The organism is Pseudomonas sp. Soil_N_39, from assembly GCF_057655955.1.
In genome coordinates this window covers 371280-428950 of the sequence record NZ_JBDGLI010000004.1, presented here as the reverse complement: position 1 = coordinate 428950, position 57671 = coordinate 371280, and the positions used below count along the sequence as shown (strand labels likewise).

General features: G+C 60.7%; 47 protein-coding genes and 3 pseudogenes (2 of these 50 cut by a window edge). 36 read left to right on the top strand and 14 right to left on the bottom strand.

Annotated features, from left to right (window positions below; translation table 11 throughout):
• A protein-coding gene (locus tag AC3A5O_RS09190) for an amidase (protein ID WP_305481756.1) crosses the window boundary here: on the top strand, window positions 1-1651 show its 3' portion. Its footprint begins 56 nt before the window's first position; only the last 1651 of its 1707 coding nucleotides appear in the window; its start codon lies off the left edge, out of view; it ends in the stop codon at window positions 1649-1651.
• A 199-nt stretch (window positions 1652-1850) separates the two neighbouring features.
• Here AC3A5O_RS09190 and AC3A5O_RS09185 read toward each other — a convergent pair whose 3' ends face one another.
• Window positions 1851-2705 (bottom strand): LysR family transcriptional regulator, encoded by an 855-nt coding sequence (locus AC3A5O_RS09185; protein WP_487753119.1) that lies wholly within the window; start codon window positions 2703-2705, stop codon window positions 1851-1853.
• Between the two features lie 74 nt (window positions 2706-2779).
• Between AC3A5O_RS09185 and AC3A5O_RS09180 the strand changes: the two genes are divergently transcribed.
• Window positions 2780-3736: a DMT family transporter gene (locus AC3A5O_RS09180; protein WP_122565772.1), complete on the top strand. Its 957-nt coding sequence runs from the start codon at window positions 2780-2782 to the stop codon at window positions 3734-3736.
• 92 nt (window positions 3737-3828) lie between these two features.
• Complete coding sequence (locus tag AC3A5O_RS09175) at window positions 3829-4227, top strand: VOC family protein (RefSeq protein ID WP_122565869.1); 399 nt, start codon at window positions 3829-3831, stop codon at window positions 4225-4227.
• A 24-nt stretch (window positions 4228-4251) separates the two neighbouring features.
• Here AC3A5O_RS09175 and AC3A5O_RS09170 read toward each other — a convergent pair whose 3' ends face one another.
• The gene (locus AC3A5O_RS09170; RefSeq protein ID WP_487753134.1) at window positions 4252-5187 is read right to left on the bottom strand and encodes a LysR family transcriptional regulator; all 936 of its coding nucleotides are present in this window, start codon (window positions 5185-5187) and stop codon (window positions 4252-4254) included.
• Between the two features lie 149 nt (window positions 5188-5336).
• Between AC3A5O_RS09170 and AC3A5O_RS09165 the strand changes: the two genes are divergently transcribed.
• Both AC3A5O_RS09165 and AC3A5O_RS09160 read left to right on the top strand, forming a co-directional pair.
• Window positions 5337-6536: an MFS transporter gene (locus AC3A5O_RS09165; protein ID WP_305467398.1), complete on the top strand. Its 1200-nt coding sequence runs from the start codon at window positions 5337-5339 to the stop codon at window positions 6534-6536.
• Between the two features lie 98 nt (window positions 6537-6634).
• The gene (locus AC3A5O_RS09160) at window positions 6635-7516 is read left to right on the top strand and encodes an AraC family transcriptional regulator (protein ID WP_305467399.1); all 882 of its coding nucleotides are present in this window, start codon (window positions 6635-6637) and stop codon (window positions 7514-7516) included.
• Between the two features lie 40 nt (window positions 7517-7556).
• Here AC3A5O_RS09160 and AC3A5O_RS09155 read toward each other — a convergent pair whose 3' ends face one another.
• Both AC3A5O_RS09155 and AC3A5O_RS09150 read right to left on the bottom strand, forming a co-directional pair.
• Window positions 7557-7781 (bottom strand): hypothetical protein, encoded by a 225-nt coding sequence (locus tag AC3A5O_RS09155; RefSeq protein ID WP_305467400.1) that lies wholly within the window; start codon window positions 7779-7781, stop codon window positions 7557-7559.
• A 1281-nt stretch (window positions 7782-9062) separates the two neighbouring features.
• On the bottom strand, window positions 9063-9410 hold the full coding sequence (locus tag AC3A5O_RS09150) for a carboxymuconolactone decarboxylase family protein (RefSeq protein ID WP_122565775.1): 348 nt from the start codon (window positions 9408-9410) through the stop codon (window positions 9063-9065).
• Between the two features lie 110 nt (window positions 9411-9520).
• Here AC3A5O_RS09150 and AC3A5O_RS09145 point away from each other — a divergent pair, with 110 nt between their 5' ends.
• Window positions 9521-10444: an AraC family transcriptional regulator gene (locus AC3A5O_RS09145; protein ID WP_305481759.1), complete on the top strand. Its 924-nt coding sequence runs from the start codon at window positions 9521-9523 to the stop codon at window positions 10442-10444.
• A gap of 3 nt (window positions 10445-10447) precedes the next feature.
• Here AC3A5O_RS09145 and AC3A5O_RS09140 read toward each other — a convergent pair whose 3' ends face one another.
• The 5 genes from AC3A5O_RS09140 to AC3A5O_RS09120 all read right to left on the bottom strand — a co-directional run bounded on the left by AC3A5O_RS09140 (window position 10448) and on the right by AC3A5O_RS09120 (window position 16967).
• Entirely contained in the window at window positions 10448-11359 is a 912-nt protein-coding gene (locus AC3A5O_RS09140; protein WP_305481760.1) for a LysR family transcriptional regulator, read from the bottom strand.
• Window positions 11359-12279, bottom strand: a complete 921-nt coding sequence (locus tag AC3A5O_RS09135) for a LysR family transcriptional regulator (RefSeq protein ID WP_122565778.1) — start codon at window positions 12277-12279, stop codon at window positions 11359-11361. The genes AC3A5O_RS09140 and AC3A5O_RS09135 overlap by 1 nt, the downstream gene beginning before the upstream one ends.
• A gap of 91 nt (window positions 12280-12370) precedes the next feature.
• Window positions 12371-13000, bottom strand: coding sequence for a glutathione S-transferase family protein (locus AC3A5O_RS09130; RefSeq protein ID WP_305481761.1), 630 nt, complete (start codon window positions 12998-13000; stop codon window positions 12371-12373).
• Window positions 13001-13130: 130 nt separating this feature from the next.
• Window positions 13131-15185: a 2Fe-2S iron-sulfur cluster-binding protein gene (locus tag AC3A5O_RS09125; protein ID WP_122565780.1), complete on the bottom strand. Its 2055-nt coding sequence runs from the start codon at window positions 15183-15185 to the stop codon at window positions 13131-13133.
• A gap of 174 nt (window positions 15186-15359) precedes the next feature.
• Window positions 15360-16967, bottom strand: coding sequence for an ATP-binding response regulator (locus AC3A5O_RS09120; protein ID WP_122565781.1), 1608 nt, complete (start codon window positions 16965-16967; stop codon window positions 15360-15362).
• A 100-nt stretch (window positions 16968-17067) separates the two neighbouring features.
• On the opposite strand from AC3A5O_RS09120, the gene AC3A5O_RS09115 reads away from it, so the two are divergent.
• From AC3A5O_RS09115 to AC3A5O_RS09105, 3 genes are all read left to right on the top strand, one after another.
• Entirely contained in the window at window positions 17068-17706 is a 639-nt protein-coding gene (locus tag AC3A5O_RS09115; RefSeq protein ID WP_122565782.1) for a response regulator, read from the top strand.
• Window positions 17707-18022: 316 nt separating this feature from the next.
• Window positions 18023-18520: a hypothetical protein gene (locus AC3A5O_RS09110; protein WP_122565783.1), complete on the top strand. Its 498-nt coding sequence runs from the start codon at window positions 18023-18025 to the stop codon at window positions 18518-18520.
• 92 nt (window positions 18521-18612) lie between these two features.
• Window positions 18613-20262 carry an ATP-binding response regulator gene (locus tag AC3A5O_RS09105; protein WP_240998429.1) on the top strand — a complete coding sequence of 550 codons (1650 nt, stop codon included), beginning with the start codon at window positions 18613-18615 and terminating at the stop codon, window positions 20260-20262.
• On the opposite strand, the pseudogene AC3A5O_RS09100 reads toward AC3A5O_RS09105, so the two are convergent.
• The 3 genes and pseudogenes from AC3A5O_RS09100 to AC3A5O_RS09090 all read right to left on the bottom strand — a co-directional run.
• Window positions 20243-20716, bottom strand: a pseudogene (locus AC3A5O_RS09100) (methyl-accepting chemotaxis protein); the annotation flags it as partial. The gene AC3A5O_RS09105 and the pseudogene AC3A5O_RS09100 overlap by 20 nt on opposite strands.
• 114 nt (window positions 20717-20830) lie before the next feature.
• Window positions 20831-21508, bottom strand: a pseudogene (locus AC3A5O_RS09095) (PAS domain-containing protein); the annotation flags it as partial.
• Window positions 21509-21683: 175 nt separating this feature from the next.
• Window positions 21684-22589, bottom strand: coding sequence for a transcriptional regulator GcvA (locus tag AC3A5O_RS09090; RefSeq protein ID WP_305467409.1), 906 nt, complete (start codon window positions 22587-22589; stop codon window positions 21684-21686).
• A 113-nt stretch (window positions 22590-22702) separates the two neighbouring features.
• On the opposite strand from AC3A5O_RS09090, the gene gstA reads away from it, so the two are divergent.
• The gene (gene gstA / locus AC3A5O_RS09085; RefSeq protein ID WP_122565873.1) at window positions 22703-23302 is read left to right on the top strand and encodes a glutathione transferase GstA; all 600 of its coding nucleotides are present in this window, start codon (window positions 22703-22705) and stop codon (window positions 23300-23302) included.
• Between the two features lie 129 nt (window positions 23303-23431).
• Window positions 23432-24382: a DNA/RNA non-specific endonuclease gene (locus AC3A5O_RS09080; protein ID WP_122565786.1), complete on the top strand. Its 951-nt coding sequence runs from the start codon at window positions 23432-23434 to the stop codon at window positions 24380-24382.
• Between the two features lie 386 nt (window positions 24383-24768).
• Here AC3A5O_RS09080 and AC3A5O_RS09075 read toward each other — a convergent pair whose 3' ends face one another.
• On the bottom strand, window positions 24769-25725 hold the full coding sequence (locus AC3A5O_RS09075) for a threonine dehydratase (protein WP_305481763.1): 957 nt from the start codon (window positions 25723-25725) through the stop codon (window positions 24769-24771).
• Between the two features lie 92 nt (window positions 25726-25817).
• Between AC3A5O_RS09075 and AC3A5O_RS09070 the strand changes: the two genes are divergently transcribed.
• The 14 genes and pseudogenes from AC3A5O_RS09070 to AC3A5O_RS09005 form a co-directional block, all read left to right on the top strand.
• Window positions 25818-26633 carry a helix-turn-helix transcriptional regulator gene (locus AC3A5O_RS09070; RefSeq protein ID WP_122565789.1) on the top strand — a complete coding sequence of 272 codons (816 nt, stop codon included), beginning with the start codon at window positions 25818-25820 and terminating at the stop codon, window positions 26631-26633.
• Between the two features lie 239 nt (window positions 26634-26872).
• Window positions 26873-28747: a 3-dehydroquinate synthase gene (locus tag AC3A5O_RS09065; protein ID WP_305481764.1), complete on the top strand. Its 1875-nt coding sequence runs from the start codon at window positions 26873-26875 to the stop codon at window positions 28745-28747.
• Window positions 28744-29634: a UbiA family prenyltransferase gene (locus tag AC3A5O_RS09060; protein WP_122565791.1), complete on the top strand. Its 891-nt coding sequence runs from the start codon at window positions 28744-28746 to the stop codon at window positions 29632-29634. Before AC3A5O_RS09065 ends, AC3A5O_RS09060 begins: the two co-directional genes overlap by 4 nt.
• A complete protein-coding gene (locus AC3A5O_RS09055; protein ID WP_305467416.1) occupies window positions 29631-30404 on the top strand; it encodes an EboA domain-containing protein in 774 nt (257 codons plus the stop codon). Before AC3A5O_RS09060 ends, AC3A5O_RS09055 begins: the two co-directional genes overlap by 4 nt.
• A 38-nt stretch (window positions 30405-30442) precedes the next feature.
• A complete protein-coding gene (locus AC3A5O_RS09050) occupies window positions 30443-31327 on the top strand; it encodes a TatD family hydrolase (protein WP_122565793.1) in 885 nt (294 codons plus the stop codon).
• On the top strand, window positions 31324-32553 hold the full coding sequence (gene eboE / locus AC3A5O_RS09045; RefSeq protein WP_305467418.1) for a metabolite traffic protein EboE: 1230 nt from the start codon (window positions 31324-31326) through the stop codon (window positions 32551-32553). Before AC3A5O_RS09050 ends, eboE begins: the two co-directional genes overlap by 4 nt.
• Window positions 32543-33997 carry an alkaline phosphatase family protein gene (locus tag AC3A5O_RS09040; protein ID WP_305467419.1) on the top strand — a complete coding sequence of 485 codons (1455 nt, stop codon included), beginning with the start codon at window positions 32543-32545 and terminating at the stop codon, window positions 33995-33997. Before eboE ends, AC3A5O_RS09040 begins: the two co-directional genes overlap by 11 nt.
• Complete coding sequence (locus AC3A5O_RS09035; RefSeq protein WP_122565796.1) at window positions 33967-35106, top strand: hypothetical protein; 1140 nt, start codon at window positions 33967-33969, stop codon at window positions 35104-35106. Before AC3A5O_RS09040 ends, AC3A5O_RS09035 begins: the two co-directional genes overlap by 31 nt.
• A gap of 10 nt (window positions 35107-35116) precedes the next feature.
• A complete protein-coding gene (locus AC3A5O_RS09030) occupies window positions 35117-37495 on the top strand; it encodes a hypothetical protein (protein WP_122565797.1) in 2379 nt (792 codons plus the stop codon).
• A 181-nt stretch (window positions 37496-37676) separates the two neighbouring features.
• On the top strand, window positions 37677-38597 hold the full coding sequence (locus tag AC3A5O_RS09025) for a hypothetical protein (protein WP_122565798.1): 921 nt from the start codon (window positions 37677-37679) through the stop codon (window positions 38595-38597).
• A 129-nt stretch (window positions 38598-38726) separates the two neighbouring features.
• On the top strand, window positions 38727-40031 hold the full coding sequence (locus AC3A5O_RS09020; protein WP_487753118.1) for a hypothetical protein: 1305 nt from the start codon (window positions 38727-38729) through the stop codon (window positions 40029-40031).
• A 3-nt stretch (window positions 40032-40034) separates the two neighbouring features.
• Window positions 40035-41843, top strand: coding sequence for a hypothetical protein (locus AC3A5O_RS09015; protein WP_305481770.1), 1809 nt, complete (start codon window positions 40035-40037; stop codon window positions 41841-41843).
• A gap of 44 nt (window positions 41844-41887) precedes the next feature.
• On the top strand, window positions 41888-42943 hold the full coding sequence (locus AC3A5O_RS09010; RefSeq protein WP_305490671.1) for a hypothetical protein: 1056 nt from the start codon (window positions 41888-41890) through the stop codon (window positions 42941-42943).
• A 158-nt stretch (window positions 42944-43101) separates the two neighbouring features.
• A pseudogene (locus AC3A5O_RS09005) lies at window positions 43102-43236 on the top strand (GntR family transcriptional regulator); the annotation flags it as partial.
• Window positions 43237-43482: 246 nt separating this feature from the next.
• Here AC3A5O_RS09005 and AC3A5O_RS09000 read toward each other — a convergent pair.
• Entirely contained in the window at window positions 43483-44079 is a 597-nt protein-coding gene (locus AC3A5O_RS09000) for a TetR/AcrR family transcriptional regulator (RefSeq protein ID WP_305467424.1), read from the bottom strand.
• Window positions 44080-44589: 510 nt separating this feature from the next.
• On the opposite strand from AC3A5O_RS09000, the gene AC3A5O_RS08995 reads away from it, so the two are divergent.
• From AC3A5O_RS08995 to napA, 11 genes are all read left to right on the top strand, one after another.
• Window positions 44590-45603 carry an SDR family oxidoreductase gene (locus AC3A5O_RS08995; RefSeq protein WP_487753117.1) on the top strand — a complete coding sequence of 338 codons (1014 nt, stop codon included), beginning with the start codon at window positions 44590-44592 and terminating at the stop codon, window positions 45601-45603.
• Window positions 45604-45684: 81 nt separating this feature from the next.
• A complete protein-coding gene (locus AC3A5O_RS08990; RefSeq protein ID WP_487753116.1) occupies window positions 45685-47205 on the top strand; it encodes a class I adenylate-forming enzyme family protein in 1521 nt (506 codons plus the stop codon).
• Window positions 47195-47806, top strand: coding sequence for an HAD-IB family hydrolase (locus AC3A5O_RS08985; RefSeq protein ID WP_122565806.1), 612 nt, complete (start codon window positions 47195-47197; stop codon window positions 47804-47806). The genes AC3A5O_RS08990 and AC3A5O_RS08985 overlap by 11 nt, the downstream gene beginning before the upstream one ends.
• A gap of 3 nt (window positions 47807-47809) precedes the next feature.
• Window positions 47810-49573, top strand: a complete 1764-nt coding sequence (locus AC3A5O_RS08980) for an FAD-dependent monooxygenase (RefSeq protein ID WP_305481773.1) — start codon at window positions 47810-47812, stop codon at window positions 49571-49573.
• A 118-nt stretch (window positions 49574-49691) separates the two neighbouring features.
• Window positions 49692-50771, top strand: a complete 1080-nt coding sequence (locus AC3A5O_RS08975) for an acyl carrier protein (protein ID WP_487753115.1) — start codon at window positions 49692-49694, stop codon at window positions 50769-50771.
• Window positions 50772-50844: 73 nt separating this feature from the next.
• The gene (locus AC3A5O_RS08970) at window positions 50845-54255 is read left to right on the top strand and encodes a beta-ketoacyl synthase N-terminal-like domain-containing protein (RefSeq protein WP_487753114.1); all 3411 of its coding nucleotides are present in this window, start codon (window positions 50845-50847) and stop codon (window positions 54253-54255) included.
• A 7-nt stretch (window positions 54256-54262) separates the two neighbouring features.
• Window positions 54263-54790: an SRPBCC family protein gene (locus tag AC3A5O_RS08965; RefSeq protein ID WP_305467433.1), complete on the top strand. Its 528-nt coding sequence runs from the start codon at window positions 54263-54265 to the stop codon at window positions 54788-54790.
• A gap of 203 nt (window positions 54791-54993) precedes the next feature.
• Window positions 54994-55692 carry an outer membrane protein gene (locus AC3A5O_RS08960; RefSeq protein WP_305467435.1) on the top strand — a complete coding sequence of 233 codons (699 nt, stop codon included), beginning with the start codon at window positions 54994-54996 and terminating at the stop codon, window positions 55690-55692.
• A 181-nt stretch (window positions 55693-55873) separates the two neighbouring features.
• On the top strand, window positions 55874-56041 hold the full coding sequence (gene napE, locus AC3A5O_RS08955; RefSeq protein WP_305467436.1) for a periplasmic nitrate reductase, NapE protein: 168 nt from the start codon (window positions 55874-55876) through the stop codon (window positions 56039-56041).
• A 37-nt stretch (window positions 56042-56078) separates the two neighbouring features.
• On the top strand, window positions 56079-56339 hold the full coding sequence (locus tag AC3A5O_RS08950) for a chaperone NapD (protein ID WP_305467437.1): 261 nt from the start codon (window positions 56079-56081) through the stop codon (window positions 56337-56339).
• Window positions 56336-57671, top strand: partial view of a nitrate reductase catalytic subunit NapA gene (gene napA / locus AC3A5O_RS08945; RefSeq protein WP_305467438.1) — the 5' portion only. The gene runs 1169 nt beyond the window's last position; 1336 of the gene's 2505 nt are visible here — the first part of the coding sequence; it begins with the start codon at window positions 56336-56338; its stop codon lies beyond the right edge, outside the window. Before AC3A5O_RS08950 ends, napA begins: the two co-directional genes overlap by 4 nt.

Genomic DNA, 57671 nt, shown 5'->3' with positions numbered 1-57671 from the left:
CCAGACCACGGCGGTAGCGCTTGTCCAGGCCTACCTCGCCAGGATCGATGCCTACGACGGCCCCGACACGCCCACCGCCCTCAACGCGGTGGTGGTGCGCAACCCGGATGCGCTGAAGGAAGCGCAGGCCTCCGATGCCCGTCGGGCCAGCGGCCAGACCCTCGGCCCGCTCGACGGCATTCCCTATACGGCCAAGGACAGTTATCTGGTCAAGGGGCTCACCGCCGCTTCCGGAAGCCCGGCGTTCAAGGACCTGGTGGCCTATCGCGATGCGTTCACCATCGAACGGCTGCGCGCCGCCGGAGCCATCTGCCTGGGCAAGACCAACATGCCCCCCATGGCCAACGGCGGGATGCAGCGCGGGGTGTATGGCCGTGCGGAAAGCCCGTACAACGGCGACTACCTCACAGCGCCCTTTGCCTCCGGCTCCTCGAACGGTGCAGGCACGGCAACCGCCGCCAGTTTCGCGGCGTTCGGCCTTGCCGAAGAAACCTGGTCGAGCGGACGCGGCCCGGCGTCGAACAACGGCCTATGCGCCTACACGCCGTCGCGTGGGGTGATTTCGGTGCGCGGCAACTGGCCGTTGACGCCGACCATGGACGTCGTCGTGCCCTTCGCCAGGACCATGGCCGACTTGCTCGAAGTGCTGGACGTGGTGGTCGCCGAGGACCCGGACACCCGTGGCGACCTGTGGCGCCTGCAACCCTGGGTGCCGATTCCGAGCGTCGACTCGGTTCGTCCCGCCTCATATCCGAGCCTTGCCAGCAACCCGGGGGCGCTGGCCGGCATTCGGTTCGGCGTGCCACGGATGTACATCAACGCTGACCCTGAAGCCGGCACGGCCGAGGCCCCCGGCATCGGCGGCCCGACGGGGCAGAGAATCATCACCCGCGCCTCGGTGATCGACCTTTGGGAACAAGCCCGCAAGGCCCTGGAGGCTTGTGGCGCCGAAGTGGTCGAGGTGGATTTCCCGCTGGTGTCCAACTGCGAGGGCGATCGTCCCGGCGCACCGACGGTGTTCACCCGCGGCCTGGTGTCCAAGGAGTTCCTGCACCATGAGCTGTGGGACCTGTCGGCCTGGGCATTCGATGATTTCCTGCGGGCCAACGGTGATCCGACGTTGAACTGCCTGGCCGATGTCGACGGACCGAAGATCTTCCCCCACGACCCCGGCACCCTGCCCAACCGGGAGGACGATCTGGCCGCCGGCATGGATGAATACGTGAACATGGCCCAACGTGGCATCACGCCCTGGGACCAGATCCCCACACTGCCCGACGGGTTGCGGGGGCTTGAAGCGACCCGCCGGATCGATCTGGAAGACTGGATGGAGCGGCTGGGCCTGGACGCGGTGATCTTCCCGACCGTCGCCGACGTCGGGCCGGCGGATGCGGATATCAATCCGGAATCTGCCGATATCGCCTGGAGCAACGGAGTCTGGGTCGCCAATGGCAACCTCGCCATCCGCCACCTGGGCGTACCCACTGTCACCGTGCCAATGGGCGTCATGGCGGACATCGGCATGCCCGTCGGGCTGACATTCGCCGGGCGTGCCTATGATGATTCGAAGCTGTTGCAACTGGCGTCGGCGTTCGAGTCGATTGGCTCCAAGCGCCTGGTCCCGCCTCGGACACCGCCATTGTCGGCTTGATCCGGTCATTGGGGCTGGTCTTGGGGCTGCTGCACAGCCCAGCGGGAGCAAGCTCCCTCGCCACAGGGGTTCAGCTGGGTGACAGAGTGGACCATTCAAACGCCCCCTAGCCACAATTGCCCTCGGGTATGGCACCTGCGGGCTTTTGTGGCGAGGGAGCTTGCTCCCGCTGGACTGCGCAGCAGTCCCTTGACCGGTTCTAGAGCCGGAAATACTGCTGCATGGCAAGGGCAAGCAGGCTCACGGCTTCGTCACCCTGTGACGCCTGGTCTCGCATGAACACCACCTCATGCTCCGCGATCACCGGCAGGCCTTCGAGGATCCGCATGGCATCCGTCACCCGCGCCCGGTCTATCAGGCTGATCGCCAGCCCAGCCTCCACGCAGGCCTTGACGGCCTGGTTGGAGGGGCTTTCCAGGACGATGCGGGTCTTGCGCCCACTTTGCCTGAGGGCCTCCATCATCGCTTGCCGATAAGGGCATTGCGCCGCATGTACCGCCAGCGGCAGCGGCTCCATCGAGGCCGCCATCGTGTGGGCCGGCCCGACCCAGACCGGGGTGGTGGACACCAGTACTTGCGCCTCTGCACTCATCTGTCCCTTCGGTTGGGCAACAACCGCCGCCTGGAGCTTGCCGCGCCGCACCAGGTCCCGTAGCGCATAGCTTGGCGCGGTCTTGAGCTCCAGCACCACGTTGGGCCACGCGGCGGCGAAAGTCGGGAGGATGTCGCGGATGACATGGTCTGCGTATTCATCCGGCACCCCCAAGGTGATGCGTCCCGCCAAACGGGTTCCGTGCAGGTCGGCCAGCACCCGGTCATGGGTGCTCAGCAGCTCCGCCGTCGCCACGAGCAGACGCTTGCCCAACGCGGTGAGGGACACCGACTGATTGTCCCGGTTGAGCAACCGCCCGCCAGCGACCGCTTCCAGACGCTGGATATGCACGCTGACCGCCGCCGGGCTTTTGTGCAGTTGCTCTGCCGCCGCACTGAATTTCCCGATTCGTGCCACCGCATGAAAAGTACGTATCAAGTCGATATCGAGTATGGCCGTCATGATTCAATCTTCGTGAACAACTGATGCATTACATTTTGATTTATTAGATTAGCCGGGTTTCGTAGCCTGTGGGCATGAACCCGAATAAATCGATGACCTGCACTTCCCTGCCCCGGCCTGCCTGGTACTGGCTGATTCCGTTGCCGTTGCTCGAAGCGGCATTGCTTGTGTCGTGGAGTTCCGGCTTCGTCGGCGCGCGCTTTTCCATCGATTACGCGCCGGCCCTGCTGGTGGTGTTCTGGCGGTGCGTCGTGGTCACGCTCGTCCTGCTTCCCTTCGTCGCCAGGTCGCTACGCCGGACCTCTCCCGCCGTGCTGTTGAAGAACGCGGGCATCGGCCTCCTGGCGATGGCGGGCTATCTGGGCGGTATCACCCAAGGCATTGCCCTGGGTGTGCCGGCGGGCTTGGCCGCGCTGGTCGCCGACCTGTTGCCGATGGGCCTGGCACTGCTGGCCGCCGGCGTACTCCGACAACGGCTGGCCTGGCAGGTCTGGGCGGGGCTGCTTATCGGCCTGCTCGGCGTCATGCTGGTGACCCAAGGCGCGCTGGCGTGGGGTAACGCGCCCTTGTGGGCCTATGGCCTGCCGCTGTTGGGCATGCTTTCGCTCGCCGTCGCGACCCTGTGGCAGAAATACCTGCCCGCCGAACAATCGCTGGGCCTGCTACCCAACCTCTGGCTGCAGTGTTGCGTGTCGGGCCTGGCCTTCGCCCTGGTCGAGGGCGTCCATGGCAGCCTGGCCCCACTACCCAGCGCAGGCTTTGCACTGAGCGTATTGTGGACCGCAGGCTTGTCGACGATGGGCGGCTACGGCCTTTATTGGCTATGCCTGCGCCGCGCGACGGCCACCCGGGTCGCCAGCGCCCTGTACCTCAGCCCGCCCATTACGATGCTCTGGGCCTGGGCCATGTTCGACGAACCGCTTTCCTGGCAGATGGTGGTCGGGATGGCGGTGTCCGGGGTGGGCATCTGGCTGGTCGTCGGTACCGAAGCGCGGCAGGCCAGGCCTCAAGCGTCTGGGCGAAAGTCTTAACAGCCCGAACTTGGCAGCGCGATGATACCTGTGGCAGCGTACGCTGGATGTCAAAACACCCCTTCGCGCCCACAGACAAAACGGTAGCCATCATGATCTCCCACGTCTTTTTAGGTATCGCCGATTTTGATCGCGCCTTCGTGTTCTATTCAAAACTCATGGCCGAACTGGGGCTTACCTTGAAATTTTGCGACGCCACGAAAGGCTGGGCTGGCTGGATTGCCGAAAACTCGCCTCGCCCGATCTTCGTGATTGGCAAACCGTTTGACGGCAAGGCAAGCGAACCCGGCAACGGACAGATGGTGGCTCTGCTTGCCGCCAGCCGGGAAACTGTCAGGAGCAGCTACGCAACAGCGATGGCGCTGGGCGGGACGTGTGAGGGAGAACCCGGCTTGAGACCCCACTACCATCCCGATTATTACGGCGCCTACTTTCGGGATCTCGATGGCAACAAGCTTTGCGTCTGTTGCCATGATTCGGTGTCGACGTAGTCGTCGCACCACGGGCAAGAACCTCTATAACCGTTGTGCCGGCCCTCCTGCTGCCTGAGCCAAACTGGCCGTCAGCACGTCCAGTAGAGCAGCGACCTTGGGAAGCATCTCACGGCTTTTCTGCCAGGCAAGACTGATCGCCATCCCATCGGTTGCCAACTGGGGCAACACTTCAACCAATGTCCCTTCGTCCAGTTGCCGTTGGACCAACCAGGACGGCAATTGGGCAATACCGCAACCCGCTAATACCGCAGCCACCAAGCCCTCGCCATCGCCCACCACCAGCTTTGGCGACACCTGTTTGCTGAGTGTTTCGCCCCGATGGCGCCCGGCGAAATTCCAGGGGCTGACATTTCCATCCCGCCAACCGTAGGCGATGCACCGGTGCTGCTCCAGATCAAGGTCAGTCAGGGGCGTGCCATGCCTGGCCAGATACGCAGGTGATGCGCAGAAAATATGCCATTCCCTGCCAAGGTACCGATGCCCCAGCGTATCCGGCCAAACCTCCGCGCCTCCCAACCGGATAACGATATCCACGCCCTCCTGCACGGCGTCGATGAAACCTTCGGAGAACGAAATGTGCGGTACCAGTTGCGGGTATTGCTCCAGGCATCGCAAGACGACAGGCAGTACCTGGGAACGGCCAAAAGCACCGGGAAGGTCGATCCGAACCCTGCCATGGGGTTCGGCGTTTTCAGCCTGTAGCGACAGCTCGGCCTCTTCGAGGTCGGCCAGCACGCCGGTGCAGGTGCGAAGAAAAGCGACGCCTGCATCGCTCAGCGAAATACGTCGAGTCGTACGTTCGAACAGTCGAACGCCGAGCCGACTCTCCAGGCGAGCAATGCTTTTACTGATGGCAGAACCCGTGAGATTCATCCGCTCAGCGGCGGCCTTGAAGCTTCCGGTTTCGGCGACGCAGACGAATACATCGATGCCCTTCAAGCGCTCCGAGGAAAACATGGACATCCTTCATTCATGAACTGGATTCAATCAAGACGAGAAAAAACATCATAAATCAGAACTGGTTTCCTCAGTAAGCTTGGCAGCTGCGTATCCGTCCGCGAGACGACGCTGCCCCCTATAAACATCTCCGGTCGTATGAGGCAAGGATGCTCACCACCCTCAAAAGCTATCCCACGTCAGTCAATTTGCTGCTTTCGGCGTCACTTATCCTGACGCTGGCCCGGGCAATCACACTGCCCTACCTGGTGATCTACCTGTCGGACAGCTTTGGATTGAACGTTGCCGACATCGGCCTGGTGATCGGCAGCACATTGATCATCGGCTCCCTGTTGAGCCTCTATGGCGGCTTTCTCGTGGACAATATGTCCAGTCACCGACTCATCCTGGGGTTTAGCGGCCTGTTCGCAGCAGGGTTTCTCGGCACGTTCCTGGCTCGCGAACTCTGGCTGTTCTACGGCTGCCTGATACTGATCAACCTGGCTTATGCCGTCATCGATATCGCGGTCAAGGCTGGATTTGGCAGCTTGCTTGCAGTTGCCGATCGCAGCGAAGCGTTCTCGATCAAATACACGCTGACTAATATCGGTTATGCCGTTGGGCCGTTTCTCGGGGCAGGAATGGCCAAGCTGGACATCAGCCTGCCATTCCTGTTGTCCGGCATGCTGGGGGCCGGGTTTTGCCTGGTGTATTTCGTCTGGGGCGACAGGGACCTGGCGGTCGTCGATGCGAGCCACAAACCCGTGCCTTTCCTGGCCGTGGGCAAGCTTCTGCTGCGGGATTACCGCTTAGTGTGCTTCACCCTCGGCGGCCTGCTCAGCGCGGTGGTCTTCGGCCAGTTCACGGCCTATCTCTCGCAGTACCTGGTGGTCACGACAACAGCGGAGTTCACCTACCGCATCATCAGTGCCATGGTGACGACCAACGCGCTGATGGTGATCAGCCTGCAGTACGCCATTGGCCGAAAGATATCCCACCGCCATCTAAACCTGTGGCTGGCGGCGGGGTTGAGCTTGTTCATCCTCGGATTGGCCGGTTTTGCCCTGGCCGACACACTCGTGCTGTGGGTGATCGCCATGGCGGTGTTCACGCTCGGAGAGATCATCGTCTTCCCCGCCGAATACATGTTCATCGACAACATCGCTCCCGACCACTTGCGAGGCATGTACTACGCTGCGCAAAATCTTGGCAACCTCGGCGCCGCCTCCGGACCGGTGCTGTGTGGCCTGGTATTGGCGACGCAGCCGCCTCACTACATCTTCTACATGCTCGCGCTCTTCATTGTTGCCGGTGGTATGTTTTATTTCCTGGGTACTTGCCGGCTGATCGACTCTCCGGCCAAGACGTAATGCATGGCCTGTCACCAGGAGGGGCGCTCAAGTTAGCAAGATCGGTCGAGCGCATTTTGCTTGTCGGCCTCATGCTGGTGTCCTCACGGGGGAAAACCATGACCGACACACAAAAGCACTACCCGTCCCGGATGCAGAAGGTGCTCGATTACATCGACGAGCATCTTGATGACTGCCTGGACCTGGATACGTTGAGCGGCGTTGCGGCTTTTTCGAAATACCATTTTCACCGGCAGTTCATGGCGACGTTCAATTTGCCCTTGAATCGTTATGTCCAGCTCGCCCGCCTGAAACGCGCGTCCTACAAACTGGCATTTCGCCAACATGAAACGATTACCGAGATCGCCATGGACGCCGGTTACGCAGCGCCAGACGCCTTCGCCCGTGCATTTCGACAGCGCGTGGGGCAACCACCCTCGAACTTCCGTACGTCTCCCGACTGGCAGCGTTGGAACACCACGTTCACGCCATTGCACACTGCGAGGAACCGCCTCATGCCCACGCTCTATCAGCCCAGTGACGTACAGATCCGCACAGTTCCCGCGACACCCGTCGCCATCATGGAACACCGAGGCGATCCCTCGACAATCGGTACGACCCTCCAACGCTTCATTGCCTGGCGGCGGAGTGTCGGCCTGATCCCGTCGATCAGTTCGACGTTCAATGTATTTCACACCGACCCGCGCACGACGCCACCAGAAGACTATCGCCTGGATCTATGCGCAGGGACGGAGCAGCCCATCGTGCCGAACGACGAAGCGATCAAGGCCGGCAGTATCCCCGCCGGGCGTTGTGCAGTGCTGCGGGTCGAAGGGGGCGCAGACAACCTCGAGCCCGCTGCACTGTACTTGTACAGGGACTGGCTGCCGGCCAGCGGTGAGGAGCCTAGGGACTTTCCGCTCTACTGCCAGCGCATAACGTTCTTTCCGGACGTTGCTGAGAACGAAGCCGTTACGGAACTCTTTCTGCCGCTCAGGTGATTGGTTATTCGGTGGTGGTCATCAGGCCACAGGTTCTACGTTAGCTGATCGGTATTCGCCTCAGAGCCCGCATTACAAAGGCGCCAGCCTTCGCCAGCAATACGCCGCCGGTGTGTTGTTGGCACAGGTCGTTCGAAACAGGCGCTACGGACTCGTTGGCCAGGGCGCCCATCAACTGGGGCAGCAGGAATCCGCTTTCGTGCTCCTGGTGAATCGCGACAGCGGTGTCCGGCCAAGGGTTGCCGGTGCAGGTAACGTCGTTCATGGGAAATCTCCTGGAGAATGGAGAACGCTGCGACGGCCCGAAACGGTCGATCGCTTCTGGGATCAGTTTCACTGGCGGACAGTTTTTAGAGAATGCCCAGGAATCTCATGACTTGATTGCGCCACATGAAACAATCGCACCGGGTAGCACTAAAAGTCCCGGGGGCGTTGTAATGCTGTTTGCGGGGTTTTGATTTTCCGTTCAGAGAGGCGTCGTTTTTTTGGTGTGTATATCCGTTGCTGCGGTAACGGCCACTGGCGGTGAGGCGGCCTGATAGCCGACCTGGTTCTTGGTGAGACCGCGTTTCTCCTGTGGGAGCGAGCCTGCTCGCGATTGGGCCAGCAGCCCAATATCCATGTGGCTGAAACACCGCCATCGCGAGCAAACTCGCTCCCACAGTCGGCCTGCGGTGAACACCAGATTCATGAACACCCAAGATCACCTGTGGGAGCGGGCTTGCTCGCGAAGTGGTCCACATCCAAATATCCATACAAACTGACCCACCGCCATCGCGAGCAAGCTCGCTCCCACAGTCGGCCTGCGGTGAACACAAGATTCGTGAACACCCAAGATCACCTGTGGGAGCGAGCTTGCTCGCGATGGGGCCCGCACATCCACCATCACCGAAAACTGACCCTCCGCTTCGCGAGCAAGCCCGCTCCCACAGTCGGCCTGCGGTGAACACAAGATTCGTGAACACCCAAGATCACCTGTGGGAGCGAGCTTGCTCGCGATGGGGCCCGCACATCCACCATCACCGAAAACTGACCCTCCGCTTCGCGAGCAAGCCCGCTCCCACAGTCGGCCTGCGGTGAACACAAGATTCGTGAACACCCAAGATCACCTGTGGGAGCGGGCTTGCTCGCGACGGGGCCCGCACATCCACCATAACCGAAACTGACCCTCCGCTTCGCGAGCAAGCCCGCTCCCACAGGAGAAACGCGGTCCCACCATGAATCAGGTCGGCTATCAGGCCGCCTCGCGGTGGACGTTGATCTCGGACGCCCCGTTAACCACGATGGCTGAACGAAGGTATTGTGGAGTGGGCAACCCGGCATGGATGCCGGGTTAGCCGCGCTGGGCCATGGATGGCCCTTCGCGGCGGCCCACGGAGCAATGCCTTCGTTCAGGCATGCCGAGCCTTAGCGAGGCACCGAGTGGTGGGGCAGGAAGCGTTTTGGTTACTTTTGACTGGGCCGGCTTCCGGGCTGTTCAAAAGTGACCCGCCGTAAGGGCGGAACCCTAAGCCGCCGTTACCGCAGAACCGGATATGCACACCAATCACGCCGATGCTTTCAGCATGTCATACGCCTCAAGCGACCGCAGCGAGTAGATATAGGCAGCCCCCGCATTCAACGAGATCGCGGTTGCCAGGGCTGCAGCGACCTCCTCACGACTCGCCCCCGCCTTGATCGCCGCATCCGTGTGGGCCGCGATACAGCCATCGCAACGAGTGGTCACGGCGATGGCGATCGAGATCAGCTCGCGGGTCTTGGCATCAAGCACATTGTTTTCGCTGGCGGCTTCCCCGAGCGCCATATAGGCCTTGACCATTTTCGGGTTGCTGCGGCCCAGCGCGCCAAACGCTTTCTGGATGGTGGGTAATAATTCGGACCAGTTATTGAACATGGCATTAACTCCTGAGTGGGTTGGGTGTACTGTTTTGACGCCCTCAGTTTTTCACCCTGGCGCCACTCGGTTTTGCTCAATCCGCTCAGTTTTTTTGGCGAAACGCTCAAATGAATGCGATCGATAAACTCATCAGCCTGGCCAACGTTCGCGGCAGCCTGGACCTGCGCTGTCAGTTCCAGGGCGACTGGGCCCTGGATCACGGGCAGCAAGCCCTGGGCACGGCGCCCTATCACATCGTGCTGGCCGGCGAATGCCGTGTGGAGTTTGCCGATGGGAAGCGCTTGCCCATGCGCGCCGGTGACATCCTGCTGTTGCCGCGAGGCGCCCCGCACCTCATGCACAGCCCTGGAAAAACGGTGACGCCGACCTCACCCCGGATCGTGACCGGAGGCACCCTGCCGATTCATCGCATTGGCGGTGCCAGCGCGGAGCTGGACATGCTTTGCGGGGGTTTTCACTTCAACCGGGCTTCGTTGCTGTTCAGCGCCCTGCCCGAATACCTGGTGATTCCCAGCGGCGCGTTACCGGCCAACGGGCCGTTGCCGGCATTGGTGGAGATCCTTCGCGGGGAAGCGGATGGGGACCAGCCCGGCGCGCGCTTCCTGCTCGACGCCTTGTCCCAGGCGCTGTTCACCCTGATTCTGCGTGCACACCTGGCGAGCCACGGCCAGGACAGCGGCTCGCTGGCCCTGCTCAGTGACAAGCGCCTGGGCCGGGCCTGGCAGGCGATGCTGGCGGACCCTGCGCACGAGTGGACCATTCAAGGCCTGGCGGACCTCGCGAGCATGTCCCGGGCCAACTTCATGCGCGCATTCGTCAAGGTGGCCGGTGTCTCGCCGTGGGTGCTGTTGACGCAAGTGCGAATGGAATTGGCTTTCAGCCTGCTCAGCCACTCACACCTGGGGCTGAGCGATATTGCCGTACAGGTCGGCTACCAATCCCAGGCTGCATTCAGCAAGAAATTCAAGGAAATCTACGGCGAGGCGCCAGGGCGGGTGCGCCGTGGGATTCAAGCCCCAAGCACGCGTTGACCATCAAGCGCTATCCGCTCGCAGGGCCGGGTGTGCGCGCAGGTGCTCGACGATGTAGTCCACGAAACTGCGCACGCGCATCGGCGCCTTGCGTCTTTCACGGTAGACCACATGCACGGGTATCGAGGGCGGTTCATAGGCTTTCAAGACCCTGCGCAAGCGTCCGCTGCTCAGATAGTCGTACAACGGATAGCTCAAGCAGCGCGTCAACCCGGCCCCATGAGCCGCAGCGTCAATGGCCGCCTGTAGCGTGGCGCAACTGAGCCGCGTGCGTGCCTTCACGCAGTTGGCCTCGCCCTGTTGTTGAAAAGACCACTGGACCCAATCCTGGTTGGCCTGCGTGGCGATCAATCGATGATCGTGCAGATCCTGCGGCACAACCGGCTCACCCTGCATCGCCAAGTAACCAGGACTGGCGCAGACGAGCGAGCGAACGCTGCCGACAGGTCGTGCGATCAATGAGCAACTGGGTAGAGGCCCCACCAGCACCGCCACATCCAGCCCCTCGTCATGCATGTTCGGGAAACGATCATGGTAGTGGGCAAATACCTTGATTTCGGGAAAGAGATCCATGTAGCCGGCCAACACCGGCGCCATGACATAACGGCTGAACAACGCGGGCAACAGAATCGTCAAATTGCCCTGCGCCTGGACATGCCAACCCTTGGCCGATGCTTCAGCCTCGTCGACGGCCTTGAGAATGCGTGAGCAATCGGCCATGAAGCCGACCCCGGCTTCCGTCAACACCACCCCGCGCGTGCTTCGTGACAGTAACTGCACACCCAGTCGCGCCTCCAGCCGAGCGACCGCACGCATCACGGTGGGTCCGGAAACGTTGAGGCGCTGGGCGGCCGAGGCGAGGCTGGGGCACTGCGACAGCGCGTGGAATATCAGCATTTCCTGGTGGCGCGCCATCAGCCGGCGCCTTTTACGACAGGCTTGAGCGTGACGTCGCCTCCCAGCCGATCCGCGAGGAAGTCCACGAACGTGCGCACCTTGGCCGGCACTCGATTGCTCTTCTGATACACCACGTGGATCGGCAACGCCGGTGGTTCGAAGGCCTTGAGCACCACTTCCAGTTCACCCTCGGCGACCTGCCGGGCCACTTGATAGGACAATACCCGGGTAACGCCCCAGCCCTGGCGGGCGATGTTGATCGCGGCCTGATTCGCGGTCACCACCAGGCGTGGCTCAACGCGCAGGCTCAGCGAGTTTGCGGCGTCCATGAACTGCCAGTGGCTCAGCAGATGACTGGCCGAAGACATCACAATATTGGCCTTGCTCAACTCGCCAGGATGGGTTGGCCGTCCATGGCGCTGGAAATAGGCCGGGGCACCGCAGATCACTTGGCGTACCTCACCGACCTTGATGGCGTGCTGATTGTTTTCCTGCAAATGGCCGATGCGGATCGCCACATCGATGCCCTCGTCCGCAATATTTACCACGCGGTCGACCAACAAGGCGTTGAGGTGTACCGAGGGAAATTGATCCAGGTAATCCGTCAACAAAGGTGCGATGTACAACTCGCCGAACAGCACCGGCGCGGTGACCGTCAGATACCCGCACGGGATCGAGTAGCTGCCGGCGGCTGCCTCCTCGGCCTCTTCGAGTTCACTCAGGATCCGCCGGCAATCTTCCAGGTAGCGTTGCCCCGCTTCGGTCAGGTGCACATTGCGGGTGGTGCGAGACAACAGCTGGGTGCCGATCCGTTCTTCCATCGCCGCAATGGCCCGTGTCACGCTCGGTGGCGAAATGCGCAGGCGCCGGGCGGCAGCGGCGAACCCCTCCTCTTCGGCCACCACCATGAAAATTTGCATTTCCTGAAAGCGATCCATGGGATCCAGCCTTGCTTGAGGGAGATTGAACATACTTGCTATGTCTGGAGGCTTGCCGGAGGACGCGTCCCGGCAAGCTCCTGCGTTTGACTCAGGCTTGCTGCAAGCCCTTGGCGGTACGCTGCATGCCGACGAAATTCGGCAGGGCTTCGATGCTGCCCAGCCAGGCCCGGACGTTGGGGTAGTCGGTCAGCGCGACGTTGCCTTCCGGCGCATGGGAGACGTAGGTGTACGCGGCCACGTCAGCAATAGTCGGTTGCTCACCGGCCAGGAACCGGCTTTGCCCTAGCTCCGTCTCCATCACCTTCAACAGGACATGGGAACGTTTGATGGCGTCTTCGGCGTCATAGCCGGCACCGAACACGGTGATCAACCGGGCATTGGCCGGCCCCTGGTTGATCTGGCCCGCGGCCACCGAAAGCCAGCGCTGCACCCGAGCCTGGGCGAGCGGATCGCTGGGCAGCCATCGGCCCTTGCCGTACTTGGCTGCGAGGTAGACCAGGATCGCGTTCGAGTCGGCCAGGACCACACCGTTGTCATCGATCACCGGCACCTGCCCAAAGCTGTTGATGGCGAGAAACTCCGGGGTCTTGTGCTCGCCTTTCATCAAGTCCACGAATACCAGCTCGGTCGGCAGACCCAGCAGCGAGAGCATCAGCTCGACACGATGGGCGTGACCCGACAACGGGTGGCGATAAAGTTTGATCGCGTTCTCAGACATGACGTACTCCATGTGGTTTGGGCTCGAAGCGGTGATCGCGTCGATGGCGCTATCCTCCGCTCCTGCTCCGGACAGCGGAATAACCAGCTTTTACAATCCAGCATTTCACCTGGTGAAACGATCAGAAACCCTAGACCTCGAGCACCAACGGCTCACTCCCCTGGGCCGGCACCGCACAACAGATCAGCACTTCACCTTCGCCAACCGGTTCGGCCGGCTGGCTCAGGTAATGCACCTGACCGCGGCTCAAGCGGGTTTTGCAGGTGCCGCAGGAACCGCCGCGGCAGCTGAATTCCGGGTTCAGGCCGCGCGCTTCGGCCAGTTCCAGCAGCGTTCCACCGCCGGGCTCCCAACGGGCCTCCTTGCCGGAACTGGCGAACAAGACCTTTACCGCTTCAGTCGCGGCCGGCACTTGCTGGGGCGCCGACATGCTGACTTCCAGATCACGCACCAGGGTGGAGGGACCGAAGGTTTCCGCATGGATGCGATCGTCAGGGATGCGCAATTTGCGCAGCCCGTCGTACAGGGCCTGGGTAAAGCTGCCCGGCCCGCACAAATAGAAGTCGTAGTCATTGAGAGGCAGCAGTTTCTTCAGCAACTCCACATCGATCCGGCCCGCCAGGTCATAGCCTTCCGCGCCCCCTCCCTCAGTGGGCGGTTGGCTGACCATGCGCACGACCTTGAGCTTGTCGCCGGCACGGGCGGCCAGTTCGTCGATCTCTTCACGGAACGCCAGGTCGGCCACCGAGCGGGCGCTTTGCAGCAACCAGACCGGACGCATACGACTGATGCGTTGTCCCTGGTAAACCACCTCACGCAACATCGACAACAACGGCGTGATACCCACCCCCGCTGCCAGCAACACCAATGGACGCCGCTCGGTGGCCTGGACGGTGAAATGACCCTGGGGCGCCCGCGCTTCGATCTCCTGCAGCGCCCGCACCTGCTCATGCAGGTGGGACGACACCGATCCATCGCGCTTGACGCTGATGCGCAGGAAATCATCCGACGGCGCACTGGAGACGCTATAGGTCCGGATCGACGGAGCTTTCTGCCCCTCCAGCTGGATTCGCACCGGCAAATGTTGTCCGGCTTCAAACCGAGGCAAACCCAAGCCATCGCTCGCCTGCAGGTAGAACGAGCGAATGTTGTGGCTCTCATCCACCACCCGCTCGACCCGCAACGAACGCCAGCGGCTACGCAGCGCCTCGGCCTGCAAGCGCTCGGCGGCTTGCTCCCAGCTGCCGGTCATTAACGAGTTGGGGGAATCGCCCTCGTCCTGGTCCTTCCAGCGCAGCGCGATGGCGGCCGGGCGATAGACGATGCGTTGCGGCGTGAAGCGCAGCAGCCGCTCGGCGCCTTGGAAGGCATTGATCTGGGGATCGTCCAGCAGGACTTGCGCCGAGCCGCTCATTTGCAGCAGATCGCCGGTCTGGAAATCGACGAACACCAGCCCGGCCCGTGGATTGAGCAGGATGTTGCCCAAGGTATTGAAGAACAGGTTGCCGGAAAAATCCGGAATGGTCAGCGATCCGTCTTCATCCATGCGCACGAACCCCGGCTTGCCGCCACGGTGGGAAGCATCGACCTGCCGCTCGCCATCGCGCACCACGTAGGTGGCGATATGGAACGAATCGGCCTCTGTCACCAGGCGACGGACCAGCGGGTCTGACACGGTCAATTGACGCGGTGCGGCGGCCTGCGCGTCGACAAATTGGTACTGGCGCAGGTTGATGTAGCGAGGGCAGTTGCCATAGGCCTGGCTCACTGCAATCTCCAGCCCCGGGGCAAGCTGACGGCGCACGACGCCGTTCATGCGATTACGCCGACGGGTGTGCAACTCGATCCCCAGCATGCCGATGGCATCCCCCTCGCCCATGCCTTCCTGGGCCGGGTCGTTCGGCTCGGGCTCAAGGTTGATGTGAAGGGTCTGCGGATCGGGCGAGCTCATGAACCCCGGTTGTCCCGCGCGCAGGGTCGCCCACACATCGCCTTGCCGATCCACCGCCCCCAGCACCACGAACGGCAGTTGGGCGTAGAACTCCCGGTGCTGGTCCGGCATCCACGTACGCGCCAGTTGCCGTTGGCCGACACCGGCCATCATGTCGACGGCCCCGACGGAGCGCTGCAAGGTCAGCTCTCCTTCGTGCCAGGGCGAGTTTTTTGCTTGCAAGGCTTCGTCCATCAGCTACTCCTCGCGCTCGCAGCATGAACGCCTGCGCCAGTGCGCTACGGTTAGGGATTCTCCGCCACCTTCTGCATGGGTATGCAAGTGGCTGGAGTCATCTTCTGCCCAAAGCGGTTGCGCAGGAATACGCACAAACTGCAATCCACCGTTTCATAAAATGGAATGGTGGGCTCAGGTCCTGACACTGGCGAAATGCTTGGTCAATTCGAGCAAGGTCGCCCGCAACTCCGGAGGTCGCACCGGCTTGGGGAGGATCGAAATATTCATGTGGTGCAAAGCGTGGCGAATTCTTTCGATCTCATGGCCGGTCATGATCATGGCGGGGACTTCCCAGCCCCGTTGTTCGCGAATCGCGGCGATGCATTCGGCCCCCGAGACCTTCGTACCCAGGTCGAAGTCGGCAATGATGATGTCGCAGTCACTGGTCACGCCCACCCCGTCGCTGTGGGTTTCCACTTCGCATCCCCACTTCTCCAACAGCGCAGACGTCGCCATCAGCACATTGTCGTCATCCTCCACCAGGCACACCCGCAAGCCCTGCAAGCGGCTTTGCGTGGGCAGCGGTCTGTCTATCACCACCCTTGGCGCGACCCTTTCCAGCCCTTGGATCATGGCACGTGTGCCCTGGCCGAGCCGGGAGTCCAGCTGGATGTCCAGATGGATCAGGTGGCTGATTCGCTTGACGATAGACAACCCCAGACCCAGACCCTCGACGTCCTTGTCACGGACGTGGCGTACCCGATAAAACTCCTTGAACACATCAGGCAGATGTTCGGCGGCAATGCCGCGCCCCTTGTCGTAGATCACCACGGCCAGGCGCGTGCCCTGGCGCCGCACACCGATCAGCACCGGTTGGCCGGGCGCGTATTTGAGGGCGTTGGACAGCAGGTTCTGGACCATTGTGGTCAGCATGCCTGGATTGACGCTGACCCAGTAAGGACAGGCGCGCAGGCGCAACTCGACACCGGCCCAGCGGGCGGCTTCGGTGTTCTGCTTGACCACGTCCTGGAGCAGCGCCCCCAGGTGCACGGGTTCGGCCTGCGGTTCAAGCTGCCCGTTATCGAGAGTGTAGATGTCCAGGATCGAACGAAACAGCTGCGACACGATGTGCAGCGAACGGTCGATATTGTCCACCAGTCGCAACTCTTCCTGGCCCAGCCTGGCGTCACGCAGGCAGGCGGTGAACAGGCCGATGGAATGAATGGGTTGGCGCAAGTCATGGCTGGCCTGGGCCAGGAAGCGGGATTTTTCCTGGTTCGCGGCAATCGCCTCTTGCGAAGCGATGCGGGTACGGGTCAGCAGGATATGCGCGTAGGCAGGCACCACGATGGTGGTGACGATCAACGTCAGGAACAGGTAGGGCTGGCCACGCCAGAACGGTGTGAGCAGGAAAATCACCCCCAGGGTCGACAGCGCGATACCGGTTGCCAGCGCCAGGTAGCGCGAGCCGAAACGCATGCCATTGCCCAACGTTACCCAGAGCAATGCCGCGTACGCCGGCAGCGTGCCCTCCCCGCCCACGATCAAGGCGAAGGCGAGGCTTGCGTAATCCAGTGTCATGGCAAAAAGACGACGCAGGAAGAAGTGCCCAGGCCAGCGCTTGACCGCCATGCGTAGCGGGATCGCGGTGCCGAAGAAAAAGACCATGTACCACAGGATCGGTACATAGGTTTCGAAGTCACTGGCCAGAAAGGCCACCACAATGATGTACAGCGCAGTACATGCCCCGACCGTCAACCTCAATGTGGCCTGATCAAGCTCGCTATTCTTTTCCGTCATATTCACAGGTTTATTCCAACATGAAAGTTTGTTTCAAACTGAAACCCGAAGGGCCGTTTAGGTTACGATGCGCGAACTTGTAATCAGAAGGATCTGAAGCATGACATGCAGAGTCATTGTGGCAGATGACCATCCTTTGTTTCGTGAAGGTATGTTGAGAACCCTCGAACGGCTTCTGCCGGCAGCCACCATAGAACAAGCGGGCAATCTGGAGGAAGTATTGACGCTGGCGCGTTCCGGGGTGGAAGTGGACTCCCTGATACTCGACCTGCGCTTTCCCGGGATCAAATCGCTGCACGTCATCGGCCAGTTGCGCAGTGAGTTCAAACGGACTTCCATTATTGTGGTTTCAATGATGGATGACATCGATGTTATTTCCCAGGTGATGGCCCTGGGGGCTGACGGTTTCATCGGCAAGAATATCGATCCCGCCGGCATTGCCGACGCCATCATGGCAATACGCGAAGGCGAAGTGGTGGTGAAGTATCAAGCCGAAAACGCGGTCCAGGACGATGCGTTTTCCCAACTGACTGCGCGTCAACGACAGGTACTTGGCTTGATCGCGGCCGGCAAGACCAACAAGGAGATAGCCCGGGACCTGGGCATTTCCCCGTTCACGGTGCGCATCCATGTCTCGAGCCTGCTCAAATCCCTGGGTGTCCCCACGCGCGCAGCGGCTGCGGCGCAATTTTCCAACTTCCCAAGCAATAGCGGATGGTCGGAAAAACCAGACAATTAAATGTGTAACAGCCGTCAATACTCATTGAGCATTACCCTCCTTGCTCGCCTCCGAGGCGATAGCACACTTGTACTATAGCGTCGCTCAGTACTCTCCCCCTAAGCTGTGGACGCTCCCTAAAAAGGCTGTTCAAACAGCCAAACATAAAGAAAGCCAACGCGCCATTCGCCATGCGGTATCACTGTGCCTATCGAAACGTTATGGCGTGCAAAGCCTATGGATTAAATAAACCCAAAGGCGGCGCAATGCTGGGTCAACTTCACCGACTGCCCGGTTGAAGTGGAAGGGTCCTGACATTAACTCAAGGAAAGTCATCATGTCCTTCGTATATGGAAAAACACTTAGAAACGGATTGTCACTGTGCGTGCTGGCGGGCGTACTCAACGGCTGTGCAAACACCGCTGACTTGGGTAATTTGATGAGCACCTTGAATCAGGGTGCGCAAAAATACGACGTCGCTTACCTCAAGCAAACGATCATTCCGGGCAAGACGACAAAAGGCCAGATCACTCAAATGTTCGGCGTGCCGAGCAATGAAGAACTCAATTCGACCAGCACCAGCAACGAGTCGAACTGGACCTATGAAAAGGGTGATGAGGGCCTGGATAAATACATGAAGCTGGCCCATAAGTACGTGTCGCCCGAGACGCGCCTGAAGATGTATGAAACCTCGGCACAACTGTCCAAGGTACAGACCGTGGCCAATGACATGAGCAGCGCGACCGGCACGAGAACGGGCCAAAGCCAGACCCAAGGCTCGGTATTGACCATTTATTTCGTCGATGACGTCGTGAAGTACTACAGGGTCTACTGACGCAATGGCTCGTCCATTGGGGACAGCATCACGCCTGTCCCCAACCCTCACCGAGACTAGCCGCTACGCTTGGAGGCATCAGAGATCATGAGATGCCAAAGCCAGTGGAAAAGAACAGTGAACTCGACCAGGCGACTTTACGCCTGACCGTCAGCGCCTGTGCGCTGTTGTATATCGTCGTATTGGCCAGTCTCCATCCCGGTGATGCCACAAGCTACGTGCCCATCATCGTCTACATCGTGACGTTTATCGTCGCCTCGGTATTCCTGCGCATGATCATCAAGCGTTGGCCGGGACACTTCTTCTGGCGACGCCTCTTCTCGATGCTGCATGACTACACAGGCATCGCTTTCGCCATGGTGCTGGGCGGTGAAAGCGCACTGCCGATCTACGCCGCGCTGCTCTGGGTTACCTTGGGCAATGGCATGCGCTTCGGCTCGCGCTACCTGGCACTGGCAACCGTTATCGCGCTGTCGACCCTGGTGCTGGTTTTCTGGCTCAACCCATTCTGGCACACCCAGCCCTACATGTTCCTGATGGTGATCGTCACCACCATCGTGGTGCCCGCCTACGCACACATTTTGCTCAAGCGCACACGCATTGCCTCCGAAGAAGCCATGGCGGCCAACCAGGAGAAATCACGGTTCCTGGCCCAGGCCAGCCATGACCTGCGCCAACCCATTCATTCCATCGGCCTGTTCACCGCCTGCCTGCGTGACGCCAGGCTGGGCCTGGAAGAATTGCGGCTGGTGGACAACATCGACCGTTCGCTGCACACCGTATCGCAGCTGTTCCGTTCGATCCTCGACATCTACACCCTGGACCACGGCCAACTGATGCCGAAGGCGGACACCGTCCATTTGGGAGCGTTATTGCAGGACGTCGTCAAGCAGAACACCGAGGCGGCTCGCTGGGCCGGGGTCGAATTGCGCCTGCGCGCCTGTCCTTACTGGGTCAGCGTCAATCCAGGCATGCTGACCACAATGGTCCAGAACCTGCTGTCCAACGCCCTCAAATACGCGCCCGGCCAACCGGTGCTGATCGGTGTGCGGCGCCAGGGCACGCGCCTGGCCGTGGTGATCTACGACAAGGGGCGCGGCATTGCCGCCGAACATTTGCCCGAAGTGTTCAAGGAGTTCTACCGCGTGCGCCATGTGCGCGACAAGGATGTCGAGGGCCTTGGCCTGGGCCTGTCCATCGTCAAGCGCATCAGCCAGATACTCGGTGTCGATATACATATCCGTTCCACCGTAGGACAAGGCACCCAGGTGGCGATCAGCGGCCTGGAACTGGCGGCGCCAAGGGCCATGGAGCCCAAGGTGTTACCCGTCCAGCATCGCTTGGACGGATTACGGGTGTGCTTGGTGGAAGACGACGCCAACGTCCTGATGGCGACATCGGCGCTCCTGGAAAAATGGGGCTGCGAGGTGGAAACCCACAGCGACGGCGAAGGGCTGACCAGCGATTGCGACATCATCATTGCCGACTTCGACCTGGGTACGAAGGTTTCCGGCTCCGAATGCATCGCCGCGATACGCGAGCAGCGCGGCTGGCAAGTCCCGGCGCTGGTCATCACCGGGCATGAGATCGAGCGGATACGCCAATCGCTGCACAGCCTGAACATCTCGGTGCTGGCCAAGCCCGTGCGACCGCCAGAGCTGCGAGCGGTACTGCTTGAACGGGTCAAGCACATGGATCGCCAGGGCATGGACTCAGCTCACTTCAACCCACCCAGCCGATAGCCGTCTTGGGGATCACCTCGGACTCGTCGAGCTTGGACGCAAACATGCTGACCGCATCGAGGGCGTCGGTGGTCCCGTTCCTGATCTGCACGATGACCGATCCGGCCTGGTCTGCCAGGGTGACGCCGCGCAAGGCGCCCTCATGGGTCACGTTCATACTCGCGACGGCATCGCGGGTTTCGGAGAGGATCATGCCGATCATTTCAGCAATCTCCGAGGTGGAGCGGCTGGTACGCCCGGCCAGTTGCCGGACTTCGTCGGCCACCACCGCGAACCCCCTTCCCTGATCGCCGGCCCGCGCCGCCTCGATGGCCGCGTTGAGGGCCAGCAGGTTGGTCTGGTCGGCAATGCCGCGAATGGTGTTGACGATGGCCGTGATCTCTTCCGAACGAGCCCCCAATTGTCCAACCAGGCGTGCGGAGGCGCCGATGTTGTCGGCGATCTCACGCATCTCCTTGGCGGTCTGGTGGATCACCTGGGCGCCCTGCTCGGCCACGCGTTCGGTTTCGGCGGAGATGTGGTACGCACGGGAGGCGCCGCGCGAATCCTCTTCGAATTTCTCCACCCGTTCGGTGATGTCGCTGGCGAACTTCACAACCTTACACAACTTGCCTTCGGCGTCGTAGACCGGGTTGTAGCTGGCTTCCAGCCAGACGACTTTGCCGTTTTTGCCGAGGCGCTTGAATTGACCGCTGAAAAACTCACCGGCGTTGAGACGACGCCAGAAATCACTGTACTCCGAGCTGCCCACCAGGCTCGGTTCGCAAAACATCCGGTGGTGCTTGCCCTTGAGTTCAGCGAGTGAGTAATGCATGACATTCATGAAGTTGTCATTGGCGGTCAGGATGTTGCCGTCCAGGTCGAACTCGATAACCGCCATGGCCCGGTCGAGGGCCGCCAGCCGGCCACGTGTCTCGGCCTCATTGGCCACCCTGACGGTGACATCCAGTGCGTACTTGACCACCTTCACGACGCGGCCTTGCTCGTCCACCACCGGGTTATAGCTGGCTTCCAGCCACACGTTCTGGCCTGAGGCGCTGCGGCGTTGAAACGTGCCGGACACGAATTGACCGGCGCGCAACTGGTTCCAGAACTCGCGGTACTCGGCGCTGCCCGCCAGCGCAGGGGTGCAGAAATCCCGATGGGACAGGCCGGCCAATTGTTCTGCACGGTACCCCATCGTGCTCAGGAAATTCTCGTTCGCCCGAAGGACCTTGCCGTCGGGGCTGAACTCGATAACAGCCATCGACCTATCCAAGGCCCCGACCAGTCCTTTGTAAGTTGCCAATTCGGCCGTCCTAGCCGTCAGTTCATTTTTTAGTTTTTTATTAAACATGACGTACCCTCGGTGAACCCTGAAAACAACCGGACCTTCTATGTGTATATCGGCTGGTTGGCTGGGGACTGAACGGTATCTGTAATCATGTTTCGGCGCCAAAACTCACCGAATCCATCAACCAGGTTCTAAAGGCCTGCACCTTTGGCGCATCGGCCAGTTCGTGGGGGGTGACGAAGTAAAAGCCCAGGCCATCCTTCAACCGCAGATCAAAGGGTGCAACCAAGCGTCCCGCCTTCAGGTCATCCTCGACATACGTTGAACGGCCGATGCACACCCCCAGGCCATCAACCGCCGCCTGTACGGCCATCATGGCCAGGTCGAAGGTCAGCCGGCTGCCTTCGGCCAGTCTTTTCGGTTGGCCAGCGGCACTCAACCACGAAGCCCAGTCGCCACTGGTCACCCCGCTGACCTGCAACAAGGTGTGCTGGGCCAGGTCGCCAGGGTCCTGCAAGGGGGCGGGACCTTGCAGCAGCCTGGGGCTGCACACCGGGAAGATTTCGTCGGCCATCAGCCAGTCGGCCCGCACACCCTTCCAGTCACCGACGCCGTAACGAATGGCCGCATCGACGCCGCCCTTACGAAAGTCCACCCGTTCCGTGGATGCGGTGACACGCACATCAATATGCGGGAACGCTTGTTGGAAGGACGCCAGCCGCGGCAGCAACCATTTGGAGGCAAACGAAACCAGAGTACTGATCGTCAAGACGCTGTTGTTGCGGCTTTCCAGCAACGTCTCCGTGCAATAGCGCAGTTCATGGAAGGCCGACCGAACGCCTGGGAAATAGGCCTGACCTTCACGGGTCAGGGCCAGACCGTCCTTGAGCCGCAGGAACAAGCGCACGCCCAACTCCTCTTCGAGCCGGCGAATCTGATGGCTTATGGCTGTTTGAGTGACGTTCAGCTCTGCTGCGGCTTGGGTAAAGCTCATGTGCCTGGCGGCTGACTCGAATGCTTTCAGGCCGTTGAGAGAAGGGATTCGGCTGGCCATGGAGGTTTGCTGTGCTCATGAGATTTTGTCATACGCTAGCACTGAAGATGTCCTTTGAAAATGTTCCGAGCCTCACCGATTCTGGCGGCCCGTTCCCCGTCTGTGAGGAAACCATGAAACTGTACTTTGCCCCCATGACCTGCTCATTGTCCCCGCACATCGTGCTGCGAGAATTGGGCCTGCCTTTTGAATTGATCCGGGTCGACAACAAGACCAAGCGCACCGCCGACGCGCTCGACTTTCTGACCATCAACCCCAAGGGTTACGTGGCCGCCTTGGTGCTGGATAACGGCAGCGTGTTGACCGAGGGGCCCGTCATTGTCCAGTACCTGGCCGACCTGGTGCCCGGAAACACGCTAGCCCCGGCCAATGGCACCTGGGAGCGGGTTCGCCTGCAGGAGTGGTTGAACTTCATCAGTGCCGAAATCCACAGCGGTTGCGCCCCGCTGTTCAACGCCGACATTGCCGAACCAAGCAAAGCGATCTTCAGGGCAAAACTGTTCAAGCGTCTGGACTACCTCAGCCAGGCCCTTGCACGACAGGACTACCTGATGGGCCGCTTCGGCCTGGCTGATGGCTATCTGTTCACCGTTTTGAGCTGGTTGCCGTTGTTCAATATCGAGATCGGGGACTGGCCGGTGCTGGCGTCGTTCATGGCCCGAATCGCAGCACGCCCCAGCGTTCGGGCGGCGATGGCAGCGGAGGCGGCATAACCACAGGTCGACGATCAACTTCGCTGCGCGGTGTTTTGTTCCCACGCAGCATCATAAAAATTTCATGGTGCCGGAGCATGATCGCTAGGTTTGCTGATTACTTTCGTTCCCATTCAGCGAGGTAGGATCATGCCACCGCAAGGACTCCAGGTGGATTTCGCCCACCGACCACGGCTTGCCGATCTGCATCCGCTGCAGGAAACCGCCAGGCGCGTGTCCGGCACCCTGCGCAAACAGGCAGAGCCCACCGTCACGCCGGCGGTGCAGTTGCAAGACCGGCAGGGATACGACAGCGGCTTTCTGGGCGACTTCATAGTGCCTTGGCCGAGCGTGGAAGCGACGTTGGTCGATGACATCTACCCGACCGGCACCGCCGACAATCGCCTGGATTATCAGCACTTCTCCATCATGCTTTCGCGACGGCGACGTCTGGCCCTGGTGGCGGGCGTCAACATCGATGGCGCCAGCAGCGTCGAGATCGACCGGCGTCGTGATGCCTGGGCCTACGACGGTCGAATCCCCAGCGACGCCCAGATTGGCGAAGCGCTGTACGCCGGCAATTTACTGGATCGCGGTCATCTGGTCAGACGACAGGATCCCAATTGGGGGCCTGACGCACAGACCGCCAACAACGACACCTTCCACTTCACCAACTGCTCGCCGCAGATGGCAGCCTTCAATCAGAAAACCTGGCTTGAACTTGAGGATTACATCCTCGATAACACACGCCGGTGGAAAGCCAGGGCGACGATATTTACCGGGCCGTTGTTCCGGGACGATGATCAAACGTACAGAGGCGTACAGATCCCCACCGCCTTCTGGAAAGTCGTGGCCTTTCTCGGTGACGACGGCAAACCTTCGGCCAGTGCCTACATGATTGACCAGCGCCAGGAGCTGGAACAATTGGAATTGGTGTTCGGGGCACTCAAGACCTACCGGCGCAGCGTCGATCAAATCGAAGCGCTGACCGGTATCCGCTTTGCCGGCTTGGCTGACTATGACGGCTTCTCCAACGAAGAACGACTGACCGGGACGAGGATTGAAGCGCCGATCCGTGGGCCCGAGGACATCCGTCTTTGAAAACGGTGGGAGCGAGCCTGCTCGCGATGACGGCGGCACATTCAACATCATTACAAGCTGACCCACCGCTATCGCGAGCAAGCTCGCTCCCACAGGTTTGCGGTGTACATGAGTTTTGTGTCTGCTGAAAATCCAATGTGGGAGCGAGCTTGCTCGCGATGGCGGCGGCACATTCAACATCATCGCAAGCTGACCCACCGCTATCGCGAGCAAGCTCGCTCCCACAGGTTTTCCGTCAGTGGCCGTTACCGCAGAGACGGATATACACACCGTCCTTAGCAACAAATCAGCAGGTGCAGACCATCATCGGCATCGGCATGGCGTTCATCATGGTGGTGTTCCCTGTAAGTTCGAGAGTCGGACGAGGAATCTCCCGCCCCCATGGCTCAGCCAATCAATCGGGCATACACCGGCCGGTCAATATTCCCACCGGACAGAATCACCCCCACTTTTTTCCCCCGCATTGTTTCACGCTCCTGCATGAGTGCCGCCAAGGCCGCGGCGCCTGCTCCCTCGGCGAGGTTATGCGTATCGGTGTAATACACCCGCATGGCCTCGGCAATTTCCCCGTCGCTGACCGCGACGATCCGCGCCGCAGCGGCTCCGTAGATGGCAAAGGCCTCGGGAATGGGTCTACGCACGGCCAAACCGTCGGCAAAGGTATTCGCCGAAGGGGTCTCACACAGCCTTCCCGTTTCAAAGGACAACTTCGCCGCGACGGCCTCGGTGGACACGACGCCCACCACCTGGGTTTTCAGCCCCAAGGCGTCGCGAGCGGCGATGACTGCGCAGATCCCCGAGCCACAACCTATCGGCACATAGACAGTGTCGAGATCCGGCACCGCCTTGAACAGCTCAAGCCCATAGGTCGCCACGCCCTTGACCAACTCCGGATGGAACGGCGGCACCAGGTAGAGCCCCTGTGCATGGGCCAGGCGTGCAGCCTCTTCCCGGGCCTCATCGAAATCGCGGCCATACTCGACCACTTCGCCACCAAAGCCACGCATGGCATTGTTCTTCTCCACCGAGTTACCTTGCGGCACAACGATCAAGGCTTTCAAACCCAGTGCAGTGGCCGCCAGCGCCAGGCTCTGGCCATGGTTGCCGCGCGTCGCTGTGACAATGCCTTTCGCCTCGGGGTGCTCGCGCTTGAGCCAGCGCACGAAGGTCAGGCCACCGCGCACCTTGAAGGCCCCCGTCGGGGTGTGATTCTCGTGCTTGACCCACACCGTGCAACCCAACCGTTCAGCCAGCAACGGCCAGGCGTATTGGGCAGTGGCGGGCATGAACTGGTAGAGATGGCGGGCAGCGTGTTCGATGTCGTCGCGGGTCAGTGTGTGCATGATGGGCCTCCAGGTTTTGCCCAGTCTAATCAGCGCGCCAGCGGCGGGCTTTCAGAAAACTGACCTGACTTTCGGGCCCGCTCTTCACTACTATGCTGCTCATGAACCCGCGAAACCGCCAACCACCGCCCCAAACTGAATCGGTCCGTCGTATCGAGGCAGGGCCTTGGGCGATCGAATTGCTGCCCGGTTGCGCCTACGCGACCCGCTATGTCGCGACCCAGTCGGCGATCGGTTTTGCCTTCGACAGCCAGCGCGGCATGCACGCCATCGGCAGTGATCGTGTGCTGCCCTTCGAGGCGCTACCCAACGGCCTGGCATTCGTCCCCGCCGGATGCGACGTGTTCTCCGAATCCCCCAGGGGCGGTGAATACCTGCGAGTGGCGCGCACCGACGGCATGACGTTGCCGGGAGAACATGCGTTCAACAATCGTATTGACCCGCAGGCCATCACCCTCGCCTTGAGCATGCGCAGCGCACTGCTGCGTGCAACGACAGAGGGCGATTGGGAAGCCTGGGCGCTCGGGCTGGCTGAACGGGTGAAAGACCAAAAAACGTTTTCGGCACGCCCTCAAGGTTCCATCACGGGCAACCGGATGCGCCTGCTCGATGAATTCATCGACGCCGATCTCGGCGGTCCGCTGGGAGTCAAGGAAATGGCTGGGCTACTGGGTTTGTCCGAGGGTTATTTCATGCGGGCCTTCAAGCAGGCAACCGGCAAAAGCCCACACAGTTACCTGATCGACCGACGCCTCGCCAAGGCACGGGCGCTGATGCGTGATTCAAGCGCCCGGCTGACCGACATCGCGCACACCTGCGGCTTCAATTCCCAGGCGCACATGACCACGCTGTTCAAGCAACGCCTTGGCGTCAGCCCGGCGCAGTTGCGCGGGTATTCGAGGCCCTGAATGCGCAGCACAAGCGGCTGATGCGGGTCAGCTGAAGGGCGAAGTCCCCCCAATCAAATTGCCATCAGATCGCCTTGCAAAAATACCCTGGCCGTCTAGATTCAAACCTGTCTCCAACCACATCTTCAACCACACCTGACAGCCCCTTGGGCGAGAGCGTCTATTGGCCTGAAAAACACACTTGGCGTTGCTTTTAATTACTGACACGGAATCAGTCATAACAACAAGAGGGATGCTTGATGAAGCATGGCCGTGGGTATCGTTTGCTCTCGCAAAAAGGACCAGCCGTACATTTCTGGCTGTCATTGGTTTGCTTTTCAGGCCTGGTGATCGCCAGCTTCCTGTTATTCGAACAACAGATCCAGGGCTTGCTGACCCATATCAACCTGTACCTGCCCTCGACGCCCGCGCAGAAACTCAACCTGGCCTTGCTGCTGATTGCCCTGCTGGCGCTGGACGTGGTGCTGCCGGTGCCGTCGAGCATGGTCGCGCTGCTGGCCGTGGCGATGCTCGGCAGCCTGGGGGGTTACCTGGTGATTTTCGTCGGCCTGTGCCTGGGCGCCGGGCTGGGTTATGCGCTGGGGGCCGGCTACTTCCGTCTGCTGTCCGGCCGCCTGGGCCTGCATCAACGCCAACCGGGGCAACTGGCCTACCGGTTGGGCACGCTGTCGTTGATCTGCCTGCGCGGCGTCCCGGTACTGGCGGAAACCTCGGTCGTCGCCGCCGGCATGCAACGTTATCCATTACGCGCATTCATCCTGGTCACCACCCTGGCCAATGCCGGCCTCGCATTGGCCTACAGTGCCATCGGCACCTTCCTCGTCGAACAGAACGCGCTGTTGGTGACGCTGCTCGCCAGCATGGTATTGCCTGGGCTGTTCATCGCCGGGTACAGCCTGTTCAAGAGCATTCGCCGGCACGGCGCGGAGCCGCCTTTGCACGGGCGTTTCAAGGTCAGCTACGACTACCCGGTGGTGTTCACCGATCATGTATTCGACCCGCTCAATCCCTGTTTGCACCGCCAGCTCATGACCGGGCACCGGGGCCAGGTCACGGTGCTGGTGTTCGCCGATGAACAACTGCTGCACAGCACCCCGCACCTGCTGGAACAAATCAATGCCTACTTTGCCAGTCATTTTCCGGACCTGCATTTGCAGGCACCGCCCATCGCGGTCCCGGCCGGCGAGTCGAGCAAGGATTCACAGGTGTTGCAGCAGCTGTACAGCGACATGCTGCAACATGGCTTGGACCGGCATTGCTATGTGCTGGCCCTCGGTGGCGGCGCGGTGCTCGATGCGGTGGGCTACGCCTGCGCCACCTTCCACCGCGGCATTCGCCTGATTCGCATCCCCAGCACCGTGCTCGCCCAGAACGACGCCGGGATCGGTGTGAAAAACGGCATCAACGCCTTTGGCCAGAAGAACCTGCTCGGGGCTTTCTATCCCGCCACCGCGGTCATCAACGACTTTCAATTGCTGACCAGCCTGACCCGGCGCGATCAGATCGCCGGGCTGGCCGAGGCGGTCAAAGTGGCGCTGATCAAGGACCCGGCGTTTTTCCAGTGGATGGAGCAACAGGCCGACGCCCTCGCCCAGTTCGATCATGCAGCCAGCCGCTACGCGATCCGCCGTTGCGCCGAACTGCACCTGGCGCACATCACCGGTGCCGGAGACCCCTTTGAGCGCGGTAATGGGCGGCCTTTGGACTACGGGCACTGGGCCGCCCACAAACTGGAAAACCTCAGCCACCATCGACTGCGCCATGGTGAAGCCGTCGCGGTGGGCATGGCCCTGGATGGGCTCTATGCCAATGCCCTGGGGCTGTTGAGCGACGTCGACAGCGACCGGGTGCTGCGCCTGCTGCTCAAGCTCGGCTTCTGCCTGAACCCGCCGGAGCTGACCTTGAAAGATACACAGGGACGCTCGCAGGTTCTGCTCGGGCTGGAAGAATTCCGCCAGCATTTGGGCGGGCAACTTTCCATCCCCATGCTCAGCCGGATCGGCGAGTCGGTGGACTTGCACGAAATCGATACCGCACGAATGGAGCAAGCCTTGCAGCGGCTGTCCACCCAGCTCGAGCTTGCACCCACCCTGAACCAGAGCTGCGTGCAATGAACCCGTCGTCGCCGGACCTCAAGACCTGGATGACCCTCGGCCGCGTGTCCAACCTGCCCACGGTATGGACCAACACCCTGGCCGCCGCCCTGCTCGCCAGCAGTGCCGGCGCCCTGGCACCGCCGTCGTCCCTGGTGTGGCTCCTGTTGCTGGCGGCCCTGTCGCTGCTGTACCTGGCCGGCATGTTGTTGAATGACCTGTTGGACGCCGACTGGGACCAACAACACCATAATCCCCGCCCCATCACCCTGGGCCTGGTCAGCCGTCAGCAAGTGCGGTTGGCCACGGCGCTGCTGCTGGTGCTGGCCGCAGTCGCGCTGCTGGGGCTGAGCCGGCTGATCGAGCAGCCGCATTGGTTGCTGGGCAGCGCCACCCTGTTGGTGGGCTGCATTCTCGGCTACAACCTGCTGCACAAAAAATATGCCCACAGCGTCTGGCTGATGGGTGCCTGCCGCTCGACGCTCTACCTCACCGCGGCGGCCAGCCTGGCGATGCCACCCGAACCGATCTGGCTCTGCGCCATTTTACTCGGCGTCTACATCAGCGGCCTGACCTACCTGGCCCGCCAGGAACATCGCAACCAACTGATCAGTCGCCTCCCGCTGCTGCTGATGCTGAGCCCACTGGCGTTGGCGATCTACGCAGACAACGCCTGGTTCTGGCCGGTCCTGCTGATATGGCTTGGCTGGTTGGGCTGGCACTACTGGCGCAACCTGGCCAACCCGCGGCAACGGAAGGTTCGCGCCTTTATCGGTGCAGGCCTGGCCGCCCTGCCGCTGTTCGATGCCCTGGTGCTGGCCGTCGCCAACCAGCCGCTGGGTAGCCTGTTATGTGTCCTGGTGTTTTTCCTGCTTCCTCATTTCCAACGCTGGATCAAACCAACATGAACACGGACGTTACTGCACCGGCATCGGCGGCCCTCGACATGCGCCACGACTGTCTGAACGAACAACGCCGGAATTTCATCCAGTCACTCGATGAAAGCGAACGGCAATGGTGGCTCTTGGCACAGGCGCAACTTGCCCAACACCCGGACGCCAACACCGCGGCGCTCCTGAGCGGCCAGTGCAAGCGCAACCTCAAGGAGCGTGCCCAGCCCGGCACTGACGGCTGGAGCAATGTCCAGCTCGCGCGGGCGTTGCTGCTGGCCCAGGTCCTGGAGCAACAACCCGGCGCCGAGCAGGTGCCCCTGCTGCGCCAGTTGTTCCTGTGGGGCGACGACCAGGAAAAAATCGCCACCTTGAAGGCCCTTGACTGGCTCGATTGCCGAGGGCTGTGCGTCGAGCTTGCCCTTCAGGCCGGGCGCACCAGCAACAGTCAGGTGTTCGCCGCCCTCGCCCTGGACACCGCCTATCCGTCGCGTCACTACGACGAACGGGCCTTCAACCAACTGGTGTTAAAGGCGCTGGGCATGGGCCTCGACGTACGACGCCTGATCGGCCTGACGCAACGCCACAGCGTCACCCTCAACCAGTTGGCCCTCGACCTGTTGGACGAACAACTCGCCGCCGAACGAACGGTGTCCGTCGGCCTGCCTCACGTGATTGCCTTCACCCTGCTGAGCCCGGCGCAACGTCAGCGCCTGGCCGGCCTGGCTCAGCAACAACGCTTGCCGCCGCCATGGCACGCGCACCTGGGCGGCACTTTGCCGAACTGAAACCCGCCCGTCCCCTGCCTTTTTGACGAGGATTCACCATGCTCAAGTACTTCGACCCGCATATCCACATGGTCAGCCGCACCACCGACGACTACCAGAACATGGCGGCCGCTGGCATCACCGGCGTGATCGAACCGGCCTTCTGGCAGGGCCAGGCCCGGACCAGCGTCGGCAGCTTTATCGACTACTTCGACACACTGTTGGGCTGGGAGCGTTTTCGCGCCAGCATGTTTGGCATCCATCATTTCTGCACCATTGGCCTGAACCCCAAGGAGGCCAATGACCTGTCGGTGGCCAATGAAGTGCTGGAGATTCTGCCGCGCTACCTGGTGAAAGATGGCGTGGTGGCGGTGGGTGAAATCGGTTACGACGACATCACCCCGGAAGAAGATCGCTTTCTCGCCGCCCAATTGGAGCTGGCCAGGCAATTCAATCTACCGGTGCTGGTGCATACCCCGCACCGCGACAAGATCGGTGGCACCAAACGCACGCTCGCGGTCATCCGCGAGGTCGGCATTTCCGAACACCTGGTGATCATCGACCACCTCAACGAACTGACCCTGCCCCTGGTGCTGGACAGTGACTGCTGGCGCGGCCATTCCATCTACCCCAACACCAAGATGTCGGAACAGCGCATGGTCGCGCTGCTGCAGCAGTACGGCACGGAAAAAATGGTGGTCAACAGCGCCGCCGACTGGGGCATCAGCGACCCGCTCAAGGTGCCCAAGACCGGCCAGGCGATGCTGGCCGCCGGCTTCAGTGAAACCCAGGTCGAACAAGTGCTGTTCCACAACCCGGTGGACTTTTTCGCCCAGAGCGGCCAGTTGGACAAAACCCTGGTCAGCACACCACTGCCCATCGATCAGCGGCGGCAGTGGCAGGACAACTCCGCCCTGCGGGGCCAGGAGCCGGTGATCAAATGAGTGCCCGCACGGGTTGGACGGCCACGCAGATCGGCTATTGCAGCAACGTGCACCCGACCCGTGACCTGGGCGGGCTGCGCGCATCCGTCGAACGGCATTTCCAGACCGTACGCACCCTGCGCGGGCTGGACACCCAGGACAGCGGCCTGTGGATCAGCGCCGTGGCTGCCGCCGAACTCCAGCAGGCGCAGGCCCGTGGGGAGTTTCTCGACCTGCTGCAACGCAGCGGGCTGCGCCTGACCTCGCTCAACGGTTTTCCCTACGGCCAGTTTCACCAGGGCGCGGTAAAAGCCGACGTCTACCTGCCCAGTTGGGCCGATCCACAGCGACTGACGTACAGCCTGGACCTGGCCCGGTTTCTCGCCCAGGCCTTGCCGGCGGATTGTGCTCAGGGGGTGATTTCCAGCGTGCCGCTGGGTTATGCCGCGCACTGGAACCCGACGCTACAGCAACGTGCCGAGCGTCAATTGCGCGAGCTCACCGCCGCGCTGGCCCGGCTGCAACGGGAGACGGGCAAGAAGATCGTGGTCTGCCTGGAGATGGAACCTGATTGCGTGCTGGAAAACACCGACCAAGCCATTGCCTTCTTCCACCACTGGCAAGCCACGGACCCGCACCATGAGTACCTGGCGCTGTGTTTTGACGTCTGTCACCAGGCCGTGATGTTTGAAGACTGCTATCAGTCACTGGACCGATTGCGTCGGGCCCGGATCCCCATCGGCAAGATCCAGCTATCCAACGCGCTGATTTGTCGCCTGCCGGAGGACGAGTCGCGGCGCGAACAGGTGCTCAAGACATTGGCAGGCTTTGCCGAACCCACCTACTTGCATCAAGTGAAAGCCCACGACGGGCAGGCGCGGTTATCGGCCTGGGCCGACCTCCCTGCGGCGCTGGATGACTGTGAGCAGAACGGCGCCGCCCATCCCGAACTGAGGATTCACTTCCACATTCCGTTGTTCAGCGAACACCTGCTGTTGCCTGAACTCAGCGGCAGCCAGATCGCCCTGGCGCAAACCTTCGACTTTCTGGCCGACCATGGGGATTTTCGCCCGGTGCTGGAAGTGGAAACCTACAGCTGGGGCGTCCTGCCCAGCCAGTTGCGGCCCACGACCGAGCACGCCCAACTCCAGGGCATCGCGGCGGAATTGCACTGGGTCGAGGCTCAGTTGCAGCAGCGCCAGTTGCTGCAACCCCAAGCGCTGGAGGCCTGCGCCGATGCCCTCTGATCCTGCGCGCCAGCCGCTGTTGCTGATCAACGTGGTCGGCCTGACCCCCGCGCTGCTGGGCGCCGCGACGCCCTGCATCAATGCGCTGCTGAAAACGGCCAGGATGGCCACGCTGCAACCGGTGTTCCCGGCGGTCACCTCTACCGTGCAGGCTTCGATCCTCACGGGCCAGCCACCCTCGGAACACGGCATCGTCGGCAACGGCTGGTATTTTCGCGATCAGGCCGAAGTCCGCTTCTGGCTGCAACCCAACGCACTGATCCAGGGGGAAAAGGTCTGGCAGACACTCAAGCGTCAATACCCCGGGTTTCGCTGCAGCCAATTGTTCTGGTGGTACAACATGTACGCGGACGTGGATGCCGCGATTACCCCACGCCCCCATTACCCGGCCGATGGCCGAAAAATGTTCGGCCTGTATTCGACGCCGGCCTCGTTGCATGAGCGTATCGAGCAGCAGATCGGCGAATTTCCCTTTCCAGGTTTCTGGGGGCCGGCGGCCGGCATCGCCTCGAGCCGCTGGATCGTCGATTGCGCCATCGCCGAATTCCAGCTCAATCGACCCGACCTGCAGTTGATCTACCTGCCCCATCTCGACTACAGCCTGCAACGCCTGGGCCCCGAGCATCCGTCGATTGCCAACGAGGTACGGGCCATCGACAGCGAAGTGGGACGTCTGCTGGCCTTTGCCCAAGCGCAAGGCGCGGCGGTGATGCTGCTGTCCGAATACGGGATCAAAGCCGTCACCCAATCCGTTTCCATCAACCGGTTGTTACGTGCCGAAGGCTTGTTGCAGGTACGCCAATCGCTGACTTGGGAATTGCTCGATCCCGGTGCCAGTGCGGCGTTTGCGGTGGCCGACCATCAGATCGCGCACATTTACGTGAAGCAGGCGCGCGACATCCCTCGGGTCAAGGCACTGTTGCAACGCCAGGCCGGCATCGAGCAGGTGCTCGATAAAACCGAACAACGGGCCTGGCAACTGGATCACCCCCGCAGCGGCGAGCTGGTGGCCGTGGCCGCCGCCGATTACTGGTTCGATTACTACTACTGGTTCGACGATCGCAAGGCCCCCGACTTTGCCCGCACCGTGGACATCCATCGCAAGCCAGGCTACGACCCGCTTGAGCTGTTCATCGACCCAGCCATTCGCTTCCCAAAATTGAAAGTGGCGCGCCGCCTGCTGCAGAAAAAGCTCGGCTTTCGCTACTACATGGACCTGATTCCGCTGGACACCCGCCTGGTCCGCGGCAGCCACGGCCGGCTGCCGGAGAGCACGAAGACCGGCCCGCTGCTCATCACCAATTGTGATCTGTCGTTGCCGCAGCACCTTGCGGTCACGGCGGTGAAGCAACTGCTCCTGGAACACTTCCAGGGGCACCCTCATGCCGATACGGCGAATGCCAAGGAGCTTCCATGCGGCGAGCCATTTCCATCACTGTTCTAAGTGCCCTGGCCGGTTTGGCCCAGGCACAGGACCCCAACAACTTCGACTGCAGCAATTTCCTGCAGTTTGGAGCCGACATCAACAAGACCCGGACCGCGTTTGCCCAGAGCCCCGAGACCATGGCCTGGAATTGGTTCGCCTGCCTGAACCAGCCCAGCACGGCACAGAGCAGCAACCTCGTGTGGGAGACGATGAAGCCCTCGGACCAGGTCTACCTGCCCGATGGCGCCCCGCCGGGGGCCTATGACACCTCCGCACCGCTGCCGGCCGAGGTGGTGACACAAGCCAAGGCGCAAGGCATGAACCTGTCCCGTGCCTTCCATAACCTCAACGCCACCCAACAGGTCGACGGCTTGATCCTGCAAATGGGCGGTGCCGTGCCCGACGCCCAACAGGGCAACCCCGTACGCTTTCAACTGCTGATGGGCAAGGACACCTTCGACTACATCGTGAAGAACCAGGTCTACAACGTGAATGGCCAGGCCGCCCTGGCCAATGACCTGAACTTTCCGCCCACCGCCTGGGAGTTGAAAGCCGCATGGCTGTGGATCGGCTCAGACACAACCTACCGACAAACCCTGGTCAACGACGGCTACTACATTGCCCAGGCCTATTACCAGCAGGACGGAAAATACCAGGTTGGCTACGCGGCACTGAGTGGCCTGCATGTCGTCAATAAGCTGGACAGCAACTGGGTCTGGACCACCTTCGAAAACATCAACAACAGCAAGTACACCGTGACCAATGCGCCAACACCCGCGCCGATGACCAACACCACCGGGCCGACTCCGGCCGCCAAGCCGGTCAATGTCAGCTTCCAGGCCAATAACCCGAGCCTGTCGAAATACGAATTGATCGGAGTCGAGTTCCAACCCATCACCCAGGTACTGGCCAACTCGCAGCTGGAATCGGCGTTCCAGAACACCTCGTCCTGCCTGGCCTGCCACAGCACTGCCGCCTACTCGAACGACGACGGCTACTTCAATTTCGCCCTGAACAAGGGGGACGGCATTGTTTACCCGACAGCCCCGCTGCCAGCCTCAGACTTCGACGGCTACAAAAAGCTGGACTTTGTCTGGTCGCTGAAACGCGCCCAGTGGCAACGCTAAGGAGCATGACATGAGCGTATTGAATTTCCCCCGTATCTACCTCAACGGCCATATGTTCTGGAACCCACCCACGGCCAACAACAATGATGTGTTCCCGCTGTATGACGCGGTCAACATGGACATCAACTGGCCGTTCATGAGCCACTTCGACATCACGTCCACCAACGCCCCCACCAAATTGATGCCCTGGGCCATCAAGCCCCTGGCAATGAACGAGCTGCCGACCTATGTGCTGCAGGTACCGACCAATGCCAACCCGAAGACCTACCCGTACATGCCCGCCGAATGGGATCTGTTTGGCGACAATGCCTGCGGCACGGTGAGCTACAAAGGCACTCGCTCAACGATCATCGGTGGCGAGCTGCAGGCCAACACCTACATCACCCAGGATGCGCTGGTCGGCAGGGACTACCAACTGCTCGGCAATCCCTTTGGCAGCAACACTCCGACTGCCGCGCGCTTCGTGGATGTCAGCCCGTGGCAGAACACCTTCACTGCGTTGTATTTCGACAAGCTGATACTGGGAGATGCCACGTGTGGCCTGACCCTCAATCGCCAATATCGGATGATGGATCGCTTCCTGAACTTCAACTGGGGTGCCTTTGGTGGCCTGGTGTATGTCACCACCACCTGGCAGACCTGCTTTCCCAAGGAAAACCTGGAATGGGTCATCGGCGATTCGGCGCTGTTGAGCAACCTTCAAAAGCAGATGACGCAGCAAGGTGTACAGGGCTTGATGTTTCGGTTCTCCACTTACCTGACGTGCTACGACAGAAACGGTGTTTTCAACGATTTCCCGTACGTCAACACCCACTCCAATGCCCCCACGGATACGGATCGTGTGCAAGCGATGTATCAGAAGGGCCTGGACAACGTTTCCAATATTTTCTTCAACCCCGCCTACAGCCGCACCGCCGCAACCCTGGGCCTCTGGCTCACTGACGAATACCCTACCGCCCCCGCCGGCCTTCGCCTGGTGCCCGCGCAACCTGTAGCGGTTTCTCAACCAGGCAAGGATCCCCAAAGCGCCACACTGGGCGTGGTGTCGGCACAGATTACCGACAACACCCTGTCGCTGGACCTGGCTAACACTTTCCCGTTTTATCCGGTGCTCCCCAAGGCCGATATCCTGACCGCCGAAAAATTCCAGGCCGGCGACTACAAACTGGGGGTTCTGCAGAATCAACAGTTCAATCCGGTGGTCAGCTTCGGTTTCGACCAATACAACCAGGCCGCCTTCGACAAACGTTCCGGCCTGCTGGACTTCACCCTGACCGACGCCGACAAGACAACCTTGCAGTCCGGCCCGCTGGCGCTGCAAGTACAACCCCCGGCCCAGGATGCGCCGAAGATCGCCGCCACCCAGCAGACCTGGACCGCCGAGGTCATAGAAAGCGGCAGTTTCATCGACGTGGGCGACCACAAGACGCTGACCATCATGGTGCAGAAAAATGGTGTGCCAGCCGCCAAGACCACGCTGTGGGTAGCGGAATATGGCAACCCCTACATGGTGACCACCAGCGACTACTACCTGGCGTTCAGTAACGCCGCCAACTTCACGCTGTTCTACGACGACCCGACGGACCGCAACTTGAACCATGCCAATCTGCCGCAGTTCAATGATGCGCCCCCCGTATCGAACTACCTGGCCACTGGCAGCGGCCGCCGGCTTACCGCCCTGCAAAACGTGCATCGGCCGACCAGTACCCCGGTCGGGTATCAGGATTTCCTGAACGGCGAGAGCAAACCGATTGCGGTCAATTTGCGCCCTTGTCTGGCATTCGACGCCGGCGTCTACGTCACCGGGACACTGAACGACTATCAGGCCACCCCGGTGGATTACTCCTATGTAACCACCACCACCGACGCCAACGGCATCGCCCAGGTAAGCTTCAGGGCCGTGGCTCCGGGCTTCCCGACCTTGCGTTTTTTTGTCAAGGAAAGCGACAGCGATCCGGTCATTCCCTTCAGCTTCCCGCTTCCCCAAGCCTACATCGACTTCCTCGCCCCGCTGCGCGTCCTGCCTTTGGACGTGCAACTGCAACAGGACTTCATCAACTACTGGAACACCGTCTACAAGGACAAGGACGCCGCCACGCAGTTGTGGGAGGGTTTCCTCTACCCACGCATCCTGCAGACCTTCTATTACCTGTACCCCATCATGAACAAGTACATGCCGCTCAACTCCCAGGCGCGCGTCGAAGGCGCCATCGACCAGCTGATTGTGCTGATCAGCAAGCCCTACCAGGAAGAAAGCACGCTCTCGATGCCCATCACCCGTGACATGTCCCAGAGCCGCCGCGCGGTATTGGAGCTGTGGGCCAAGAAGCTGGTGAAGCGCAACTATCCGCCACAACAACTCAAGATGAGCGATTACGACAACCTCTGACCGGAACGCTGTTTACCCAAGGAGGATAAACCACTGTGGGAGCGAGCTTGTGTGGGAGCTGAGCTTGCTCGCGATGAAGGCACCGCGGTCTTTCGAATGACCGCGTTATCGTTCGTCGCGAGCAAGCTTTGCTCCCACAGGCTCCCACAGTGTCACCCGGTACTTTTCAAAGGAATGACCTATGAAAACCAGTCTCTTGAACCGGCTGTTGCTGTTGATCCTGCTGTTCAGCCCATCGCTGTTCGCCCAAGACAGCGGTGCCGTGTACTTCACCATGGGCGTGCACAACACCGAGGGCTGTAACGAACAGAACGGCAACTGCATCGCCAAACGCATCCCGGGCGAGCCCTCCGATCCGTTTTTCCCAGCGTTCTGGATCAGCGATTGGACCATGTACCGGGTGATGCACAACTACGAAAAGAACCCGCCGCCCTACAGCAATCCCCCCACCACCCTCACCCCGGCGGACTACACCGTCTCCCGGGGGACCAGCTATTACGACACGGCGTATATCCCGGCCGATGGCGACGGCTTTGGCGCGATGATGGAGCACTATGAGAAGTACTGCCTGCCGATCTTCCCGATCAAGAACAACAACTACACCTGCTCCTTCGTGTCCCTGGGCAACAAGGCTTACTTCCTGACCTACCCGCAGGATCGTCCGAAAGACATGCCGGCCTGCTGCATGTTCTCGCCAATGAATCATCCACCTCGGCAGGACTTCATCCAGCACCTGCCCTACAGCGCCGAGCGCAGCCAGAACCTCAACGCCAGCGTGCAGGCCTATGCGCTGGACCTTCAATCGCCACAGGGTCCGATCCTGTTTGGCTATGCCTTCTACAAAAAGATGACGGGACAACCACCCTACCGCCAACCCCAGTCGTTCTTTTTCTCCGGTGACACCAGCGTCGCCAATGCGCCGATTGTCAGCCAGAACTACACCAACTTCCGCATCGCCAAACCGGACCCGGCCCAGACCTGGGCCCAGGTGGCCGCGATGTGCCCGGCGAATCCGCCGCCCTGCCAGTTGTTCGAGCCACCGGCTTCCCAGAGCAACGGCCAAAAGGCGCAGTGGAACAAGCTCATGCAGCGCAAACCCTGAATGTGGGAGCGGGCTTGCTCGCGAAAACGGAATGTCAGTCGACTCAATGTTGACTGGCCCACCGCTTTCACGAGCAAGCCCGCTCCCACATTTGATTAGTGTTGTCCTCACCTACGTGGAAGGATCGCCATGAACACTTCACTTCGTTTCACCATGGTGCTACTGGGCCTGGTCAATCTTTCAGCCCTCGCCCTGGAACAACCCCAGGGACAGGCCGTGCCGTCGACACAAGCCACCCGCCTCAATTGCCAGCCTCCCAGCACGGCACCGGCAGCCAACGCCAGCCAGGATCTGTTCGATCAATACAGCTGGCAGCTGTTCATCGCCGTGAACTGGCCCGCCCAGGCGGGGCAGCGAGGTGATCCCGACTGCAGCAAACAACCGGGGGACCCTGGCTACACCGTCTGGCAGACCTACAAGACCGTAGAAGAAACCTTCCTGCCACGGGGGGCAGATCCAGGCCCCTGGAACAGCCCGCTACTTGCCAAGAGCCTGGGCATCATCAACATCGCCGCGCTGAAGAACAGCTCCCAGGTGAATGCCGTCGACCAGGCCGTCGGCGGCTGGCTGATCGACCAGGCTGGCAACCCGACCTACTACGACATCTCGGCCAACGAAACCTCCTACAACTACATCGTCGCCAACCAGTTCTATAACGCCGATGTCGTTTCCAAAGCCAACAACATCCTCTTTCCCTACGGGGTCATCGAGGTCAAATCGAGCTGGCGCATCCTCACCACGCATGACAACGCCAGCCGCTACCTGACCCTGCTCGCCCGTGTAGCCACGTTCGACGACCAAGGCCAGCGCACCGGGGTCACCGAGGCCTACCTGGGCCTGGTGGGGCTGCATATCATCACTAAGGTGAACGGCTATCCGCAGTGGATCTGGTCGACCTTCGAACAGATCGACAACGTTCCACCCAAAGTGCAGGTGAACGGCGTGTGGGTCGACCAGCCGGCATCCGGCACGGCCTATTCCTACTTCAACTCCAGCGCTCCGGCAGCCACCCTCAACCAGTCGCCCTGTGACTGGCAGACCCAAGGCGCGCATCTGGTCTGCGTGCCCAAACCCGGCACGACCTTCCAGACCCCGAACCCGTTGAACCGCGTCACGCCGATCGCCGAGATCACCAACCAGGTCAACGCCCGTTACCGCAGCGACCCGGGCCTGCAACGCAGCGTGTTGAAGTACTACCAACTCATCACCACCCAGCGTCCGCTGATGCCGGACAACCCCAGCAACCCACTGGGACAGCCGACACCCGCCCTTTCGGCCAACGTGACCATGGAAAGCTACATCCAGCCCAACAGCAGTTGCATGAATTGCCACTCCATGGCGACACCGGTCAAGAGTCCCTACAAATCCGATTACTCCTACCTGTTCAAATTTGCCAACGCGCCTGTCGGCAAGACCATCAAGGACGAGGAATAACTCATGAGCATCCTGAACGGACCACGGCTGAATTTCTGGGGCGGCATCCGCACCGACGTCAGCCTGCCGAACAATTCCCCGACCATTCCCTACGATGGCAACGATGAGTGGCCGCTCTTCGACCTGACCACCTCGACCCTGGCACCAGGCGCCCAGCCCTACACCGACGACCAGTTGAACAACATGATCAACGCCCCCACCGGCAACTACTACACCGCCGGTGGCTGGAATCACTACGGGCAACATGTCGTCGACATGCAGAACGCCTTGATCAGCTCCCAAGGCAAACCCGGCAGTATCAGCACCACCGGCGACCTGGTGGGCCAGGCCGTCTACCTGCTCGGCTCGGTGGACCCGGTGACCGGCCAGGGACCGGTGTCCGGCCCGATGATGGTAGACCTGGACCCCACCGCCTCGACGACCACTCAGATCTTCGTCGGCGGCCTGCAAATCGGGGGCAATGACAACATCCAACTGCTGATCCACAGCGACACCGTGTGCAGCAGTTTCGACGTGGCGGGACGTGTGCTGTTGCCGAAGAAAATGGACGCGCCGGGCTCTTTCCATGCCAGCGGCACGTTTCAACTGACCTTCCCCTTGAGCAGCATTGTCAGTTGGAACCAGAACAGCAGCGGCCTGCGCTCGATCATCCAGGCACCGGGCGCGACGGGCATCGTCTTGCGTTTCGTCATGTTCGAAATGTGCCCCACGATGACCACCGAACAGCTGGACGCCGACTACGCCGCCGGCAAGTACACCCCCAACCCGAGCATCGGCCGAGTCATCGGCACACTGGCCCCGGCCTTCGCCGATGAGCCGCTGAACTGCCAGCCGGGCCGGCAACTGGTCAACCAGAGCACGGGCAATGCCGGCTATGCCGACCTGGACAATACCGGTTACCTGAGCATCGACATGGTGAACGTCATCCCGAAGGAAACCTTCCGGGCGGTCAGGGACGACATCACCAGCCCGATCGGCCCCAACGCCAATTACGGGACTGTGACCATCAGCGCCGGCACCACCACCCTGACGACCCTGGAGCCGACCAGCCTTTTTTTATTGGACTACTACGTGTATGGCGGCATCGTCGACCTGCCCCTGACCGTCGACCAGCAACAGGCGGTGCGGACCAACGCCTTGGCGATCAATGCGCCGGACAAGGTCGCTGGGACCACGTTGCAAGCCACCGAGTCGACCTATCGGATCTATGCCGACCAGCGCAACGTCTACTTGGAGGACTACCCCAACGGCCTGTCGATCACCCTGCAAGTCAGGTACCTGGGCGGCGCGGTCCCCTGCACCACCGAAATCGGCCTAAAAGCAGCGGCTCCCGCTGTCTATGATCAACCGCAGTACTGGGACTTTCTCGACTTCCCTGACTCATTGACCGTCAGCAGTGGCCAGCTTTCTGTCAGTTTTTCCGTCACCCTCAAGCCGGGCAGCACCGCCCAGGCGGGTTTTGTCGCCTTGACCTGCACGGCCAATGGCCTCGACAGCGGTGCTTACTTCACCAACTTTCGCAAATACGCCCAGACCGACTTCGGCATTCCCCAGGGCACCACCATCACCTGGCCGCTGATGTACCCCAACGTGCTGCGCTTTCACTACCTGGCGTTCCCCGCCATGTCGCGCTATATCCCGCTGAATCAGCCCGACGCCATCATGGGTGCCAAAAACCCCATCCTCGCCCGCACCTCGGATGCCTACAAAGGCACCACGCTGTTCATGCCAGTGGTGCGCTCGATGTCGCCCTGTCAGCGGGCGCTGCTGCGGGCCTATCTCACCGGCGAACCGTGGCAACCGCCGCAATGACCGCGCCCCTTTTTGCTCACGGATTTTGTTCACGGAGAGAACCTATGCCCGCTCCCCTTCAGATCCCCGCACACCCTGGGGAAAACCTGCGCCCCAGCACCCTCATCGCCGAGGACCTGCTAAACCCTCGCGGCCTCTGCCTGCAAGCCGATGGCAGCCTGCTGCTGACCGAAGCAGGCTCGGGGCTGCCCGACCAGCCCTTCAGCGGCCGTATCAGTCGATTGCGACCGGATCCGCAGCGGCCCGGTGCCTACCTGCCCCGCGAAACTCTGGCGCAAGGGTTTCGCGCCATGAACATGCAGGCGCGCATGCTGCGCGATGAAATCATGGGGGTGTCGGACATCGCCTGGGGTGACGGACGCTGCCTGGTCAGCCAGACCGATTACGTCGCGGGCTCCAAACTGTTGGACCTGCAATTCACACCGCCCGAGCCGGTCTTCCATAGCCGCGGCAACCTGAATGCGCTGTGCTACCACCCGACCCGCCGCAGTTGGCTGGCCGTCAAGCCCGATACCAATCAGTTGGTGGAGTTCGCCACGGGCCAGGAAGAGCGCGTGTTGGCCCAACTGCCCGAGCTGGATCAAGGCCAGGAAGCCGTTCCCGTGACGCTGGTGTACGAACCGGCGACAGACGCGGTGCTGATCAGTCTGTTCTCGGGGGAACTGCACGGCGACCCGAGCCGCAAGGGCATCGACTTTGCCGAAAAGGCAGGCCAGGTGATTCGGGTCTGGCCCGCCAGCGCCGAGATCGACATCCTGATTCGCGGCCTGCAACTGCCCACCGGGCTGGCGCTGCGTCCCAACGGCCAGTTGCTGGTGCTGGAACTGTGCGAGCACCTGCAACAACCCCTGCTCCCCGACTGGCACGGCGAACCACTGCATGGCGGCTTTACCCGGTTCAGTGGACGACTGCTGAACTGCGACTTGCAAGCAGCCCAGGTCACCGTGCTCGCCCGAGGCTTGGATACCCCGTCCAACCTGTGCCTGTTACCCGACGCGGTACTGGTCAGCGAAGGCATGGGCCTGGTCGGACGCCCCTTGCCCACGCCCGATGAACGCGTGGTGCCGTTAAGCGGCAGGCTTCGTCGGGTGCAGCTCTGACAGCGACACCGGCCGGGTGCGCAACCCGGCCGGTGGTCAAGGTGTCGTCCATCTTTTCCGAAAAGTGCTGTTCGGCAAACCGTGACCAGAGCTTGCTCCCGCTGGGGTGCGAAGCGCCCCTAAACCAAGCTGACGGGATCAACCTGGCACACCCCGATGCCGCGCTACTGGTCATGGAGCGCACGTCCTGTTTCACCGACGGCCGCTGTTGCGACCACACGACGTTTTCCATCCGCCCGGAACGCTATGCCTTCGTTCTCAGTGGGGTCTTCAAACCCTATCCGGGTAGTTGAGCAACCAGGCTCGGTCCTGACCCCGCATCGCTGCCAGCTGAACCACCGCTATCGCGAGCAAGCTCGCTCCCACAGGGGATCGGGGTGTTCATGAATTTTGTATTCAGCACTGGACCATCGTGGGAGCGAGCTTGCTCGCGATGACGGTTGCATAGTCAACATCGATTCATGGGGCCGTTGATCCTGGCAGCGCTGAATCAAATGCGGGAAGCCAGTCGCTGACCAGTCAGCAATGATGGCGGAAAACTACAGAGGTTCCGCGGTCTGGATGAGCGAGTTCAACACCAGCTTTATTTCAATCGCCGGATCTTCATGCCCTTGTAATATCAAGCCTTCGGCCAAGGCAGTGAAGGTCTTCGCAAGCGCGGCATGTTCCAGCGGCGGCTTCTTACCTGCATGGTTGAATATGATCGTAATCAACTTGCCCAAGGCCTCGCTGTTTTCCTCATGCAAGTCGTAGTAATGCTGTGAGAACTCTTCGTCACGCAGGGCGATCAGTTGCAACTCGGCATCGAGGATCGCACAGCGGGTATTGTTCTTCAGGGTGTCGATATAGGCATTCAAGCCATGGCTCAACTGCTCCGACGAGTACCCCGACGTCAGGGTCGTACTCAATCGGTCGATTTCAACGCGCTTGAAGCGTTGAGTCAGTTGCAGGAGCAAGTCCGATTTACTGGCGAAATTGGAAAAGAAGGCGCCTTTGGAAAAGCCGGCCTCCTCGGCAATGACGTTGACGCTGGCGGCATGAAAGCCTTTGCGGATCATCAGCTCAGTGGCGGTGTCGAATAATTTGTCTCTTGTTAGTTGCTGGCTCTCTTCTCGACCTAGTCTCTTTTTGATCACGCCCTCGGCTCCTTTGGCCAGTCAAAATATGCACCTATCTAAATGCGACGAAGCGGCTACTCACTGTATGGAATCCATTTTCGCCATCATATCTTATACGCGCCTCGCTCAATGATTTACATTTTAACTTTCATCAAGTGCCATGTATGTGCCATGTAACCGGAACAGCCTGGCAAGATGCGAGATGGATTATGCAGTCACCTTTTTCGCCCAGGGACAGGTGAGCCCAAACCGTCAAGGTCCATTGCCTGGCGAGCTGGATGGAACCGTTCCGGGCTTCCTCAAAGCAGCATTTCCCGGTACTCCACAACCCGCGGCAGCGTGGAAAAACCTGCGTGAGCCCCCGTTCAGAGCCATCAATTCGAGATCAATACTAAATACCGCTTGATTCTCAAATACCGAATGGTTTTTAATTGCGCCGTTGGTGAAGCCCAACGCCTGCCCCTGGCATCGCGTCCGTGACACGGATCTCGATGCAATGGCAGGTCATCTCACAGGAGCGGTATTTTAATGGAATATGCCTTCGTTACAGGCGCTACTGGCCTGCTCGGGAATAATGTCGTTCGTGCGCTGTTAAAACGAAACATCAAAGTAAAAGCACTGGTTCGTTCCGCAGAGAAAGCCAAGAAACAGTTCGGCGGCCTGCCCGTCGAATGGATCGAAGGCGACATGCTCAATGTCGATGCCTTCAGTCATGCCTTGCAAGGGTGCGACGCCTTGTTTCATACGGCGGCCTATTTCCGCGACAGTTACAAAGGCGGGAAACACTGGCAGAAACTGTATGACACGAATGTGACCGGCACCGAGCGACTGTTGCAAGCCGCCTATGCCGCCGGTATCCGTCGCGCCGTCCACACCTCTTCCATTGCCGTGTTGAAGGGCAATAAAGATCAAGTGATCGATGAAACCATGTCTCGCAGTGAACAGGAGGCTGACGATTACTACTTGAGCAAAATATTGTCCGAACAAAAGGTCCAACAATTCCTGGCGCAGCACCCGGACATGTTCATTGCCATGGTATTGCCAGGGTGGATGTTCGGCCCGGGGGATATCGGCCCCACTTCCTCAGGACAGTTCCTGCTCGACTTTGTCGGACAAAAACTGCCCGGCGTACTGCCCGGTAGCTTTTCCGTCGTTGATGCCCGGGATGTGGCCGAACATCAAATCGCAGCCATCACCCGTGGCAGGTCCGGAGAGCGTTACCTCGCCGCCGGCAATCACATGGACATGAAGAGCATTTTCCAGGCGCTGGCCAGCGTCAGCGGCGTAAAAGCCCCGGAACGAAAAGTGCCGTTGTTCATGCTGCGAATCATCGCGCTTATCTATGAAGGTTATTACCGGATTACCAAGAAACCGGTACTCATCAGTACTTCCACAGTCAAGCTCATGGCGCAGGAACAAGGCCGTACGCATTTCAGCCACAAAAAAAGTTCAAGGGAGTTGGAATGCCAGTTCCGCCCCGTCGCTGAAACCCTGACCGATACCCTGGACTGGTATCGAAACAACAACTACACAGATGCTTGATTGAGACAATTCATATAAAGCCTGCCTCTGTAGTAATTTTTTTGACGCGTTCTATATCCAAGGATTGAAAGAGGTTGGTAAATGAAAAGCCTTTCATATAAAGAAGGTTTTCTGCATCGTTTTGTCGGTTTTTCGGAATCGTTCCCCGAGCAAGTTGCTATCCGGCACCTGGACACGGAAGAGGATACCGTCACTTATCGCGAGCTGCGCATCAAGGCCGAAGCCTGCAACGGTGCCCTGACGGCGCTCGGGGTATTGCCAGGCGATAAAGTAGCGCTGGTGCTGCCCAACGGGGTGGCGTTCATCGCTTACTACCTGGCGATTATCGGGCGGGGTGCCATTCCGGTCATCCTCAACTACAAGTTGACCCCTTTTGAAATGAACAGTGTGGTCAGCCTCGCCAGGCCGACCCTGGTGGTCACGACCGAAGCGCTATGGGTGCAACACCACGAGGTATTCCAGCCGGACAACGGCGTCAAGCACGCCCTGGTGCTGGACGGTGGGAGCGAACCGTCATCGCCCCTGCCCGCCAATGCAACGGCCGCCTCTCAACTGCCTCAACAGCTCGAACCCTTGCTGTTGCCCGAAGGCAATCCGATCGTCTCGGTGCAGTTCACCTATCGAGGCCTCGGCAGGCCCTTGGCTGTTTCACACCGCTATCTCGACCTGACGCAATCGAGCGATGGGCTGCACGAACACTTTCACCTGCAAGGCGTCGGCTCCGTGCATCTGGTGACGCTGCCGCTGTATGCCATCTTCGGCCTGTCCGTGATGATGGTGTTTCCCTTGAGCGTGGGCGCCACCCTGCTCATGACCAACACCCTGCTCAACCGGGACCTGGCAGAAGTCCTGTCCGAGCATCAGGTCACCTTCGCCTGCCTGGTGCCTGACGTCATTCGCTACTTCAATACACGACTGGCCAAACGCAAAGGCGCGCGGTTGCCGTTGCACCCGCAACTGATGATCTACTCGGGCGGCAGCCACCTGCCGGCCGATGAAGCCGAGAAACTGGGCACGCTGCTGGGCTGCAACCCGGTACTGCAGGGCTACGGCTTGACCGAAAGCATGCCGGTGATCGTCCAGAGCTCGATTGGCCCGGTCCACCGCGGCGCCATGGGCCAGCCGATCAGCGGCGTGGAACTGCGCGTTGTCGATGCCGAAGGCCAGGACGTGGCACCCGGGCGCATCGGCGAATTGCTGATCCGCGGCGCGATGGTGATCGACGGCTACCACGATGCCGAGGACACCAATGCCCGGTTCTTCCGCGATGGCTGGTTCCACAGTGGTGACCTGGTCTGGCGGGACGACGATGGGCATGTGTTTTTCTTTTGCCAACGCCTGCGCATCTCGAAGATCAAGGCGCAGATGGTCGACCTGGTGGAAATCGAATCCATCGCCCTCAAGCACCCCGACGTGGTGCGCGCCAGGGCCTATATCGTCCCGGACCACAAGGACGTCAACGTGCTGCACCTGTGCGTCGAAGGAACCGGCGAGCTGACCCAGAACGCGCTGAGCACCCTGCTTTCGCGCTACCTATCGGGCTTCAAGCTGCCCAAGACCATCGAGATCATCTCGCTCAAGGAAGAGGCGCATGCACACTAACAGCACCCAACCGGTCCTGGCCGTTTTCGACTTCGACGGCACATTGACCGACCGGCACACGTTCTGGCGCTACATGCGCTATATCGTGGGCACCCGTTCGTTCTGGCTCAGGATCATTCCCCTGCTGCCCAAGATGCTCAGCGTGATCCTTGGCATCACACCGCTGATGCAAGCGCGCCTGGCCTTCATTGCCTGTTACCTGGGCGGCCTGTCGGTGGAGCAAGAACGCGAGCACGCCAAATACTTCATCAGCGAACAGCTGCCACTCTGGCTCAGGCCCGAGGCGTTGCGACGGCTGCAATGGCATCAATCCATGGGGCACATCACCGCGCTGGTCAGCAACTCGCCGGAAAACTACCTGATCCCCTGGGGCCAGGCCGCAGGGTTTGACTATGTGTGCGGCACGCGCCTGGCCACGGCAAAGAACAAACTGACTGGCGGGATAGCCGGTACCAACTGTGTAGAGCGAGAGAAAGTCACGCGGCTCAAGGGCTGCCTGAACAACCTGGATGATTTTTACATTTATGCCTACGGCGACTCATCAGGCGACGATGCCCTGCTCGGCATTGCCAACTCCCCCTTCTACAGAAACTGGTACTGATCGATGAACACGCTGAGCACGTTGGCCCCCAAGCATTTCAAGCGCCCCGGCAGCGCCCCCACCGTCATGATCGTCGGCGCCGGCCCTATTGGCCTGTCCCTGGCGATCATGCTGAAAAAATGGGGCGTGGCGTTTCGCATCATTGAAAAAAACGCCGGCCCCTCGACCGCGACCAAGGCGATGGCGATCCATTCCCGCACCCTGGAAATCTTCCGAGACCTGGGTGTTGCCGAACAAGCCATCAGCGACGGTTTCACGATCAACCAATTCTCCGTGCAGTCGAATGCCAAGCGGGTGCTGAACTACAACTTCTCCTACCTGGACGCGACCTATCCCCTGCTCTTGAGCCTGCCACAGCCGCAAACCGAGAAGATTCTCCTGGAGCGGCTGAAGGAACTGGGCGCAGAGGTGGAGTGGAACACCGAACTGGTGGACATCGAAAACCTGCCGAGCTCGGTGCGCATGACGCTCAAGCATGCCGACGGCACCGACGAAACCTTCACCAGTCGTTGGGTGGCCGCCTGTGACGGGGCTCGCAGCAACATCAGAAAACGCCTGGACATGACCTTCGAAGGTTCGTCCTACGATCGCTTCTTCATGCTCGCCGACGCCGATATCGAGTGGTCCGGAAGCAAGGACGAAGGCGCGTTCTTCCTGGGTGCCCAGGACGGTTACGTGGCCGTTGCGCCGATCAGCGCCCAGTCCCGTTATCGACTATTCATCGAAATGCCCTACAACCTGCCACCCGAAGGTGAGCGCCCGTCCTTGAGCCTGGAGAACTTCCAGCGCCTGTGCGAAGGACGTGGGCAAAAGATGACGCTGTCCAATATCTCATCGACCACCATCGCCTCGTTCCAGCATCGCCGCGTGCAATCGATGCAACAAGGCTCGGTGTTCCTGCTGGGGGACTCGGCGCATATCGGCAGCCCCATCGGTGGCCAGTGGATGAACCTGGGGGTTTCCGAGGCCTATAACCTGGCCTGGAAAATGGCTTATGTCGATCAAGGCTTGGCGGATCCGTCCTTGCTCGACAGCTACAACGAAGAGCGTTATCCGGTTGCTTTGGAAGTTGAAAACACCGCACACCGCCTGACGGGGCTGATTACCGTCCGGCGGCGCGCCCTCGTTTGGCTGCGTGACAATGTCCTGCCGCTGTTGAGCAACCGGAAAAAGGTCCAGCGCAAACTGCCATCGATGATTTCCGGTCATCAATATCACTACGAGAAAAGTGATTACATCCAAGAATCGCTGACAAAAAAGCAGCGCAACAACTGGAACAAAAAGGGGAAAAAAACCCAGTTCCAAACCGCAGCGCCTCGCGCTGGACAACTGGCGCCCGATGTCGAGTTGTGGCAACTGCAAGGGATGCCCACAAAACGCTTGATCGACCTGTTCCATGGAACGTTCACGCTGCTGATTTTCAGCGCGGCCGATCAGTTTTCGCCTTTATTGCCGGGCTATTACGCGTTAGCCGAGTCGGTGGAAAAGGACTACCCAGGCATCAAGGCCTATTGCGTGATCGACGCCCTGAGCAGCGCCGGCTTGCCGGCCTGGCACTCGACACTGCTGGACCCCGATTGGCGGCTGCACAAGCGCTACCAGGCCAAGGAAGGCACGTTGATGCTGATTCGTCCGGATGGCTACATCGCTTTCCAGGGCGCGGATGCAATGACACTCGTTACTTATCTGAACGTAAGGTCCGGGTTGCTCAAGGGCGCCAGCAAAACAATATCTTGCGAGACCGACGCAGTGGAACTCCAACTTTAAGTCGCTCCATGGCTACGGCCGATTTACTTCACTGATACAAACAAGGCCCAGTCCTGGGCCATGATTTTTGATCTTTCTTTTGTATAGAAATATCGACCGACTTGGTTAGGAGAACCTTATGCGCGTGCAACTTAACGATGTGGTGCAGGAATTCATTGTGTCCAATGGGAAAATAGCCCATAGCTATTTCTCTCTGTCCGAAAAAATCATTGATTCATTGTGCGAATCCAATATCGCCAAGGAAGCGATATTGCTGCGCGTGTTGGAACAGGCCGAATCCGTCACTGCCCACTATTTCAATGCTCATCAACAAGTTCTCGAGGGTGTTTATGCCCATGGGATCGAAACCTCCGTCAGCCAGAATGTCGCTGTGCTGGAGCCCGTTCACTCGAGCCCGACAATCCTGGCCCCGGTGCCTGCCACCGAAACCGTCGAACAGGCTGCCGCACTCAGCTACGGGCAATGGTTGCGCGGCGAAATCAGCACAGTCACCGGGTTCCAGGCACAACAGATCGACTTCGATCAAAGTTTCGAAAGCCTGGGGATCGACTCGCTGGGGCTGGTGGACATATTCGAATCCCTGGCCCAGCACTTCCCGGAAAAGAAAGACCTCACCTCGCAGCTATTCGATGCCTCTACCCCAACCGCCCTGCTGGCACGGCTGGAAGCCGATCCGCAGGCATCGGCGGTGGATGTCCAGGAGTGGGTATTGAATCAACTGGCGGCGATCACCGGCTTTACGGTTGAGCAGATCGACCCAACACACAGCTATGAAAGCCTGGGCCTGGATTCGCTGGTGCAGTTGGATTTCCTCGAATCAGTCGTCGCCCTGTGGCCACAGCTCAAGGCTCACAGCTCCGAGCTGGCCAATGCCAAGTTCCCGCAGGCAACCATTGCGCTGATTCAAGCCGCCCTGGCCGATTCCCAGCCGCAAGCGGCGCCCTCACCTGCCGCGACAGTCCCCCAAGAACAGGAAGAAAACCTGCTGCTCAACGCCCTGTCGCCGTTGATCCCCGACGCCGCGCAGTCGATCGATATCCAGACGCCTTTCGCCCAACTGGGTCTCAACGGCTTCGCCCGGGAAGCGCTCTGCCAATCCATGGCACAACGGTGCTCGGCCAGCGAGTTTGCCGGCGAAGCGCTGATGTCCCGTCGCACGCCCCAGGATGCCTTGGCCCTGCTGGCCAGGCTGAGCTAACCCCAGCAGCAATAGGAATGGAATCCGGGTGACAAACAGGTCACCCAGCATTTTGGCGATCAGGAGACAGGGTATGAGTGGCGCAGCAACAACAGCGGGCGATTTTTGCTTCAGCGCAATGGCGGGCGAGTTTCCGGGGGCACCGTCAACGGAGGCGCTCTGGCAGTTGCTCGCCCAAGGGCAGATCGCACCGATCGAATCGATGCCGACACGCTGGGAGGTGGACAAGGCGTCGATCTATTCAACCAAGGCCGGCGAGAAGGATCGTACCTACCTGGACAGCGCGTTTTGCCTGACCGACGACGCCTCGATCCCCTCCCGCCACGAAGGACGGCAGGTCGCCATCGGCCAGAAAGTGCTCCAGACGCTGTTGAGCCAACTCGCCGCGCAAGGCTCGCCACTGAGCGGCGAACGCACGGCGCTGGTGGTCGCGACATCCTGGAGTGACGAGAGCTATTTCGTCACCGGCCTGTCCGGAAAAACCGCTGCATCGGCGGGCTTTACACCGGGTGAACAAGTGGCGACATTGGCTGCGGCCTTTGCCTTGGGTGGGCCGGCGTTATCGGTGGACACGGCCTGCAGTTCGTTCCCCTACGCCCTGGACATGGCCCAGGCGCTGGTCAACAGTGGCCAGGCGGACAACGCGATTGTCATGGCCCTCAACACCGTGCTGCCACCGGCGCTGTTCCTGGGGTTCTCGCAGTTGACGGCGTTTTCCGCCCGGGCGCGGATGGAAGCCTTCGGCCAGGACGCCGACGGCATCGTGCCGGGCGAATGTGCGGTCGCGTTTCTGGTCGAACCCGTCGCCCTGGCCCTGACGGCGCAGCGCCGTCCCCTGGGCGTCTTGCGCGCCTTGGGCATGTCCGCCGACGGCGCCGAGGGCTCGGTATTCGCCCCCGGCAAACAGGCCCAGTATTCGGCTTACCAACGTGCCTATCGCGGCCTCGATCCAAGGGACGTGGACTACATCGAGACCCACGGCACCGGTACACCGCTGGGGGATGCGACGGAGCTGGCCTCGCTGAACAGCTTCTTCGCCCCCCATCGCCCGGACGGCGAGAAAATCACCATCGGTTCGATCAAGTCGGTCATCGGCCATCCCCTGGCCGCTGCCGGCGGCGCTTCGCTCGCCAAGGCCTTGATGATACTGCGCCACAAAGGCATTCCACCGCAGCCTGGCTACCGTCCCAGCACAAAGGTCGACGACACCTGCCTGCGACTTGCCACCCAGCAAGTGCAGCCCTTGGAAGAGCGTCCGTCGGCAATCCGGATTGGCATTTCCAGCTTTGGTTTTGGTGGCGCCAACGCGCACCTGGTGGTGGACGAATACCGGCCCGACGACCACCCCGCCGCAGCCCCCGCAACCACTTGCGGCGTGCTGATGCTGGACCTTGCCATTGTCGAGGCTGAAGCAGCGCTGGGCAGCCATCGCTCGTTGCAAGCATTCCAGCAGCAGCTCGAGCAACCCGCCGCCCCCTCGGTCATGTTTCCTTATGGGCGCTTCGTTGATTACACCCCGGCGCCCGGTCAGCCTTTGCTGGGCAAATTTCTCGCCCAGGACCACGTCATCGATATCGACGGTTTCGGCATGGGCCCCAAGCCGCTGGCCCATGTCGATCCGTTCAAGCTGTTGATCACCGATCGCGTCAATCACTTGCTGCGACGCTTGCCGGGCGTGGCCGGTTCGTCCGGCACCGCGATGGTGATGTGCTGCAACATGGGCGGCGAGCGCTTCAGCAACGCCTATAGCAGCGCCCACAACTTCTATTCCCGGACGCAAGGCGCGGCGCCGGGCGTCGAGGTGACTGACGTGGCGACCATGTTGCCGAACATGTTGTCCGGCTACCCGGCGCAGATTTTTGACTTCAAGGGTTTCCATCAGACCCTGGTCGGCACCGCGGGTCTGTTCTGGCAAACCATGCTGGCCTCGCCGCAATGGTTCGACAACGGCATCACCACGCTCCTGCTCGGCGCCGGGCGTTTTTTCAGCGGCGAAATCGAGGTCGAGCGCGCTCGGTACAGCGCGATCCAGCAAGGGGAAGGACTGGGGTTGCTTGCGCTGCGCCGCTATCAACCGCTGGCCACTGAAAAACCCTTGCTGGTGATCCGCGCGGCGGTCCTCGCCCACGCTGCCGACTCGTTGGAAGAGGCTTGCCAACGGCTGGGCAAAGCACCGAGCGACTATCCGAACGTTGAAGTCTGCGAGTTGCAGCCCGTGACGACGCCTGCCAGCGGATCGCTGCAAGAGATCACCGGTTTCCTGGCTGAAGCCAGTGGCATCGAAACCCTGCTGGCAGTGATGTTACGGGGCGCGTCCCATACAGTGATCGAAGTGCGCGACGCCGGCAAGGCGGTGATGTGGCTGTTTACCGAGCAGCTTCGCCAATGGAGCCCGCCCACGACCGAGGTCAGCTCGCCCATCAAGCATCCGTTCATGTTGCGCTTTGCCCATTCGTCATCCCAGGAACTTCAACAGGTCATCACGCCTGTCAGCCTGGTTCGCGAGCCGCAGAACGATGGCGTCGACGTGCAGCAGCTCAGCGACATGCTCACCAGCACCCTGCTCTCCGGGCTGCGGGTTCGGGTACGCGCCATGGAAAGCCTGTTCGCCCTGCACCGTGGCGATACCGCCCAGCGCCCGTCACCCTGGCAGCGCAGCGCGGAACATAGCGTGATCGCCAACGCCCAGCGCAACCCTCAGTCGCTGCACGCCCAACTGGTGGTGAATGAAGCGCACCCGTACTTCTTCGATCATCCGCTGGACCACATCCCGGGCATCTTGCTACTGGAAGGCGTGCTGCAACTGCTCGAACTGGCCATGCCGCCGCTGAGCGGACGGGTCGCCTACATCAAGACCCTGACGATCAAGTTCCAGCACTACGTACAGAAGGAGGGCACGGTCGATCTGCACGTCGAACAAGGCCAGGATTCCCAGGTGTTCAATGCCAAGGTCATGCAGGCCGGGAAAGTGATGTGCACCTGCGTCCTCACCATGGCCTACAGCTCCGCGTTCGAGACCTCGCCGGCTGGCGAATTCAGCGCCACGCCCTGCCGCGACAAGGCCCTGCTGCACAAGGCCAGGGCGCAAAACGTCATCGTCAGTGACATGAGCAGCGTCGCCCAGGGCCTGAGCGTGGACACCGTGAAACTGCCGCCGGAGCACTTCTTCCAGGCAGGCGATCCCCAGCACTATTCGATGGTGTATTTCCTCGAAGTGGCTCGCCAGTGCTACATGCAGATCGCCCACAGCCACCTGCAGATCCCGCTCAATACCCCGATGAACCTGCTGGCCTTGAGTTTCACCCTGGATCGGCCCATCCCCAGGAACAGCCCGCTGTCATTGGCGCCGCAAGCCGGTTTCGATGCTGCGCTCCAGGCCTTCAAGACCAACCGCATCTATATCGACCTGTTCAACCGGGGCGAAAAAATCGGTCAAGCCAGTATTACCGCCCAGGTGCTGAGTCAATCGGCGCCGGCAGCCTGAGCCTTGAATGGATCTGCCCACCCCGCATGACCGTGCCCCCCACAACCAAGGTGTCGCCGTGAACGATGTCAACGTGCAAGTCATAGTCAAATCGCCCCCTTCCGAAATCTGGAAGCTCTGGAGCAATTTTCCCGACGCGCCGCTCTGGGATACCGACGTCCGCCAGTGTCAACTCGACGGTCCGTTCCAGGCGGGAACCCGCGGCCGATGTGTCCTCAAGAATGGCTTGACGATGCCCCTGAAACTGGATGCCGTGAGCCCGTATGAAAGTTATCGCAACAGCGCCCGGCTGCTCTGGATCGACCTCGAATTCGATCATCGGATGCGCAGGCTCTCTGCCGATGAAACCCATGTCATCCATAGCGCGAAGATCTCGGGGCCGTTGAGTTTCCTGTACCGCGGGCTGCTGCGTAAAGCGCTGGCCACGGCGATGACCACCGCCCTGGACAACCTGTGCAGGCTGGCTGAACAGCGGGCCATTGGCGCATCGGTGCGCGAAAGAACCGCGACGCCTCGCCCAATTCCGATCCGTTAATTGGATGTCACAGGGATACACAAACCGTGGCGAGGGAGCTTGCTCCCGCTGGGTCGCGAAGCGGCCCTGTTTTGGTGCTGCTGCGCAGCCCAGCGGGAGCGAGCTCCCTTGCCACAGGATGATTGCCCGGCTTTATTTCGCTTAGCTGACTGGCATTAGACGCTTCGCCTACTTATCGATAACAGCAACATTTCGGACCAAGCATGAACCTACAGAAAAACACCCACTATCTCGTCATGGGCGTCATGGGCCTGGGTGTCATCGCCCCAGCCTCGAGTTTCGCCGACACCCTCGGTCCCTATGTCAGTGGCATGGGCGGCGTGAACTGGGTCGCTGAGCAGGACCTTAACCAGAACGACCTTGACTTCGTCGAGATGGAATTCAACCAACCGTTGCATTCCGGCTTCGCCACCGGCCTGGCATTGGGCTGGCGGTTCCCGGTCGGGCTAAGACCCGAAGTGGAACTGAGCTACCGTCGCAACACCCTGACCCAGTTCAATCATCGGGTCTACGAAGGTGGTGGCAGTATCGACGGCAAAGGCGAAGAGGAAGCCACCAGCCTCATGGCCAACCTCTGGTATGACGTCACGAACCTGCCAGACCCGTTGAGCCGGTTCACCCCTTATGTGGGTGGTGGCCTGGGCTACGCCGTGCTGACCATCACCGGCCTGGAAGCCGGCGGCGTCGAGTTCGGCGACACCCATCGCGACACCGTCTCGGCCTGGCAACTCGGCACCGGGGTCGCTTACGAACTCAGCGAGCATTGGTCCATGTCCCTGGATTATCGCTACTTCAAGACCAGCGAAGCGCACTTCGGCAACATCCAGGGCCTGCCCCAGGGCGATGTGCAAACGGAGTACAACGCCCAGTCCTTGATGCTTGGTTTGCGGTATTGGTTGTAAGCGCTAGACGGATCGGTGCCTGGCCTTGGGCAGGCGCCAGTCCGCAGGGTGTTTGATCGATCATCGAGGAAATCAGCCCTGCAAAGTGTCCGAAGTAACCACTGGTCGGGATCTCCCCAACCAGAAAGGCCCTACAAAATTCGTGGTCTAGTATCAATCCAGGTTCGGCTGGAGATTCCCCATGTCGTTGGCTGAAGAACGCAAACCCGGACGCCGCAAAGAAACCCGGCTGTTCCTTTTCCTTGTCGTCTGTCTCTTTCCGTTGCTGTCGGTCGCCATCGTTGGCGGCTACGGTTTCCTCGTCTGGTTTTTCCAGATGCTGTACGGCCCACCCGGTCCTCCCAACTAGCGAATAGCGTTTTCTTGAAGGCCATTGGAGCTTGTTCATGGACGAAGCCCTGCATATTGCCAGTCTCATCGTACTCGCCCGACCGGAGTTGTTCGACGCGGTCAAGGCCAACCTGCGGCTGCTGGATGGCCTGGAACTGCATCATGAAAGCGCGGCCGGAAAACTCGTGGTGGTGCTTGAAGCCCAACACGAAGACCAGATCCTCCAGCGCATCGAACAGATCAACCAACTGCCTGGCGTACTCAATGCCGCGCTGGTCTATCACGAACGCCTCGACTCCGAAGGAGATGCCGAATGAACCTGACCCGCCGCGCATTCGTCAAGACCCAGGCCGCCGCCATTGCGGCCGCCGCTGCCGGACTGCCGATCGTGACGTCCGCCAGCAACCTGGTGACCGAAGCGGACATGGTCACCCTGGACTGGAACAAGGCCCCGTGTCGTTTCTGCGGCACCGGGTGCAGCGTGATGGTCGCGACCCGGGACAACCGCGTGGTCGCCACCCATGGCGACGTCAAGGCTGAAGTCAATCGTGGGCTGAACTGCGTGAAAGGCTATTTTCTTTCCAAGATCATGTACGGCGTCGACCGCCTGACCCAACCGCTGTTGCGCATGAAAAATGGCCAGTACGACAAGCAAGGGGAGTTCCAGCCGGTCAGTTGGGAGAAAGCCTTCGACATCATGGAGCTGAAGTTCAAGCAGGCCTTGAAGGACAAAGGGCCGCGGTCGGTGGGCATGTTCGGCTCCGGTCAATGGACGGTATGGGAAGGTTATGCCGCCAACAAACTGATGAAGGCCGGCTTTCGCACCAACAACATCGACCCCAACGCCCGCCATTGCATGGCCTCGGCGGTGATGGGCTTCATGCGCACCTTTGGTGCCGATGAACCCATGGGCTGCTATGACGACATCGAAGCCACCGATGCCTTCGTGCTCTGGGGGTCGAACATGGCCGAGATGCACCCGGTGCTCTGGAGCCGGGTCACCGACCGCCGCCTTAGCCAGCCCCATGTGAAAGTCGCGGTGCTGTCCACGTTCGAGCATCGCAGCTTCGAACTCGCCGACATTCCCATGGTGTTCAAGCCGCAAACCGACCTGATGATTCTCAACTACATCGCCAACCACATCATTGAAAGCGGTGCGGTCAACCAGGACTTCATCAACAAGCACACTCGGTTCGCCAAGGGTGTCGACGACATCGGCTACGGTTTGCGCCCTGACGATCCACGGGAAATGAAAGCCGCCAATGCCGCCAAGGCCAACAGCTGGACGGACATTTCTTTCGAGCAGTACGCCGCCTTCGTCAAGCCCTACACACTGGAGCGAACCGCCAAGGAAACCGGGGTGCCCGCCGAGCGTCTGAAAAACCTCGCCGAGCTGTATGCCGACCCCAAGCGCAAGATCGTCTCGTTCTGGACCATGGGCTTCAACCAGCACACCCGTGGCGTCTGGGCCAACAACCTGATCTACAACATCCACTTGCTCACCGGCAAGATCAGCGAACCGGGCAACAGTCCCTTCTCGTTGACCGGCCAGCCCTCGGCCTGTGGTACCGCGCGGGAAGTCGGGACCTTCTCCCATCGACTGCCGGCCGACCTGGTGGTGACCAATCCCAAGCACCGCGCCACCGCCG

Bases quoted from the DNA above. Each gene is read 5' to 3' on its own strand.
- AC3A5O_RS09185 (WP_487753119.1), bottom strand. From the start codon at position 2,705: ATGACGGCCATACTCGATATCGACTTGATACGTACTTTTCATGCGGTG.
- AC3A5O_RS09180 (WP_122565772.1), top strand. From the start codon at position 2,780: ATGAACCCGAATAAATCGATGACCTGCACTTCCCTGCCCCGGCCTGCC.
- AC3A5O_RS09175 (WP_122565869.1), top strand. From the start codon at position 3,829: ATGATCTCCCACGTCTTTTTAGGTATCGCCGATTTTGATCGCGCCTTC.
- AC3A5O_RS09170 (WP_487753134.1), bottom strand. From the start codon at position 5,187: ATGTTTTCCTCGGAGCGCTTGAAGGGCATCGATGTATTCGTCTGCGTC.
- AC3A5O_RS09165 (WP_305467398.1), top strand. From the start codon at position 5,337: ATGCTCACCACCCTCAAAAGCTATCCCACGTCAGTCAATTTGCTGCTT.
- AC3A5O_RS09160 (WP_305467399.1), top strand. From the start codon at position 6,635: ATGACCGACACACAAAAGCACTACCCGTCCCGGATGCAGAAGGTGCTC.
- AC3A5O_RS09155 (WP_305467400.1), bottom strand. From the start codon at position 7,781: ATGAACGACGTTACCTGCACCGGCAACCCTTGGCCGGACACCGCTGTC.
- AC3A5O_RS09150 (WP_122565775.1), bottom strand. From the start codon at position 9,410: ATGTTCAATAACTGGTCCGAATTATTACCCACCATCCAGAAAGCGTTT.
- AC3A5O_RS09145 (WP_305481759.1), top strand. From the start codon at position 9,521: ATGAATGCGATCGATAAACTCATCAGCCTGGCCAACGTTCGCGGCAGC.
- AC3A5O_RS09140 (WP_305481760.1), bottom strand. From the start codon at position 11,359: ATGGCGCGCCACCAGGAAATGCTGATATTCCACGCGCTGTCGCAGTGC.
- AC3A5O_RS09135 (WP_122565778.1), bottom strand. From the start codon at position 12,279: ATGGATCGCTTTCAGGAAATGCAAATTTTCATGGTGGTGGCCGAAGAG.
- AC3A5O_RS09130 (WP_305481761.1), bottom strand. From the start codon at position 13,000: ATGTCTGAGAACGCGATCAAACTTTATCGCCACCCGTTGTCGGGTCAC.
- AC3A5O_RS09125 (WP_122565780.1), bottom strand. From the start codon at position 15,185: ATGGACGAAGCCTTGCAAGCAAAAAACTCGCCCTGGCACGAAGGAGAG.
- AC3A5O_RS09120 (WP_122565781.1), bottom strand. From the start codon at position 16,967: ATGACGGAAAAGAATAGCGAGCTTGATCAGGCCACATTGAGGTTGACG.
- AC3A5O_RS09115 (WP_122565782.1), top strand. From the start codon at position 17,068: ATGACATGCAGAGTCATTGTGGCAGATGACCATCCTTTGTTTCGTGAA.
- AC3A5O_RS09110 (WP_122565783.1), top strand. From the start codon at position 18,023: ATGTCCTTCGTATATGGAAAAACACTTAGAAACGGATTGTCACTGTGC.
- AC3A5O_RS09105 (WP_240998429.1), top strand. From the start codon at position 18,613: ATGCCAAAGCCAGTGGAAAAGAACAGTGAACTCGACCAGGCGACTTTA.
- AC3A5O_RS09090 (WP_305467409.1), bottom strand. From the start codon at position 22,589: ATGGCCAGCCGAATCCCTTCTCTCAACGGCCTGAAAGCATTCGAGTCA.
- gstA (WP_122565873.1), top strand. From the start codon at position 22,703: ATGAAACTGTACTTTGCCCCCATGACCTGCTCATTGTCCCCGCACATC.
- AC3A5O_RS09080 (WP_122565786.1), top strand. From the start codon at position 23,432: ATGCCACCGCAAGGACTCCAGGTGGATTTCGCCCACCGACCACGGCTT.
- AC3A5O_RS09075 (WP_305481763.1), bottom strand. From the start codon at position 25,725: ATGCACACACTGACCCGCGACGACATCGAACACGCTGCCCGCCATCTC.
- AC3A5O_RS09070 (WP_122565789.1), top strand. From the start codon at position 25,818: ATGCTGCTCATGAACCCGCGAAACCGCCAACCACCGCCCCAAACTGAA.
- AC3A5O_RS09065 (WP_305481764.1), top strand. From the start codon at position 26,873: ATGAAGCATGGCCGTGGGTATCGTTTGCTCTCGCAAAAAGGACCAGCC.
- AC3A5O_RS09060 (WP_122565791.1), top strand. From the start codon at position 28,744: ATGAACCCGTCGTCGCCGGACCTCAAGACCTGGATGACCCTCGGCCGC.
- AC3A5O_RS09055 (WP_305467416.1), top strand. From the start codon at position 29,631: ATGAACACGGACGTTACTGCACCGGCATCGGCGGCCCTCGACATGCGC.
- AC3A5O_RS09050 (WP_122565793.1), top strand. From the start codon at position 30,443: ATGCTCAAGTACTTCGACCCGCATATCCACATGGTCAGCCGCACCACC.
- eboE (WP_305467418.1), top strand. From the start codon at position 31,324: ATGAGTGCCCGCACGGGTTGGACGGCCACGCAGATCGGCTATTGCAGC.
- AC3A5O_RS09040 (WP_305467419.1), top strand. From the start codon at position 32,543: ATGCCCTCTGATCCTGCGCGCCAGCCGCTGTTGCTGATCAACGTGGTC.
- AC3A5O_RS09035 (WP_122565796.1), top strand. From the start codon at position 33,967: ATGCGGCGAGCCATTTCCATCACTGTTCTAAGTGCCCTGGCCGGTTTG.
- AC3A5O_RS09030 (WP_122565797.1), top strand. From the start codon at position 35,117: ATGAGCGTATTGAATTTCCCCCGTATCTACCTCAACGGCCATATGTTC.
- AC3A5O_RS09025 (WP_122565798.1), top strand. From the start codon at position 37,677: ATGAAAACCAGTCTCTTGAACCGGCTGTTGCTGTTGATCCTGCTGTTC.
- AC3A5O_RS09020 (WP_487753118.1), top strand. From the start codon at position 38,727: ATGAACACTTCACTTCGTTTCACCATGGTGCTACTGGGCCTGGTCAAT.
- AC3A5O_RS09015 (WP_305481770.1), top strand. From the start codon at position 40,035: ATGAGCATCCTGAACGGACCACGGCTGAATTTCTGGGGCGGCATCCGC.
- AC3A5O_RS09010 (WP_305490671.1), top strand. From the start codon at position 41,888: ATGCCCGCTCCCCTTCAGATCCCCGCACACCCTGGGGAAAACCTGCGC.
- AC3A5O_RS08995 (WP_487753117.1), top strand. From the start codon at position 44,590: ATGGAATATGCCTTCGTTACAGGCGCTACTGGCCTGCTCGGGAATAAT.
- AC3A5O_RS08990 (WP_487753116.1), top strand. From the start codon at position 45,685: ATGAAAAGCCTTTCATATAAAGAAGGTTTTCTGCATCGTTTTGTCGGT.
- AC3A5O_RS08985 (WP_122565806.1), top strand. From the start codon at position 47,195: ATGCACACTAACAGCACCCAACCGGTCCTGGCCGTTTTCGACTTCGAC.
- AC3A5O_RS08980 (WP_305481773.1), top strand. From the start codon at position 47,810: ATGAACACGCTGAGCACGTTGGCCCCCAAGCATTTCAAGCGCCCCGGC.
- AC3A5O_RS08975 (WP_487753115.1), top strand. From the start codon at position 49,692: ATGCGCGTGCAACTTAACGATGTGGTGCAGGAATTCATTGTGTCCAAT.
- AC3A5O_RS08970 (WP_487753114.1), top strand. From the start codon at position 50,845: ATGAGTGGCGCAGCAACAACAGCGGGCGATTTTTGCTTCAGCGCAATG.
- AC3A5O_RS08965 (WP_305467433.1), top strand. From the start codon at position 54,263: ATGGATCTGCCCACCCCGCATGACCGTGCCCCCCACAACCAAGGTGTC.
- AC3A5O_RS08960 (WP_305467435.1), top strand. From the start codon at position 54,994: ATGAACCTACAGAAAAACACCCACTATCTCGTCATGGGCGTCATGGGC.
- napE (WP_305467436.1), top strand. From the start codon at position 55,874: ATGTCGTTGGCTGAAGAACGCAAACCCGGACGCCGCAAAGAAACCCGG.
- AC3A5O_RS08950 (WP_305467437.1), top strand. From the start codon at position 56,079: ATGGACGAAGCCCTGCATATTGCCAGTCTCATCGTACTCGCCCGACCG.